41 protein-coding genes and 1 pseudogene are annotated in these 57,671 nt (G+C 57.8%); 18 read left to right on the forward strand and 24 right to left on the reverse strand.

Annotated elements, in window-relative coordinates; translation table 11 throughout:
- Window positions 1-147 (reverse strand): phage integrase N-terminal SAM-like domain-containing protein (locus tag VK574_RS13675; RefSeq protein WP_472800529.1); only part of this gene is annotated, 147 nt, incomplete at its 3' end.
- A 558-nt stretch (window positions 148-705) separates the two neighbouring features.
- Here VK574_RS13675 and VK574_RS13680 point away from each other — a divergent pair.
- A complete protein-coding gene (locus VK574_RS13680) occupies window positions 706-1,488 on the forward strand; it encodes a hypothetical protein (protein WP_472800404.1) in 783 nt (260 codons plus the stop codon).
- Window positions 1,489-1,743: 255 nt separating this feature from the next.
- Here VK574_RS13680 and VK574_RS13685 read toward each other — a convergent pair whose 3' ends face one another.
- Window positions 1,744-2,661, reverse strand: a complete 918-nt coding sequence (locus VK574_RS13685; protein WP_472800405.1) for a hypothetical protein — start codon at window positions 2,659-2,661, stop codon at window positions 1,744-1,746.
- Window positions 2,662-2,965: 304 nt separating this feature from the next.
- On the opposite strand from VK574_RS13685, the gene VK574_RS13690 reads away from it, so the two are divergent.
- The gene (locus tag VK574_RS13690) at window positions 2,966-4,150 is read left to right on the forward strand and encodes a HEPN domain-containing protein (protein WP_472800406.1); all 1,185 of its coding nucleotides are present in this window, start codon (window positions 2,966-2,968) and stop codon (window positions 4,148-4,150) included.
- Window positions 4,151-4,184: 34 nt separating this feature from the next.
- Here the strand turns inward: VK574_RS13690 and VK574_RS13695 are convergent, their stop codons facing one another.
- On the reverse strand, window positions 4,185-4,976 hold the full coding sequence (locus VK574_RS13695; RefSeq protein ID WP_472800407.1) for a hypothetical protein: 792 nt from the start codon (window positions 4,974-4,976) through the stop codon (window positions 4,185-4,187).
- A gap of 1,067 nt (window positions 4,977-6,043) precedes the next feature.
- On the opposite strand from VK574_RS13695, the gene VK574_RS13700 reads away from it, so the two are divergent.
- From VK574_RS13700 to VK574_RS13715, 4 genes are all read left to right on the forward strand, one after another.
- Window positions 6,044-7,312: an ankyrin repeat domain-containing protein gene (locus VK574_RS13700; protein ID WP_472800408.1), complete on the forward strand. Its 1,269-nt coding sequence runs from the start codon at window positions 6,044-6,046 to the stop codon at window positions 7,310-7,312.
- A 663-nt stretch (window positions 7,313-7,975) separates the two neighbouring features.
- Entirely contained in the window at window positions 7,976-10,123 is a 2,148-nt protein-coding gene (locus tag VK574_RS13705; protein WP_472800409.1) for a S8 family serine peptidase, read from the forward strand.
- Window positions 10,120-10,797 (forward strand): hypothetical protein, encoded by a 678-nt coding sequence (locus tag VK574_RS13710; RefSeq protein WP_472800410.1) that lies wholly within the window; start codon window positions 10,120-10,122, stop codon window positions 10,795-10,797. Before VK574_RS13705 ends, VK574_RS13710 begins: the two co-directional genes overlap by 4 nt.
- Window positions 10,798-11,180: 383 nt before the next feature.
- Window positions 11,181-12,146, forward strand: coding sequence for a nitrilase-related carbon-nitrogen hydrolase (locus VK574_RS13715; RefSeq protein WP_472800411.1), 966 nt, complete (start codon window positions 11,181-11,183; stop codon window positions 12,144-12,146).
- Between the two features lie 143 nt (window positions 12,147-12,289).
- Here the strand turns inward: VK574_RS13715 and VK574_RS13720 are convergent, their stop codons facing one another.
- From VK574_RS13720 to VK574_RS13765, 10 genes are all read right to left on the reverse strand, one after another.
- Complete coding sequence (locus VK574_RS13720) at window positions 12,290-13,363, reverse strand: hypothetical protein (protein ID WP_472800412.1); 1,074 nt, start codon at window positions 13,361-13,363, stop codon at window positions 12,290-12,292.
- A gap of 1 nt (window position 13,364) precedes the next feature.
- Window positions 13,365-14,273, reverse strand: coding sequence for a hypothetical protein (locus VK574_RS13725; RefSeq protein WP_472800413.1), 909 nt, complete (start codon window positions 14,271-14,273; stop codon window positions 13,365-13,367).
- Window positions 14,274-14,737: 464 nt separating this feature from the next.
- Window positions 14,738-15,088 carry a hypothetical protein gene (locus VK574_RS13730; protein ID WP_472800414.1) on the reverse strand — a complete coding sequence of 117 codons (351 nt, stop codon included), beginning with the start codon at window positions 15,086-15,088 and terminating at the stop codon, window positions 14,738-14,740.
- A gap of 199 nt (window positions 15,089-15,287) precedes the next feature.
- On the reverse strand, window positions 15,288-16,478 hold the full coding sequence (locus tag VK574_RS13735) for a hypothetical protein (RefSeq protein ID WP_472800415.1): 1,191 nt from the start codon (window positions 16,476-16,478) through the stop codon (window positions 15,288-15,290).
- Window positions 16,479-16,875: 397 nt separating this feature from the next.
- Window positions 16,876-17,532 (reverse strand): bleomycin resistance protein, encoded by a 657-nt coding sequence (locus VK574_RS13740; RefSeq protein ID WP_472800416.1) that lies wholly within the window; start codon window positions 17,530-17,532, stop codon window positions 16,876-16,878.
- A 696-nt stretch (window positions 17,533-18,228) separates the two neighbouring features.
- Window positions 18,229-19,512: an MgtC/SapB family protein gene (locus tag VK574_RS13745; RefSeq protein WP_472800417.1), complete on the reverse strand. Its 1,284-nt coding sequence runs from the start codon at window positions 19,510-19,512 to the stop codon at window positions 18,229-18,231.
- A 181-nt stretch (window positions 19,513-19,693) separates the two neighbouring features.
- Entirely contained in the window at window positions 19,694-21,049 is a 1,356-nt protein-coding gene (locus VK574_RS13750) for a phosphatase PAP2 family protein (protein WP_472800418.1), read from the reverse strand.
- Between the two features lie 159 nt (window positions 21,050-21,208).
- Window positions 21,209-22,120, reverse strand: coding sequence for a metallophosphoesterase (locus VK574_RS13755; protein WP_472800419.1), 912 nt, complete (start codon window positions 22,118-22,120; stop codon window positions 21,209-21,211).
- Window positions 22,121-22,329: 209 nt separating this feature from the next.
- Window positions 22,330-23,010: a Fe2+-dependent dioxygenase gene (locus VK574_RS13760; protein WP_472800420.1), complete on the reverse strand. Its 681-nt coding sequence runs from the start codon at window positions 23,008-23,010 to the stop codon at window positions 22,330-22,332.
- Between the two features lie 38 nt (window positions 23,011-23,048).
- Window positions 23,049-25,592, reverse strand: coding sequence for a TonB-dependent siderophore receptor (locus VK574_RS13765; RefSeq protein WP_472800421.1), 2,544 nt, complete (start codon window positions 25,590-25,592; stop codon window positions 23,049-23,051).
- Window positions 25,593-26,317: 725 nt separating this feature from the next.
- Between VK574_RS13765 and VK574_RS13770 the strand changes: the two genes are divergently transcribed.
- The 3 genes from VK574_RS13770 to VK574_RS13780 all read left to right on the forward strand — a co-directional run bounded on the left by VK574_RS13770 (window position 26,318) and on the right by VK574_RS13780 (window position 30,007).
- Entirely contained in the window at window positions 26,318-26,662 is a 345-nt protein-coding gene (locus VK574_RS13770; protein WP_472800422.1) for a PadR family transcriptional regulator, read from the forward strand.
- Between the two features lie 8 nt (window positions 26,663-26,670).
- Window positions 26,671-29,301 carry an ADOP family duplicated permease gene (locus tag VK574_RS13775; RefSeq protein WP_472800423.1) on the forward strand — a complete coding sequence of 877 codons (2,631 nt, stop codon included), beginning with the start codon at window positions 26,671-26,673 and terminating at the stop codon, window positions 29,299-29,301.
- Between the two features lie 226 nt (window positions 29,302-29,527).
- Window positions 29,528-30,007, forward strand: coding sequence for a YybH family protein (locus VK574_RS13780; protein ID WP_472800424.1), 480 nt, complete (start codon window positions 29,528-29,530; stop codon window positions 30,005-30,007).
- 138 nt (window positions 30,008-30,145) lie between these two features.
- On the opposite strand, the gene VK574_RS13785 is transcribed toward VK574_RS13780, so the two are convergent.
- Together VK574_RS13785 and VK574_RS13790 are read right to left on the reverse strand one after the other, a co-directional pair.
- Window positions 30,146-31,063 (reverse strand): NADP-dependent oxidoreductase, encoded by a 918-nt coding sequence (locus VK574_RS13785; RefSeq protein WP_472800425.1) that lies wholly within the window; start codon window positions 31,061-31,063, stop codon window positions 30,146-30,148.
- A gap of 553 nt (window positions 31,064-31,616) precedes the next feature.
- Window positions 31,617-32,219, reverse strand: a complete 603-nt coding sequence (locus VK574_RS13790) for a class I SAM-dependent methyltransferase (RefSeq protein ID WP_472800426.1) — start codon at window positions 32,217-32,219, stop codon at window positions 31,617-31,619.
- A gap of 156 nt (window positions 32,220-32,375) precedes the next feature.
- Between VK574_RS13790 and VK574_RS13795 the strand changes: the two genes are divergently transcribed.
- From VK574_RS13795 to VK574_RS13810, 4 genes are all read left to right on the forward strand, one after another.
- The gene (locus VK574_RS13795; RefSeq protein WP_472800427.1) at window positions 32,376-32,741 is read left to right on the forward strand and encodes a PadR family transcriptional regulator; all 366 of its coding nucleotides are present in this window, start codon (window positions 32,376-32,378) and stop codon (window positions 32,739-32,741) included.
- 1 nt (window position 32,742) lies between these two features.
- A complete protein-coding gene (locus VK574_RS13800) occupies window positions 32,743-35,394 on the forward strand; it encodes an ADOP family duplicated permease (RefSeq protein ID WP_472800428.1) in 2,652 nt (883 codons plus the stop codon).
- Between the two features lie 225 nt (window positions 35,395-35,619).
- Window positions 35,620-35,958 (forward strand): PadR family transcriptional regulator, encoded by a 339-nt coding sequence (locus tag VK574_RS13805; protein WP_472800429.1) that lies wholly within the window; start codon window positions 35,620-35,622, stop codon window positions 35,956-35,958.
- Window positions 35,951-38,704 carry an ADOP family duplicated permease gene (locus VK574_RS13810; RefSeq protein WP_472800430.1) on the forward strand — a complete coding sequence of 918 codons (2,754 nt, stop codon included), beginning with the start codon at window positions 35,951-35,953 and terminating at the stop codon, window positions 38,702-38,704. The genes VK574_RS13805 and VK574_RS13810 overlap by 8 nt, the downstream gene beginning before the upstream one ends.
- Window positions 38,705-38,820: 116 nt before the next feature.
- Here VK574_RS13810 and VK574_RS13815 read toward each other — a convergent pair whose 3' ends face one another.
- Both VK574_RS13815 and VK574_RS13820 read right to left on the reverse strand, forming a co-directional pair.
- Entirely contained in the window at window positions 38,821-41,466 is a 2,646-nt protein-coding gene (locus VK574_RS13815; RefSeq protein ID WP_472800431.1) for an ADOP family duplicated permease, read from the reverse strand.
- Window positions 41,463-41,822: a PadR family transcriptional regulator gene (locus VK574_RS13820; RefSeq protein WP_472800432.1), complete on the reverse strand. Its 360-nt coding sequence runs from the start codon at window positions 41,820-41,822 to the stop codon at window positions 41,463-41,465. The genes VK574_RS13815 and VK574_RS13820 overlap by 4 nt, the downstream gene beginning before the upstream one ends.
- A 555-nt stretch (window positions 41,823-42,377) precedes the next feature.
- Between VK574_RS13820 and VK574_RS13825 the strand changes: the two genes are divergently transcribed.
- The 3 genes from VK574_RS13825 to VK574_RS13835 all read left to right on the forward strand — a co-directional run bounded on the left by VK574_RS13825 (window position 42,378) and on the right by VK574_RS13835 (window position 44,541).
- Complete coding sequence (locus VK574_RS13825) at window positions 42,378-43,139, forward strand: phospholipase D-like domain-containing protein (protein WP_472800433.1); 762 nt, start codon at window positions 42,378-42,380, stop codon at window positions 43,137-43,139.
- On the forward strand, window positions 43,061-43,456 hold the full coding sequence (locus VK574_RS13830) for a hypothetical protein (protein WP_472800534.1): 396 nt from the start codon (window positions 43,061-43,063) through the stop codon (window positions 43,454-43,456). The genes VK574_RS13825 and VK574_RS13830 overlap by 79 nt, the downstream gene beginning before the upstream one ends.
- A 170-nt stretch (window positions 43,457-43,626) precedes the next feature.
- Window positions 43,627-44,541, forward strand: a complete 915-nt coding sequence (locus tag VK574_RS13835) for a hypothetical protein (protein WP_472800434.1) — start codon at window positions 43,627-43,629, stop codon at window positions 44,539-44,541.
- Between the two features lie 211 nt (window positions 44,542-44,752).
- On the opposite strand, the gene VK574_RS13840 is transcribed toward VK574_RS13835, so the two are convergent.
- From VK574_RS13840 to VK574_RS13860, 5 genes are all read right to left on the reverse strand, one after another.
- A complete protein-coding gene (locus VK574_RS13840; protein ID WP_472800435.1) occupies window positions 44,753-47,416 on the reverse strand; it encodes an ADOP family duplicated permease in 2,664 nt (887 codons plus the stop codon).
- Window positions 47,413-47,754 (reverse strand): PadR family transcriptional regulator, encoded by a 342-nt coding sequence (locus tag VK574_RS13845; RefSeq protein ID WP_472800436.1) that lies wholly within the window; start codon window positions 47,752-47,754, stop codon window positions 47,413-47,415. The genes VK574_RS13840 and VK574_RS13845 overlap by 4 nt, the downstream gene beginning before the upstream one ends.
- 392 nt (window positions 47,755-48,146) lie before the next feature.
- The gene (locus VK574_RS13850) at window positions 48,147-50,786 is read right to left on the reverse strand and encodes an ADOP family duplicated permease (protein WP_472800437.1); all 2,640 of its coding nucleotides are present in this window, start codon (window positions 50,784-50,786) and stop codon (window positions 48,147-48,149) included.
- 20 nt (window positions 50,787-50,806) lie between these two features.
- Window positions 50,807-53,617, reverse strand: a complete 2,811-nt coding sequence (locus VK574_RS13855) for an ADOP family duplicated permease (protein ID WP_472800438.1) — start codon at window positions 53,615-53,617, stop codon at window positions 50,807-50,809.
- Window positions 53,614-53,961, reverse strand: coding sequence for a PadR family transcriptional regulator (locus VK574_RS13860; protein ID WP_472800439.1), 348 nt, complete (start codon window positions 53,959-53,961; stop codon window positions 53,614-53,616). The genes VK574_RS13855 and VK574_RS13860 overlap by 4 nt, the downstream gene beginning before the upstream one ends.
- Before the next feature lie 352 nt (window positions 53,962-54,313).
- On the opposite strand from VK574_RS13860, the gene VK574_RS13865 reads away from it, so the two are divergent.
- Window positions 54,314-55,189 (forward strand): lysostaphin resistance A-like protein, encoded by an 876-nt coding sequence (locus tag VK574_RS13865; RefSeq protein WP_472800440.1) that lies wholly within the window; start codon window positions 54,314-54,316, stop codon window positions 55,187-55,189.
- A 225-nt stretch (window positions 55,190-55,414) separates the two neighbouring features.
- Entirely contained in the window at window positions 55,415-55,969 is a 555-nt protein-coding gene (locus VK574_RS13870) for a GyrI-like domain-containing protein (RefSeq protein ID WP_472800441.1), read from the forward strand.
- A 260-nt stretch (window positions 55,970-56,229) separates the two neighbouring features.
- Here the strand turns inward: VK574_RS13870 and VK574_RS13875 are convergent.
- Window positions 56,230-56,430 (reverse strand): annotated as a pseudogene (locus VK574_RS13875) (DUF6841 family protein); the annotation flags it as partial.
- A 141-nt stretch (window positions 56,431-56,571) separates the two neighbouring features.
- Window positions 56,572-57,456, reverse strand: coding sequence for a Dyp-type peroxidase (locus tag VK574_RS13880; protein WP_472800442.1), 885 nt, complete (start codon window positions 57,454-57,456; stop codon window positions 56,572-56,574).
- Between the last annotated feature and the right edge of the window lie 215 nt (window positions 57,457-57,671).

Below are 57,671 nucleotides of genomic sequence, written 5' to 3' on the forward strand. Positions count from 1 at the left end.
GAAGAGCATCGCCTGGTACTTGCGAATCTCCTCAGGGCCGAGCTGATCGGGCGGACGCCGGAAGTACCGGCTGAAGTGGGCAACACCGTGCAGGTATGTGCGGATGGTTGTATCGGCGAAGTTGCGGCGACGCAACTCCTCAATCATGAGCTGACGTAGTTGGTTCACAGAGAATCCTCCTTCTCTGCGTCCCAAGCTATCCCGGTAGCCTCAAATGTTGGTCAGATGCACGCGTAAGCGTCCGCCGCCGCAGCGGCTTCGTTCAAGTCGGCAAGGCTCCGCTAATCTGCTTCCTCGAAATCCTTGGTTTTAACTTGAACACCATCCGTGCTGCAGTTCTCGAAAGTCATTTGGGATCCATCTTGGGGAGAATTTGGTGGCGAGCGGACTGCCATGCATGGGGCATTTTTCCTGTACGGCGCTGAAACCGCTCGCGTCAAGGGCGCCGTACATTGGCGTTCATCTCGACCCTTGACGCGGACAATTTCGCTTTCATAATCGACAGAGGGAACGAAGCGCAGTTCATTCCTGTGCTTCGTCCCATATTTGGAAAAGAGTGGAAACCTATTCCTACCATCTTCTCGCCGGTTCCGAATCCCGACGCACCCGGCTCTTCGTAGGCGCATGCTCGCTGGCAAGTACCGCACTTGCGGGGACCTACGCAAGAGTTGGCGCTGTTTTCGATTCCGGCGCTATGCTCAATTCATGGCGAAAGTGCTGGATATCGACTTGGACTTCTTCTCGTGGCCGGCAATACGAGGCCCCGTTGAGGGAAGGCCGCCCGATGATGAGTATGTCTGTGCAACTACCGAACAGGTGCGAGATTTCCTCGAGAATCAGTGTGGCCTCTCGCCTCACAACAAGCTTCCTGGGCATTTTTGTGAGAGACATGACGGCGCGTTTGACGCTTGGAAACAATGGCTATCGAACAGCATCATCGAGGCAGGTTTCGAAGTACGTCACATCGACGCGCACTCGGACGTGTCGTATGGCGACGCAAGTTGGGCTTACATTTTGACCGAACACCTGGCGTTGCCACTGGAACATCGGGGCACCCCTGAACGAGGTGTAGACCGTCTGAATGAGGGGAGCTACCTTACGTTCGCAATCGCGAATCGCTGGATCAGTCGTCTCACCTACGTTAGTCCTGTCTGCCCTTGGAATGAGTATGACCAGAGGCGTACCGAGCGATTTGATGGACGGCCGGGAGATCTCAACATATTCCTTTTCAAAAACCAAGATTTCGAATCGGGGTTCATCGAACTGCTCCATCTCACGAAGGAAGACAAGGGCAAGCTGATGCACGGTGCAGCTCCAGTGTCTCCAATTTCAGTCGAGCCATCTGTGCCTATCGAGATGATCCCCGCTAACGAATTCTCGTCCACGGGCTATACCCACATGATCCTCGCCCACTCCGAGGAGTACTGTCCTGAAACCGCAGATACCTTGATACCGGTCATTCACGATTATTTCTATGAAGGTGCTTAGCTCGATTCGCTGCGTACCACAATTGGGCAGTGGGGAGAGCATTGGATAGTGGTGAGTGGCTAACCGCCGTGTAGGTGTGCCGCACTTCGGCGTCCATTTCGACCCATGACGCCGGCAAGTCCCCTTCACAACAGACGAAACGCAGCTTCATTCCTGTGCTTTGCTCCACCGTCGAGAAGAACCGAAACTCTTCTTCGCATGCAGGCAGCCAAGCGATTTGAATTCGGCCACCCGATATGGTTGGCGAGCAAAACATCACCGCCAGAGGCTCACATTGAAAGCTCTTAGCTTCTGTCCAGTTTCTTGAAGGAAGAGCGTCGGATTGTTCTCTGCCACGTGATTGCGATGCAGAGCAATAAGCCATTTGAGCTTGTCGAGCCGTCCCTTCCGCTTGGCTCTTGGCATCGCCTTGACCTCTGCACGTTGCTTTTCGATCAAATCTTTGTGCTTCAGCAAAAACTGGGCATATTGCTCTGGTGAATCGCAATCGGTTCTCGCGAGAGCGAGATAGTCGAGAAACCAGACGCCATCCGAATCCCTCCTGAGAAACCCATGCAGGTAGGACATTTCTTCGGCAAACGAATTTCCCTCTGCGCGCAGTACAGAGTTATCACGGGTGGCGCGAAGTGCTTCGGTGCTGACGACGATACGGGGATATTTCGCCTTAGTCTCGAGCAAATAGGCCGTTGCAAGTCCCCGGCCAAAGATTAACCCGTTTTCATGACAGATATCACCAATGGCAACAGCGCCGCGTACAAGGATTCCTCGGTCGATGAGATTGATCTGGATGAGGCCTAGGTCATGCATCTCCTGAAAGAAGCCGCCTAAACGATACTTGAGGTTCGCGTCCGTCATGATCGGCAAAATGCGAACTGCGAGGTCCGAGAAATTGACGAAGTGAGTCTTCCAGAGATCGTTCTGATAGTCGTCGTGTGACGTGAATGATCTGAAGCGTTCGAGAACTTCAGCGACCTGGTTGGCATCAGCACCTGCAGTTGCCAGGAGATCCTTCATCCCAAGGACATCAAGGTAGGAAACCAGAGCAATCTCATATTTGAATTCTTGGGTTTTTGCTTGCTTGCTCTTCTTCGCTTGGGAGCTATACCGCTTGCGTACCTTCTTCAGCAGCGTAGAGAGAGAGCTCGGAGTCGTTTGTTGCTTGGCTATTGCCAACGGCGCATTTCCAATCCGTATAGGTGACTCAAAAAGTCTACTCCATCTTCGCCAGTAGCCTCCTAAAGCCCCGAACCTGCTGTTCAGCAACCCTGGCAATCTGCGAGCCATTCTGCAGTTTTGCCGGCCGGCGCGTGACGGACGAGAACGGCGTTGCCCGATATCAATCTGCGCCACGCGCCCATCAGATCCGTCACTGTCTCCCGGTGGCGAACGAAGGAATGCGCAACATGCGCATCTTTTGGAGCGACACCGTATCTCCCAGACACTTTGCGTTTCGGACTCACTGGGTCGAAAATGGCATATGCTAGCGGCAAATTTGGACCTTCAACTGGAAGACTTGGACAAGGAATTTCTATCTGCTGGAATCCCGCTGAAGTATCGTCCGCTCGATTGTTTCAAGAGGCTTTATGGTTCAGTTGCTGACGCCTCACAGCGTGCCCGGTTGTTTGACCCCGTCATCGAGTGGTACCTGAATAAATATGGAGACGAAGCGCGCTGGGACGGGATTATTGCGCGTTTTCCGATCTTTATCAGAGGCGTTGTCTACCTGGGGCAGGCTCAATTCGTGGCTGAAGAAGAGGTGATGACGCCCTTCGAGGAGGGGATTGAGGGCTTATCTGCGGATCTCGCCCGCTCTCTCACATCTGAAGAGAAGAGGTCCGTCATGGAGAGGCTCACCCTCGGGAGCCGAAGCTTTTACAGCCTTCATAATTTGCTCAGTGATGACAATTGGCTGGATGTGACGGTACGAGAAATGGCCAGAAGGGCTCTTTTTGATCTTGAAAACGCTGCCGTGACACTGAAGCACACGGGGGATACACAGTCGGCAATTGTTCAGGCTCACGAGGCCGCCGAGAAATATCTGAAAGCGGCCCTCTGGAGGGCAGGGAAGACCAAGAATCTCAAGAAACTGGGCCACGATATCCCGAAAATCTTCAAAGAGCTAACCCAAGTCCAGCCCCGATATTTCTGTTTGCGATTGCCGGTCGAAAATCTGCACAGGCTTTCGCCGAGCATGGAACTGCGCTACACCAGCGTTCCCCGCTCAGTTGAAATGGCGATCGAAGCCTACCATGGAGCACTGTACGTGTGCGGATTGACTGCACAAATGTGGCTATTCGACCGGGCGAGAGGAACGACAGTATCTCGCTTCAAGGCAGGCTCCTTTTACATCGACGGATCTGGCACCACCTTCTACTGCAAGACAGTTCAAACTGGCTCGGCGGTGCTAATCCTTTTTCGTTCGAGCAAGTTTACTGGGTTGCAAATGGCCGATCTCACAATGGATTTGTCTCAGAGTGCATTGTACTTGGAGGTAACAGATCCACGGCAGGATGCACAGCTACGCGCTCAGTTGGCGTTCCAGCTTCGTAATCGAGGAAGAAAGGTCTCGCCCGATGAGATCGGATTGACGATGACCCACGGTCCGGAGGGCAGCTATACAACAGCCGTTCTCAAAGTTCCTGTGGCGAAGCCAGACAATTAGGCAGCTTGATCCTTCTTTGGGAGTCTTGCAACTGCTACATGCGAACAAAGAGAAGGATTGCGCCGCTGCAGGACACGACGAAGTAATCGACTTCGATTGGCTTCAAAAGAAATGGTTGCGTGGTCCCGTGGCGGAAGTGATTGTTGGCTAAATCATAGAGCTTTTGCAGACTCGAAATCGTTTCGGTCGAAAGATACTTCACCTTTCGGATCTCGCCCAAGATATTGCCAAATGTAGCCGTCGGCATTTGGCCAACGATCTTTGCTGTTGCTTCCAGAGCATCAAAGATGTTCTTGCAAGCATCCTTGGCTCGTTGGGGACGATCATCGTAGGCGGCCATGCCTTCACGAAATGACGCGAGAGCAGCAGCGAACCGAGGCGCACCGAGTTCGCTAAAAACCGTTTCGATTTGAACGCCAATTGCAGCAGGCAGAACGCGATGCAGTTTGTCATCCTCTCCGAGATTCCACGCGATCCGATAACTCGCAAGAAGCTGGTTCACGAGTTGCCGATATTCAACCTGAAAAATAGTCGGCACTTCGGAAGCTATGCGGACGACGAGATCATAGAACCTCTCCCATGGCGCATTGTTGATTTCCCGCCCGATGGCATATCGAAATCCGCTGTAGGGATTTCCGGAAGGCTGAACGGCCAGACTTTGAAGGATGATGTTGTGCAGTCTTCGTTCATCGAAGCCACTTGGACTCCGTTCAAAGACGAAATACACGGTATCGACGTATTCCTGGCGTAGCCCCGACGGTGCGTCGTTGTCGATGGATCGACCTGTCGTGTCCTCGAACTGACCGGAAAACGAGCGGCTTGCCATATCTGAATGATAACGTCACCTGCACTACGGATCCTGTCGCTTTTACGCAACGATGCGGGGCCTACGCCGGTCGGTGCCCGGACCTGTGATGCTCTTCGTGATCCGATCGGTGCACACTGTAAGGCACGAACGGATTCCTGCCCTCGATCAACGACGACGCAACGTAGCCGCCCAGGACCATCGCCGACAGCACGAGCCAGACAATAACGACCGGCTTCCAGGGAACCAAAATGACCATAACGCAACCTCCAAGGGGGAAACCCCTCACCTGAATGCGAACCAGGCGCGTGGAATTCGCCATGCAAAGGGACTGGCGCTCGAGATTCCGGAGCTCTCCGCCCGCAGCGGAGCGGCTTGATCTTGTCACTCGACGTCCAGACCGAGGTGAGAGTGCTCTTCCAAGACCTCGAGCGCATAGCGGAACTGGCTTTGATGGCATCATCGTACACCCGGCAATCCGGCTCCGGGAATCTGTGAGCTCAGATCATTTAGGGCCTTCGCCCACACCAATACGCGGGCACTCTACGCGGAATTATCCAGCGTCGCATCGAGGGTGCGGATAAGGCCGCCTCGGGTCGCGCTGTCCAATTCGCTTGCTCTGCCGGGTCTGCGAAATCATTCCACTAGACCCGATGCGTGATTCCGGGCTTGGACGGAACTCTGGTACGAATTACGGAACAATTAGCTCCAATTGAGCCATCATTGAGGAGCAGGCGTTGCTTTCCGGGGTCGATCGAAGCATTGCTCCCGACCCCACAACATGCCCATCTTCGTATGGGCTGGACCCGATTGAAACCGCAACCCTGAGCGGTGATTTCAAATCACAAGCGTGGACTGCAAATTTCGTCACGGTTTAACCAACTGGGCGAAGTGGTCGCGCTGAGCCCTCGTCGCTTGCGATTCTTCTTGCATACATTCATTCCCATAGCGCACTCTGGAAGTGCTTGCCGGAAGCATCCCGTCCGCGGAAATGGGCTCAGCCCATCGGTCGCTCGTTCCAAAACAACTCAACCTGACTTCCTGCCCGAAGCGTGCGGACCACGGGCGCATTTCAAGGAGGGAAGGTTATGCCTACAGTCAAGCGGCGTCTGCCGGAGCGCCCCCATCTCGATGTTCCCCGGCGAGAAGCGCGCGAACTTCTCGAAGCCTGCCAAAGCGGCAAGCCGGATGCGCTCGATCGGATCCGGCGCCGTCATCCCAAACTCAAAGACGTCTCCGACAACGCGCAGATCACCGCTCATCTGAAACTGAGCGACGCGCAGCTGGTGATCGCACGCGAATACGGCTTCTCGACCTGGACCATGCTGAAGGCGCGCATCAGCGCGCATCCGGCAGCCAGCGCTTTACATGACGCAATCTGGGCCGATGACCGCGCCGCCGTCGTTCGCATTCTGCGCGGCAGCCCTCAAATGCTCGATCTCCCCGTCATGAGCGGCGACTGGGGACCTCCCATGAGCTTCGCCGCCAATCTCGGGCGGATCGAAATCGTTGAAGCCTGTGCCGAAATGGGCGCGCGCGACTATCAGCACGCCTTCGATCGCGCCATTCTCCAGGGAAAGATCGACTGTGCTCGCTGGCTTCACCACCATGGGGCGAAACCCGAACCGGGCATCATCATGGGAGGTTGTGAAACCCTCAACGCCCAGGGCATCCGTCTTCTGGCGGAGCTGAACGCCCCTTTCACCGATGCCCACGGGGACCATCTGGCTCCCCTCGCCATGGTGCTTGAAACCTACGGCCGCAATCCAGCCGGAAAGCATGCGATTCTCGAATTCTTCGTCACACGCGGCTACCCGTTGCCGGACACACCCATGATGGCATTCCATCGAGGAGATGTCGCTGCACTCGAGAAGCATCTCGGCCGCGATCCCCAACTGCTGGAGCGCAGATTCCCGTTGCGCGAGATCTATCCGGAGGAGTGTGGCTGCGCCGCGCAAGGACAGGCGGGCATGCACTGGACGCCCATTGACGGCACCACCATGTTGCATCTTGCCGTGGATTTCCGCGAGCGCGAGATCTTCGACTGGCTGCTGGCACACGGCACGGACGTCAACGCCCGCGCCACAATTGACAGCGACGGCTACGGCGGCCACACGCCCCTGTTCAACGCTCTCGTTTGCGGGCCATGGGATGACCTCAGGATGACAGAATCTCTGCTACGGCACGGAGCCGCAAAAGAAATGCAGGCGAGCCTGCGCAAGTTCCTCGATTGGACGGAAAATCCTCGCTGGCACGAAGCCCGGAACGTGACCGCCCGCGAGTGGGGCCGCACATTCCCCGAACCAAAGTGGGTGAACCGCCGAGCGTTGCAGCTTCTCGAGGAACCAGGGGCATAAATGCCTACGCTGCTTCTTATCTTTCCCAACTGCTCCGCGTCTCCAAGAGCAGAGCAGTCGGGAACCGGAAGAGCAACGAAGAGGAATTCATTTTTCTGACCTCACGCCAACGATCGGGGCCGAAATACCAAAGAGAGGGCAGGGAATTGCTGAGCCCTCCGAGTCGACGCTTTCAACATCCTGAACCACGCCAACTTAAATTCGATCGACAACGGATTCTCAGACTCTACTTTCGGCCAGACCAACGGTAATGCCGGCACCATCGGTTCAGCCAATTCGCTTTATGCGATGGGCGCGGCGCGATCGTTGCAGCTAAGTCTGCACTTTCAGTTCTGACGACCAGCCCGATGTTCGATGTGTTCCCGACATTTCGGGGACCAGCTCCGTTGCTCCCGACGCAAGAAACAACGCCGGCCGCGCTAGTGGGTTTGTGCGCTTCTATAGTAAGGACCAATTGTGACTCTGAAAAGACTCCGTGTATGGTGGCTTCCGGTCTTTGCCTGTTTCTTTCAGTCCTCCCCCTCTCTCGCCGAACCGTCTGAGCTCTGCAATAGCCATGCAACTTTGAACGTGTATGAACGCGCCCAGTTCCTTCAAGTTTCCCAGGGCAAGCGGGCTCAGGTCTCCGCGCAGTTTCTGGCCGCGCGGGGATGGAGTGAGAAAATGCTCGAAAATCTGCGCAGTCTGGGCGCGACGGTGAGGTATGCGGACGAGACATCCGGCTACGCCTTGGTTTCTCTCTCGAGAGACAAACTGCTCGAGACGCTCGACCTGCCCGGCATCGCGTACGCCTACACCCGCGACGACGATCGGATGTATTACCAGGACCCTGCCGCCAAAATTCCGCAAGGTGAGCGCAAGGCTGAAACGGTGCCCGCGATCGAGATTCCGTACCCGCGTGTGGCCAAGACGCTGGCGCCCAATGGTCTGTATTTTGCGGCTGACGTGATCGATCTCACCGTGCTTCGGAAGGAGCATCCCGAAGCTGATGGACGCGGCGTGCGCGTCGCAGTTGCCGATGAGGGTTTTGATTTGCTGCATCCGGCGCTGCAACGGGCCATGGATGCGACAGCAAAGACCGTCCCAAAGATTGCCGATCTTGGCACTCTTACCACGCCCGACGAAGACTCCGGCTGGGTGCGCTTCGGCGATCCGATCGCCACGAAGAATGGGACCTTCGATGCTGCTGGGCGTACTTGGATCGCGCCGGAAGACGGGACGTACCGCTTCGGAATCTTCAAGCAGGACCTTGTCCTCGGGCCCGAAGACAATTCGAAAGCCAAGAAGCTCTTGCTTTCGGTGGGCGTTCTCTGGAACGAGGATCAGAATCGGGTCTGGGTAGACACCGACGGTAACGGCAGCTTCACAAACGAGCGTGCGCTTGGAGATTACGGCGCGACACACGATGTCGACTGGTTTGGCACCAAGGACGGCGACGACGACAACCGGATTCCCTTCGGCGTGAAGACCGACGCCGGGAACAATGCTGTCTACATTCGGATCGGCGGGGAACACGGGGCGTTCGTTGGTGGTCCGCTGGCAGGCAATAAGCTGACGGGAGGGCTGTTCGATGGGGCCGCTCCGAGCGCCCAACTGATCGATGAGAACCTGGGGCGAGCAACTCTTATCGCTTCACTTGTAAAAGTGTTTGCACGGCCGGACGTGGATGTCGTCAACCGTTCCGGCGGCCTCGGCCGCGCCGGTTACACGGGCAATCGGGTAGGAATCGAAGACTTTGCGCAACGTGTTGTCGAGCGCATCATCGCGGTTTACAACAAACCGATCGCAACCTACTCCGCAGCCGTGGGAACGATTCATGTGAATGACTATGCAGGTCGGGAGATGCTGCGACGCAACCGCCAGGTCGGACCTCCCTATAAAGACACCATCAACAGTTTTGTGTGGGATCTTCCGAACGGCCTCGTTAACGTAGTGCTTGCACCCTCGGCGAATCTCGAAACAGATTCACGATATATGCCCCAAGACATTAGCTGGGACGACGGCAAGAGGCACAACTTTTCTGACGACAGATTCAATCCCCCAGCCCCCGATGGCTATGTCATCGGCGCGAACAACTCGCCGACGATCCCGGTGGTGAGCGGCATGCTCGCCGACCTGATCAGTGAGGCCAAGCGGGAGCATGTGCGCTACAGCGCCACGCGTTTGAACAATGCTGTGTTCACTGGCACCAAACTGCTGAATGGCTTCCCGGTGTCGCAGCAAGGGTACGGTCTTGTCAATGCCGCACAGTCCTGGGATCAGCTGGCGAAGATGGCCAAAGCCGACGATCCCGCCAACCCTGAGCTAACTTCATTCTCCATCTCACGCGCTGAGGTCGTCACAGGAGCCGGTAAGAACTCGGGGGAAGCCTTCGGCCCAGAGCCGAAGAAGAGAGTTCAAGTGCAGGGCTTCCACGCCGATCTTTCCAACGTTGGTGAAAAGCTGAGTGGCGAGATCTGGATCACACGACACGGCGGCTATGCCGGAGGGCGGAAGTACAAGTTTTCCTTGCGCGGTGATCGGGGGGATTATGAGCTTGTTGACCAAGAAGCAACGCTTGAGCGCGATAAACCCGTGCGTGTGCGTTTCAAGACAAATGGTTCATCGGGCTGGAACATCGTTTTCCTGGAACTGCACGATGCCAAGGCCGACGTGGTGATGCAGGACGTGCCGCTCTCGTGCGCGTGCCGGATGTGCCCGAAAAGATCGCGCCGGGGATGGACAAGTACGAATCAATCATTGCGCCACTTACTACCGAGCTTCGCTATATCCGAGTGGGCGAAGATGTCCAGGCGGCACGATACGTCATGAAAATTTCGTATACCGGTCCGGAAAACATTTCGTCGCGCTCGTTTCCTGGCGGACGATACCGGACAACAAAGGCTCCTGACGGTGAACTCGTTGATGCTGCCCATCATGTCGGCCCAATCGAGACATTGCAGTCACTAGTGGTGAACGATGAACCCGGTACACAGCAGATCTTCTGGGAGAACCGCCGGCGGCCGGAATATGCAACCCAGTATGACGGCCCTGCTCCCGATGTACCGATCCATGCCGAGCTCACGGTCTCAAAATACGCTGTCGAACTGAAGAGAGGCACGAACGACAAGCTGCGCCTCACCAACAAGCTCGCCGAGGTCGAAGGCAAAGCCGAACTCTACGATGCCACCCTCAAGACCTCGCAGCTGACGGGCACCGGTCTGCACGCATCCGGTGAAACGGAGCGCACGTTACCTGCGAATCTTGCGCAATGGCGGATAGAGATCACGTCAGACATGGCTTCCACCGAGGTGGCGGACGTTTATCTATTAAATTGTTCCGGGAAAAACGGCTGCTATGTCGTCGCACAGCAGGAGATCACGGCCACTCGGCAAAGCCATCACCATCGACAAGCCGGGGGCAGGGAACTGGAAGATCGTTGTGCGCAGCCGCGGCCAGGTCGCGCACCCGGCAACGTACACTGCCCGCGAGGCTTTACTGACTAATGGTGACGCCATCGATCCCGGCAACAGCAAGCACCCAAACGGTGCGACCTGGACGCTCCCCCTGCCCACGATGCACAGCGATGCCCAATACGCCGCATTTCGGATCGCCGGAACCCCGGGGTTCGAGCGCGAGAAAAACGGACTGCTGATCGCGATGACACCGTTGGACGCTACCGCGCCCTAGACTAGTGGCGAGTGACAAGTGGCAAGGGGCAAGTGAAGGGATCCGTGCAGCGTCAGCGTCAGTTACAAGGGCCAAGTTGCAAGTTCCAAGCTCCAGCTGCGGGCTCCCCTTGCCACTTGAAACTTGCAACTTGCCACTGCGTCTTATGACTAGCCACTGCACCCAATACTGTATCCTCGTTTCCGAGGAAGAGATCGCCGTGAGCATAACTGTTGCTGTGGTGCAAGCCGCGCCCGTAGTTTTTGAACTCGAACAAACGCTCGAGAAAGCTGCTGCGCTCGTAAAACAAGCGGCGGACAAGGGCGCGCATCTGGTGGTGTTTCCCGAAGCCTTTGTGGGGGCGTATCCGAAAGGCCTCGACTTTGGGGCGCGCGTCGGCTCGAGGACACCCGAAGGCCGCCGCATGTTCCGCCGCTACTGGGCGAGCGCGATCGATGTGCCCGGACCTCATGTCGATGTGCTCGGTGCGATGGCGCGTGAACATTCAATCTACTTAGTGATGGGCGTCATCGAGCGGGAAGGCGGCACGCTCTATTGCACGGTCTTGTTCTTGGATCCCGAGGGACGACTGATGGGCAAGCACCGGAAGGTCATGCCCACAGCGATGGAGCGGTTGGTGTGGGGCATGGGCGACGGCTCGACCCTGCCGGTCTTCGACACCCCGCTCGGCAAGATCGGCGCGGTGATCTGCTGGGAAAACTATATGCCGCTGCTGCGCACCGCCATGTATGCCAAAGGGATCGAACTCTACTGTGCGCCGACCGTCGATGACCGCGACACCTGGGTCCGCTCGATGCAGCATATCGCGTGCGAAGGCCGTTGCTTCGTGCTCTCAGCCGTCCAATATCTCCGCCGCGGCGATTGTCCCACCGACTACCCCGCGGTGCAGGGCAACGATCCAGCGACCGTCCTGATCCGAGGCGGCAGCGTGATCGTGAACCCGCAGGGCGTGATCCTCGCAGGGCCGAACTACGACGGAGAAGCAATTCTGGTGGCCGATGTCGACCTCAGCGAGATTGTCGAGGGAAAGTACGATCTCGATGTCGTGGGCCACTATGCGCGACCGGATGTGTTTCGTCTCGTGGTCGATGAGCGTTCAAAAAAGGCAGTCAGCTCCGCACCAACATGCGATCTGACTGACGGGGAAGAGCCAGAGCGCAGCTGATGAGAACAGTGGCAAGTGGTCAGTGGCAAGGGTCAAGTGAAGGGATCTGCGCAGTTACAAGGGACAAGTGGCAAGTTCCAAGCTCCAGCTGCGAGACGGGCTCCCCTTGCCACTTGAAACTTGCAACTTGCCACTGTCCCTAATTATGTCTTGGGTTGCTGAGTGGGAAGAGCGGCTTCCCCGGTCGCAATCTCGAAATTGGCGAAATCTCTCCACACAGCCAACGCAAATTCCTTCGCAAAGCTCTTGAATGCTCGATGCATCCGCAAGGTTGCGAGAAGGACAGCCAGTCCCAGAAGGGACATGATCAATCCCGGCCTCTCGATCTTAAGCGACGGCACAGAATTTTCCGGAGCGTCAGGCGCAGAAGCGATGCAACACACGTCGCAGGGTGCCTTGCTCTCCGAGACCTTGTGGTTTTCCGTGCGGCTCAGTGCGATTTGGCTTCCTGCTGCCAGGGCAATCAATGCCAACGATAGAACCCAGATCCAACGAGCTATCATTGCACTCTCCGTGCGCTTGCGATCCTTGGGCGCCGCGGCAGCTGAATGGGACGGGCTCTTCGATCCGGCGATATTTCTGCGAGGTGTCCGGGCAGTGCTGAGAGAAGTAATAATCATCGCAATCAGAGATAACACAACCAGCGCCAACGCAAATCGACTTTCCAGAACATAGAAGCGATCGAAGTGACCAGCGAGGGCCAGGGCCCAGCCCCACATGTAGAAGGCACCAATGCCCATCGCCAAAGAAACATTGCGGGTCATCGCATACAGCCCTTCAAACTGTTCCCAATAGGCCGCTCCCTTGTCGCCTTTTTGCTTCAGCAGGGCGCTCCTGGCCTGAAAGAAAACGGCGGCGCGCCGCAGATCGCCACCTTGAGCATCGAGATTGATGTCGAAGTGCTTGGTGGAAAGAGATCGAATCCGCTTCTTCGTCTCCTGATCGAGCGACGTATCCGTTGCGTCGAGAAGAACGTTGGATGGATAGCGCTGGTGGCCTTCGCTGTCGGTCATCGATGAGGGAAGGATGTCGTAGCTCAGCCCCTGAATCAGGTGTCCGAGAAGGTAAGCCAGCAGCAGAAGGAGGATGGCCGAGGCAATCTCCTGTTTGGGCCACTGCCCCCACAAGAGACCCATCGGTATCCACGCTAGCCCGATCAGCACCAGGCCCGGTATCAGGTAGCCGTAGATGTCATAGAAGTTGAATTTCTCAACCATCTCAGGCCATGACCTTCAAGTTCGTTTCGGAAGTGAATCGAAGCAGATCGGACACCACTTGGCTGATCTTGTCGGTTTGGTCGTTGGGTACGATCACCGACCCAACCCTTTGATGGCCGCCGCCGCCGAACCCTTTCATGAAGTCCCCGAGGTTCACGGACTCGAAGTTGAGCCAGGGATTCCGCATGGCTGTGATCTTGGTTGAATTCTCGAACCGTACGATGCCAATGGAATAGAGCGCCTTCGGGTAGAAGTAATAGGGTGCATAACGGTTCAGGAAGGCGCCGTTGTTCTCGACGTCGAAGAGGGCAACACCGCCCACCAGATGAATGTTCTTGGCGATGTATTTGAGACCAAGCGCACTGTCGGATTCAGCCTCGTCAAACCTTCGGCGAACCTCATTTGATTCCGCAATCTCTTCGAGAGAATGCTGCCGCAGCCCGAATACCAGAAACTCCAAATACGCCTGATCGGGCTCAACCGCCAGGCTGCGCGTGAGGACAAGGGCAGGATGACGGCTTGCAATCGCCTCCTCGACAGAGTCGTAGGAGGCTGAATCAATCTTTTCCGCCCAGCGGACCATCTCCTCAAAATTTGATTTACGAGGTAAGTGCTCTCGCACATGGGACCAGAGCAACGAGGCGCAAGAGCCTCTCTTCCCGTCGTAGAGAAGCCAGGAGGATCGGCGGCGTTCAAAATCCGCCTTTGCCTCGGTGGTAAGGAAAGACGTCGAATGATGGTCAGCCCAAAATTCAGCCTGCGGGTGATAGAGGAAATCGACAACGGCGCTGGGGGCGGGCAGGACTCGATCGAGCCATTGATCCTTGATGTCGTAGCTTACCGGCTCCAAAGCATCGACGGCCCAGCCATGAACCTTTTCAAGAAAGGAACTTGCCAAAACGGCCGACACAACCCCATCAAAGCAAGGGAAGTGCAGAAAAAGAGTCGCGTGTTTGCGTCCGTCGGCGCTCGGCAAGCAACGTACCCCCTCTATTAGATAAGGATAATCGGCTTGCGGACGCGGTCAATCGAAACCTCCCGCACCCTGTTGATAACTGGGTGGATGCTCCGCCGCGAATCGATACTCCGCCGCGAAGCGAGAGTCGCTGGCGGAGCGAGACCAAGTTCTGTTCCTGCCAGCCTCTCCAGGCCTCACGGCGGCAGGTGCGGCGCCGTCGAAACCGCGGGTCTCGAAATAAGGCATAGAATGCTGCATTGCGCGATGGCGTGGATCGTCTTCCTCTGCACTCACTTCTCACTGCGTTTCTGAGGAGCAGTGGCTGAAATCTGCCGTGGCTCGTAAAGAAGTGCCGGTGGCAAGCAGAAATGCGGCCATCATACGGGAGGGATGGTATTTCGCATGGCGAGAGTTGCTCAGTGGCCCAATGCCAGCTTTGCGAACCAGTCCAGGGGTGGCATCAGAAATGCGGAGGCCAGCAGGCAGACGATGAAAATGACTCTTTCGGCTCTCTCGCCCGTCAAGTGTGCCGATGCTTTCGAGAGCAGGAAGATGGGCACCACGATGATCGCAGTACAAAGAGCGATGGATAAAACGGCCAGAAAACTGAAATCAACCGTCCCGCCTTTGAGGTCAGTTGCGAAGTGGCGGAGAGCATCGGCAAAGAGCTCGGTGAACGTTCCTAGAAAGGCAGCGACGATCCAAGTCAGAGCCTTGGGAGGCCGTGAACTGCCGTCTGTCGGGACTGGTTGCTTCGGATCGGGCATGTCGTCGTCTCCTGTCCGTTTCCCTGAACGATTCCCCTTGTGGCACCGCATCCAAATGCCTGAATCTTCTCGCCCAGAGCAATGCGGTACTAACCAGCGCTGAGGGACAAGTGGCTAGAGCCGGATTGAGCAAGGGACGACAAGAAATTCACTAATCACTTGCCCACTCACCACTGAACTCGATGGTCGTTCTAGAAGCCTAAGTCTTCACCTGTCCGGTCAAGATCTGCATGTAGGAGCGCTCCGTAGAGCGATTGTCCCAGGCCCCCTTGATGTGTTCGGTGAGCCTTGGCACATCTCGTTCGACGGTGGACCGCCATAGATGATGGCTGTAGGAGGAAACCCTCATCATATTGTCGACGTCAAAAATCGGCCCTGTTCCTTCTGCTTTGATCAGGGCAACCGGTAAATCCTTCGCAATTCGAATCCCGAGTTCAAACAGAACGTTCGGATTATGGTCGGTGAGGTCGGCGATGACCAAATCCGCCTTGAGCAACTGGTTAATGATGGTGGACTGAATCACGTCGCTGCCTTGTTTACGCGCAGTCTCGACGGCGAAGCCTGCGCCATTTGCCGCGGGGGTGATGAGGGAATTTAGAAGCTCGCTGAAGAATCCGACCGGGCGCGGGTGGTCGCCCTTTTCGCCAAAGGGCATGATGACGAAAGCCGTGCGGTCAAATTTCCCTTTGGGCTGGCCGACAACTTGAATCTCACTTGGATGTTCGACCAGAGCATCCTTTGCCGGCATTTTCTGAGTCGGGCCGAGTCCCTTCTCAATTCCTAGAAACCTGCAATTTTCCTTGAAGATCCTGACGAAGTCCTCGTGCCACTCCGGATCCAGTCCAAATTCCTTTTGCAGTGTATTGGTTAGGAATTCCTTCTTGGGTAGTTCCGCACTGCCGTAATGCTCAAAGACGCGCTTGAAGATATCGATCGAAAAGAACGCTTGCAGCAATTTGGCCCTTTTCGTCTCGTCGTCGGGCGCGAAGAAAATATCTCTCCCGATGGGCGCCAGTTCGATCTTCTCGGTGTCGCGAGTGCCCGTGGTCAAGCCATAATCGCGAGCCGATGCCGCCGCATAGAAGAATTTGTTGTTGCTCTTGGCCACACCGAGCGAGGCCTGCGCGACGTCTTCGGTGTCCCACGGATTTCCATTGTTCTGTTCCCGGATCGCTTTCGGAATGAGAAGAGCCTCTTCGAGCGGCCGTGCAGGGTAAGGCCGCGATGTTCGCCCTTTGCGGACCGACTTCTCCTCCGACACCTTCTTTGAGGAAGCCTTCTTTCTTGATCTCTTTTTCGGCTTCGCCTTGGCCGATTTCTTTGGTGCTGCAGGTTTAGGCACAGCGTCAGTCTTGTTCTGAGCCGAGGCATCCTCTTTGGGTTCAGGCATCCGTTCCCTCTCCTTACCCGCAAGCACTTCAACCACGGGTTGAAACCCACGCAGGAAATGGAGGCACTTAGTGCGGATAACTTCAGCTCAAAATTATAGATCGGGAGACATGTCGCCGGCACTCGAGGCCTAACGGCCTGATCAGAAATGGCTGGCAATTGATCCGAAGCGGGTACGAGCACGCGCGCCTGATTCCAGGCGGGAATCGAATCTTTTATAAAGGAGAACGCTCACGGCCTCGCCTGCGGAAGCTTAATGAGAAGTGGATCCGTTCGCCGGCCAACTGGCGACGGGAACAGGCGAACCTATCTCTTTGAATCAGACCGCCGAGCCGAAACCACGCGGGCGAAACCCGGGACACGCGCCGCCCGGGCCGCTAACCGGAACACTGGCAGGATCAGCCGACCTCCTGGGACGACTGCCCTCGCCCTGCGAAAAGAATGAGATTGCCGTCAGGATCACGAACGATGAATGTGCGAGCACCCCACGGTTCTGTCTTGAGGGACTGATGAAACGCCACGCAGGCAGCTTGAAATTCAAGGAAGAGCGGCTTTACATCGTCGACCGTGATGGATGCAGAGAGCAGATGCTCTTTGTCCTGAAGGTCCGGACGGATTGCCGGTTCGTCCAGATGCCGGAGATTCAACCTGGCTCCATCCCGGAACACTTGCCCATAGAAGGGTGGCTCACCATAGGTGAAGGCAATCGCGAAGCCTAGCTTTTTCGTGTAGAACTCACACGAGGCCCCCATGTCGGAGACAAAGAGTTGGGGTTCTGCGGCAAGAAGTGTTGCTTTGGACTGGGTTTCGGCATGCACATCTTTCATCGTATGGACTCCTTGGAGGAGCGCCTCCCAATTCTCGAATCCGGCCTTTTTCGCAATCAATTCTTGTGCGTCAGTTAGTTTGAAGCAGTGCGCAAGCACAGCCTGATCGGTCAAGTGCTGGAAACGCGGAAGCATCGCTCGAATTTGCGCCGCAACCGGGAAATAACGATCACGATGCCAACGCAGATAGAGCTTCGCTTGCTTCTTCAGGTTTTCGAGATTGGGCATAGGGCGCGTTCTCGATTGAGATAGGTAGGCGGGCATAGCCCGTTCGGCCCGAAGGTCCGTTGCGCCCTACAGCACTAAACAATTTGTAAATGTGTCTCGGATCAATGTCAACAAATGAGCCCTATCGATTGGAGGAGCTCCTGCATCGGCAACTCCGAAGCAGCCCCAGCGGGGCGACGAGTTTCGTAACGCCCGCGAAGATGTCCCCGCCATCTCGTCGTCTCTGAGCACCTGCCGCTAATCGAATCCGCGCGCCCGCGAAGAGTCCGTATCGGAAGCATCATGCGGAGTTTCTGGCCTCACCGCCGCCCAACGTACGGCTGGAACGGAAGCTCCGAACTCCTTCACCCCACGCGCCCAACCGACCAAAACCGGGCGGTTTGCGGGACATCGACCGCCCGGCGAAACTCGGGATACATATAAGGATGCTCATCCGGCGACCGTTCTGATCCGAGGCGGCAGCGCGGTCGTGAAACCGCGCGTGGTCATCACCATCCTGTAACGTTTCGCAACTGCGACGCACACTGGATGTGAGAAGCATCGCTGGAAGTCAACGGTTCGGCGCCGACCAGCACTTCGCCGGCCGAGTTGAGGCTCGATGCCCAGGTTGCAGCGATCCAATGATGTCGAAAAGCTGTCTTGACACACCCGACACATGCGTCACCTGCGGAGGCAGGAGAGCGATCCGCTTAAGGTTCAGAGGAGACTCACTACTCGCCCCTGCAGAAAGAGAATCGCAAGCGCGCTGACGATCTGCAAGACCGATGAGAGGACAAGTTCGCGCATTTGCGGTCTCAATTTCGTTTGACGATGTACTAGAGGGAGGCTAATCAGCGCGCTCGCGATCGAAGTGAGAACGACTGCGACACCTGCCTGAGTTTGGCTCACATGACCGTGCAGTGCCATATTCGCTGCCGCGGCGGTCGTGCTTGCACTGCTAAAGAGACCGCCCAGTACACTGACAATCTGGAAGCCTGCATTCCCGATCCATCGTTGTCCCAAGGTTGCGAGGACCTGTAATAAGAGAAAGAGGAGCGCAAAGCTCGCTACTTTTTTCATCGACACCGGTGAGCCGAGGTCAATGGTGACTCCTTTATCTACGTCAGCAGCGCGCTGCCGATCGCGATAGACTCGATAGGCCGCCACCAGGGTCATCGCGACTAATGGAAGCGCAGCCGTTCGGACTGCTCCAGGAGCGAAGATCGCGAGGATGACGAGATTGCGAAAGAACATGGAGACGGACGTCAACAGGATGACAGGAACGGTGAGGGCGAAAAGGCCCGATCGGGAGAGCGTCAAAGCCAATTCAGCGGCGGTTGCAGTTGAGTTGACGAGACCGCCTAACACGGCTGTGAGATAGATTCCCTTCGAGCCATAGATGCGGAGCAGAACGTAGTTCAGGAAGCCCAGGCCGGCAATCACAACCACCGTGATCCAATCTTCGCGCGGCTGTATCAATTGCCACGGATCGACAAATCGATCCGGTAGGAGCGGCCAGACGACAAAACCCAAGAGGCCTAGCAATAGAGCGCTGCGAACTTCTTGCTGAGTCAGCCCGCCGGCAAATGCGCGCAGTTGGGGTTTGAGCGCGAGGAGCATCGCTACGATGATTGCGCATGCGACTGGCGTGAACAGATGGCCCTGGCTCACGAGTACTCCCAACAGGAAGACGATCGCCAGAGCCGTTGATGTTGTAGCTTCTAATTTTCGTGCCGTCTGGAGTCCACGAAGATTCGCGAAGACGATCACAATCAGGATGGCGGTTCCACTGAAGATCAAGAGTGGGCTGCCGAGCAGGGAGGAAAGCAAGCCTAACAGCGCCGCCATGGCGAAAGTTCGAACGCCAATGTCCTTATTGGACCATTCGCGTTCGAGGCCGACGAGCAATCCCAAAGCGAGTGCCACTGCTATCTTTACGGCGACCTCCAGGGCCGGGAATGGCTGATTTGCGCCGTGAAAAGTTTTGAGCCAGTCCTGCATTTTTCCGGAACCTCTCGGAGATTGGAATTCCCATGCAGCGGACGCGTCTCGCCGCAAACGCGCCAATCCCCATGACTACTTTGGATGCGTGTTCAAAGGATTCTGCCCTTTTGCTGGTCGCTGTGGCTTCGGGAGTCGTCTTGGCTGGCCGGAAAGCGTGAATGTAACGTTCAACGATGAATCAGTTGCCTTCGACAACCTGTCTTGCGCGCAGCGCAGCGGCATAGAGATTCAGGCGCGAATAAACGCCAAACGCTGAACCGTTGTCCAGAAATCCGCCGCCCGGTCCTTCGGTTTCGGTGAGGATCTTGTTTGCCCGCTCCAGGCCGAGCGAAGGAAATGCCTGAGTAAGAAGGTAGCCGGCCTCTGGGGCGAGCTTCGCCACGTCTTCAACAAGTCCGGCATTCTTCGCATAAACCACGGGCAAGTTATAGGTCTGCGTCGACTCGTAGAACGCCTCATCAGCCACGATGTTGTTGAATCGCCCAGTATCTTCCGTTGCGCAGACTTTGATTGTGTTGCCACACCCGTTCTGCAACACTCTAACCAGTTCAGCGCGCGCGGTCTTCACTGCCTTCTGGAAGTCGTTGATGGGCGCCGCTCCGCGAGCGGACAAACCCATGTAGGCAGGATCGTTCGCGAGCATATGTGCCACATCGTAGAGCGCCAGCGTTCGGCCTCCTAAAACGTCCATCACGTAATGGGAGCCCATAATAACGCGATCGTTACCATATTCGGCGCCGCGCGTGATCATCTGTGCGTAGCGTTCGGGAACCAGCACCGCGAGCAAGACTGCGCCTGTATAGCCATAGGTTGTGTGGCCACTTGGATAGGACGGGCTGTTGGTCAAGTCCATGACGGGCCCGTGGTTGTACACGAAGTTTCCTGCGGGTCGGTTCAGGTAGTCCGGACCTTCAAATCGCGCAACGTTCGGCTCCGTTTGATAAGGGCGGGAATTGCCATACGCGTCCGCGCCAGCGCTTCCTGCCGGGAGCCTGTATGCCTTGCCGAAAACGTCGTCAACCCCTCGGATTTCCTTCAGAAGTGCGACCTCGTCCGGAGAAACTGCGGTTTTCCCATCCGTCGTTTCATTTGCGAAAAGGTATTTCGCCTCACTTGAATGCGAGCCGGAAATCGCGGTCGCATATCTGATCAGATCGCCAATGGATTGCGGAAGTGTGGATGTCCGCCTCTGGTCGATGTAGTGAAAATGCGCCACATAGGCGGAGCCGAGCGTCGTTCCCAATCCATCTGCCAGCTGTGCCAGGTTGTTTATTGTAGAGAATGCATCGCGCATGGCCTGTTGCTGCTGTTCTGGAAAGGGTAACAACGTCGGCTGCGCAATCACTCCGGTCTGGATTCCTCCGGTGACGGTATAGTTCGCTCCTAAGGCGGCTTTGCCTGCTTCTGTATTTAACAAAGCAGAAACGGGAGCCAGTCCTCTGAGAGCCGCTATGTCTGAACCTGACTGCGCGGAAAGTTGAGAGCAAAGGATAGCGAAGAGAAAGAGCAAGCCCAAGCAGATGCTGCGCTTCATAGGAAAATCCGCCGTTGGAGAATTATGCAACCCAATTACGCAAGCCTATCAAGGCGGATGCGCTGTCGTGCAAGCTCGATCCTTCGTTGTACCGGCTGCGGAACGCGTCCTAATCGCGGACGCTCGAGACATCGACATTGCGCCCTAAAACTTCTGCAGCTACGCTCTCCGCAGCGTGAAGATCGTGATCTCCGGCCGACAATCGAAACGGAACGGCACACCCACGCTCCCGATCCCGCGATTGACATACAACTGCATGGGGCCGACGTTGAACAGGCCCTCTACGTATTTACGTCCCCAGCTGGGAAGAAACAGTGGGCCTACGAACGGTATCCGGACCTGCCCGCCATGCGTATGGCCGCTCAGCACCAGCGATATCGCCTGCCCGGTCGGATGAGCATGGAGCCGGTCGATGTAATCCGGCGCGTGACACATCAGGATCACGGGCTCATTCGGGATGTGCCGAATCGATTCCGGAATAGCAGCCCCTTGATCCGGCATCCCGTTCACCGGATCGTCGATACCGGCGAGCCAAACCCTCCCGCCGTTCCTTTCCAGGGGAACATGTGTGTTTCGCAGGAACACAAGATTGGCCTCGCTCATTGCATCAGCAACATCAAGCCCACCCGCCCGCGCATCGTGATTACCGAATATCGCGAACCGCTGTTTGCATTCGAGACCGCTCAACAGCCGTCCACATTGCCCCGCTGCCCTGATCATCAGTTTCTTCGGAAGCACGTCTGCGGTGACATAATCCCCGGTTAGAAAAACATAGTCCGGGCGCTCACGGTTGATGCGATGGATCGCCTCGCGCAGCAGAAATGGCTCAGTGAACTCATCCATGTGGATATCGCTCAGCTGCACGATCTTTACACCCTCGAACGCAGGCGAAAGCCCCTTGATCGAGATATCCTGATGAACGATTTCCAGCCAGTGGCGCTCAATTTCACCGGCGTAAAGTGCCAAGGCCCCCGTGCCCGCCAAAGCAGTCCTCAAAAAGAAACGTCTGGAAAGCTTTCTGGAATCCGAGGCAGGCGAGCGCTCCATGTGGCTGATCAATGGCTCCTTCAAAAATGTTTCTCAGTCGACGCTCCCTCACAAGCCGGTGCAACTGCTCGGTGCTGAGATGGTCACGTGTGGCGAGAAACACGTTGAGAATACAGTCGCGTTTTTCAGTGCAGGGCTCAGGGATTCCTCTTGCTCCGATTATAAATTCTGGAACTTACACTCCCTCGGTTGCCAGAGAGACCGGGATAGGCAGAGTTCTTTCGCCGAATGGCTCACATCTCCGCCCAACGGCGCAGCAGATTGTGATAAACACCGGTCAGTTGCACCCCGATCGGGTTGCCTGGAGACTCCTTTGCCAATTGCTGAATCGCGGTGTCCAGGTCGTAGAGCAGAGTACGGTCTCCGTCGGTGCGAATCATGCTCTGGATCCAAAAGAAAGAGGACACCCGCGCGCCGCGCGTAACCGGCGTGACGCGATGGAGGCTAGTCGACGGATAGAGAACCATGTGTCCCGCTGTCAATTTCACACTGTGCAGGCCGTAGACATCTTCCACCAGCAATTCGCCGCCTTCGTATTGATCGGGGGGAGTGAGAAACAGCGTCGCTGAGACGTCTGTGCGGATGCGCTGGCCTGATGAGGCCAAAGCGCGAATCGCAGTGTCGACATGCGTTCCAAAATGCCCGCCTCCTGTATAGCGGTTGAACATGGGCGGGAACACTTTCAGAGGAAGCGCGGCCGACATGAACAGGGGCGATCGTGCGAGCGCTGCCAGCACCATTTCACCAAGCTTCACGGTGGCCGGATGTCCCTCCGGCAGCTGCAGGTTCTCCTTGACTGCCTGAGCCTGATAGCCGGCCGTTACCTTACCGTCCACCCACTCGGCAGCGTCGAGAATCGTGCAAGCCTGGGTGACTTCCTCTGCGGTCAAAACATCAGCGATCGTGATCAACACGAATTGGGAACTCCGTGAGCGTGCTCGAAAAGTGAAGGCTATTTGAAGCGAAAATTGATGCCGAATAGCGCACTGGCGCCCGCACTTGGGATCAAGTGACTCGGGTGGGGCAGATCGATGTAGAAGCGGTCCAATACGTTGTTGACGTTGGCCTGAAACTCCAGTTTCTCGCCGATGGGGCGCTTCAGCATAGCGTTGAAAACCCAGTAGCCCGGTACCTGCTTCATGGCAACGCTGGTGACAACAAAGCCAGGCCCGTTGGGATTGGGTGCGAATCCGGTAGGCACATAAGGCACGGTCGAACTTGCCGTCCTGCTTCCGACGTAGTTGCCGCCGAGCCCGCCGTTCAGCCGCCAAGGTAAACGATGTGTCAGAAAAAGATTGAAGGTTTGTTGAGGGACATTGGCCAGCGGATAGCCGACAGCGTTGGGAAAGAACTGCGAGTCGAGCACGTCGCTATCCAAATAGGCGTAGCCCACTACGAGGTCCATTCCTTGGGGTAAGCGGCCGACCGCGCTGAGTTGCACGCCCTTGACAAGTTGGTTGCCCGCCGCGACGATCTGATTGGAGTTCGTCGGGCTGGTTTCATGGGCGTTGTCCTTTTCGGTGCGGAACCATGAACCCTCGGTCAGCAGGCGGTCGTTCAGGAAGCTCCATTTTGCGCCTGCTTCGTAGGACTGATTTTGTTCCGGTGCCACGTTGCCATTCACGAGTCCAACGCTGAGACTCAGTGACTCCGCATCGGGGTTCCAACTCGTTCCGTAGTCGAAGTAAAGGCTGCCGTGCGAGGAGGGCTTATACACAAGCGCAGCTCGATAGCTCGGCTGTTCGTCAAGCCTGCCGATGGGCGCGACCGCCGCGGTTACCGTCCCTCCTGCTGGCGGTGCGGGCTGATAGAGGTTGTAGTCGGTGTCGAAGCGGTCCCAGCGCACTCCGCCCGTCAGTTCAAAGAGTCGACCGAGCTTCATGGTGTCAATGAAGTACAGACCCACGCTCTTCGACTTCGTATGCACGATAGATGTGATGTATCCCATTCCCGAAAATGGCTGTTCCTCGTTCGGGTTCAGCAGGGTTGTCTCAGGAACTGTATTGACCTTATTGATTGTGTAGCTGTACCGAATGGGATTGGAGATTTCCTGCCCTCCCTCAGCGCCTGCCACCAGATCGTGGTGAATACCAGCCGTTTTGAAGCTGGAACTCATCTCGAACTGATCCCACAGAATGCCTTCCACGCTCTTCACCTGAATTTGATTTCGGTTTACCTGCGTGATCTGATCTGGGGGTGTTGAGGGAGTGTAAGGGCAGGGAAGCGATGAGTTGTACGCGAGCGTCGGCAGTGACGAAACGACGCTTCCGACCGGGATACTGAGCGACGCATTCGAGCAGATCTGCGGTTCGGTAATCTGGGCGTCCCGCGGATAGTTGGCTGCGCGCGCGATCATGTGAAGGTTGAGGTTGGGCTTAAAGTCGTGTTCAACTTTCAGCGTCAGAATATCGTCGTTGGTCTTCAGGTAGTTCTCATCGGCAAACCCGAAGTAGCTGTGCCGATTGGCAGGAGCAACGCCGTTAAAAAGCCAGGGCAATCCATAATCTGGCGTGTCGTTTTCTGAGAGATGCTCATAGCTCAATGTGGCCGGGGTCTTGGTTCCCAGCCCGATGGAGATCGAGGGTGCAATGCCAAAACGCCGTACCTCAGCCGCGTCGCGTCCGGCAACGCCGGCTTCTTCGGCCATGACGTTTGCGCGGAATGCCGTGCCGCCGATTGTGCTTTCGAGAGGGCTGTTCAGATCGGCTGTTAGCCTGCGCGTCACGTCCGTGCCAAATTGCGTTTGCACATCAACAAACTTCTCAACACCCGGGACCTTGCTCTCTTGATTGACGACGCCTCCCGTCGATCCGCGGCCAAACTGGATTCCCGCCGGACCTTCAAGTGCCTCCACTTGTTCGAAATTAAACGAGTCGCGATAGTAGCTGCCAAAGTCACGAATACCGTCAAGGAAGATGTCGTTTCGCGCGGTAAAGCCGCGGATCGTCAGGTTGTCGCCCTGCGCACCGGCTTCTCCTGCCGCCAGGCTGATGCCGGGAACGTTGCGTAGCGTGTCGCGAAGCGTGGAGAGTCCCTGGTCCTGCATCACAAACTGCGGGACAACGGTCACGCTCTGGGGAGTGTCGATCAACGGCTCCGGGAATTTCTGCAAAGAAATGAAGTCTGCGACCGAGGCACTGACGGAAACGGTGGCGCTCGTCTGTACGCCGATCACCACGGTGCTTTGGTCTTCCATTCGGTAGTTCAGTCCAGTGCCGTTGAGGAGCAAGCGCAACGCATCCTCTTCTCGATAGAGACCGATCACACCTTGCGAGTTGAAGCCTGCCAGAGTTCCTTCGGGCAACACAAACTTAACTTTCAACCTTGTCGTTTTCTCGAAAGAGGTAATGGCTTGTTCAAGCGGGCCGGCAGGAATATCAAATCGCTTCAGAGGGAGAGTGGCGGGAGGCGCGCCCTCTGCGGATGGAAGAGTTTTCTCGGCAGCAAGAGCAGGTCGCGCCGCTCCCATGGCGGCGTACGCCGCAAGCGTTCCCATCGCAATCCAACCACGGCTCCCCGCCAGCGATCTATTCCTTCCGGGCAGCTTCCTTTTACGAATCTTCTCCCTCATTGACCTCTCCCAATTGAATTTGTTTACTGCGCAGATCAGCGGTTGGCGCCCCCGCTAGCGTCAGGCCGCGCGCAAGCGGAACTACGCGGACACATTCAGAAACAGTTCGGCAATCAGGATTGGTGTAGGGACTGATGAAGAGCCGGAATCCGACTCTATAATGCAGACAGCCTGCAGCCCAATGGGCCGCAGTTTCCAGGGTCTTCGCGGTCTCCGCCAAGAGACAACCCGCAAGACCCTGGCCCACCTTCGATCCAACTGCCCTAACAACTACGACAATTTGGTCGCTCTTTAGACTATATACGACAAATTCGGTCGGATATCAAGGAGGGAGTGTGGATTGCCCCTTGAGCTGCGGAAGTGTCCTGTGGCGGCCGAATGTGTGCTCGGAGAGGTCGAACTCTTCGAGCGCGTGCACGTACGTCTTGGTGCGCTCGAGAAACCATAGTGTGCCGCCAACTGGCCCGCCCGGCGCGACGTCTGGACCTCGAACCACTTATCGGGAGAAGTGATTTCCCGAGCTGATCCATGGCAGTTGCAATCGATGATGAAGGGATACGGCCGGCTGGCGAGCAAATAGCAAAGTCCAGGACGCGTACTATGCTCAACGTACTTGTTTAAAACTAGTATTTGGGGTATACCATGAACTCATGGTGAAGAAATCCGAGCACCGCGATCTCTTTCCTGGCGCACTGGAACTGATGATTCTCAAAAGCTTGAACTGGAAGCCAATGCACGGCTATGCACTTGCTCAACGGCTCAAGGATATATCTGAGGACTATCTCCAGATTGAGGAAGGCTCCTTATACCCCGCTCTGCAGCGGATGTTGAAGACTGGTTGGCTGGAGACAGAAATGGGGCTCTCGGTCAGGAATCGTCCGGTGCGGATCTTCAAAGTCACCGATGCAGGCAGGAAACATCTCGAACATGAACTCGCGAGCGTCGAGAAGATGTTCGCCGGAGTCACCCGTGTACTTGCACTGGCCGGACAGTAGGAGACTCTATGGGATGGCTTCGACAGTTATTGACTCGGCATCGTCGCTATGACGAGCTTTCCGAGTCGATCCGTGAGCACCTGGAAGAAAAGATCGCTGATCTGACGGACCAGGGCATGGCACGGGAGCAAGCAGAACAAGCCGCCCGCCGCGAGTTCGGCAATGTGACGCTGATCGAAGAGCGCAGCCGCGAGGTGTGGCAGTGGCCGACGGTCGAATCGATCATTGCCGATCTCCGCTACACTTTCCGTCAGCTCCGCAGGGCTCCAGGTTTCGCGGTAACCGCGATCGTCGTTCTTGCACTTGGGATCGGCGCGAGCGTCGCCATCTTCGCCTTTGTCGACGCTGCACTGCTCGAACCGCTGCCCTATGCCGACCCAAACAGGTTGATGGCGGTGAATGAGAGCAGCGCGGAAGCGCCGCTCTGGCCGTTGGCGTATCCAGATTTCGTGGACTGGCAGCGCATGAACAAGTCGCTGAGTTCGCTCGATGTGTTCGCGGGAGCGGGGTATCTTCTGCGCACGCGCGATGGAGCGGAGCCTGTGACAGCCGGGCGCGTGAGTGGCGGATTCTTCAGGACACTGGGAGTGCGGCCGATTCTGGGGCGCGACTTTGCCGCGGGCGAAGATCGTCTGGGCGGACCGAACTTGACGCTCATCAGTTATGGCGCGTGGCTGCATCGTTTTGGGGGGCGCAAGGATATTGTCGGGCAGACGGTGTCTCTGGACAACACCGGGTATACGATTCTCGGAGTCCTGCCGCCCAGTTTCTCCTTTGCGTTGGGGGGCAACGCGGAGTTCTGGGTGCCGATTAACACGTTGAGCCCTCACGAACAGACGCGCAACTTCTTCAACTTTTTTGGGATAGGCAGGCTTCGAGATGGACTCAGCCGGCAGACTGCACAAGCCGAGATGACCGCGATTGAGAAGCAGCTCCAGAAGCAGTATTCAAATCAAGGAAGGGACCTAACGGCTCAGGTGGTCCCGCTAACGGAAGTTTTCGTCGGCAACGTGCGGCCGATATTGCTGACACTGTTGGGCGGAGCAGGATTGCTGCTGATGATTGCGTGCGTGAACGTCGCGAGCCTGGTGCTAGTGAGGTCAGAGAGCCGCAGGCGCGAAGTGGCGGTGCGCGGCGCACTTGGCGCGACGCGAGGACGACTGGCCCGGCAATTTGCGGTGGAGGGGCTTTTGATGGCCGCGGCGGGCGGGCTCTCGGGAGTGCTGGTTGCCGCCGCATTGATGCGGCTGCTGAGTAAGCTGGTGCCAAAGGATATGGCGGCGAACATGCCGTTTCTCAATGGCGTGAATCTGAACGTGCACACGGCGGTTTTTGCCTGCGCTGTTGCGCTCGGATCCGCCCTGCTCCTTGCCGGGACTTCTACGGCGCGGCTCTCGTTCCAGAAGGTGCGCGACGGATTGGCGGCGGGAGACCGAGGAGCGGCAAGCAGGTTGTGGCAGAGGCTGGGAGCCAATCTTGTCGTGATTGAGCTGGCTGTTGTCGTCGTACTTATGGCTGGAGCCGGGCTGCTGGGAAAAAGCTTTTATCGCCTGCTGCATGTGCCTTTGGGCTTCGATCCGAATCAAGTGACGACGACGCGCGTGAACGCTCCTGAGCAGGTATACAAAGGCGGCAAGGCACGGATGGCAGAATTTTCGCGCGAGATTGTCGAGCGAGTGAAGCGCCTGCCTGGCGTAGAGAGCGTTGGAATGACAAGCCTGATTCCGGCGCAATGCGATTGCGCGACTGATCGGCCCCATTTTCCGCCGCGGCCGTATCACGGAGAACACAACGAGGTGGACGAGCGGCACGTGAGCCCGGGTTATCTGCCTGCGCTCGAGGCCGCGTTGGTGCGCGGGCGTTTCTTCACGGAAGACGACGACGGAACTAAGCCAGGTGTGGCTGTCATCAACGAATCGCTGGCGCGGCAGTTCTTCCCCGGGGAGGACCCGGTGGGACAGAAGATCGCGAACGATGAGGGCGGGCGCGACACGGAGTGGGAGATTGTGGGCGTGGTCAGCGACATACACGAGGGAGCGCTGGACGCACCGGTCGCGCCGACGGAATATTTTCCCCTGAACCAGACAGGAGATAACTCGTTCACGCTCGTCGTGCGCACGCGGCAAGATGCAACGGCGCTGCTACCGGAACTCGTTCGGATGCTGCACCGGATCGACTCGAACCTGGGCGTGTCCGACGAAGGAACGTTGCTCGCGAAAATCGAGGGGACGCAGGCGGCGCTCCTCCATCGCTTCGCTGCGTGGCTGATCGGCGGATTTGCCGGAGTCGCCTTGGTGCTCGGTGTGGTCGGGTTTTATGGCGTCACCGCGTACTCCGTAAGCCAGCGGACGCGAGAGATTGGCGTGCGCATGGCGCTCGGCGCGCAGCGCAACGCGGTCTATGGGCTGGTAATGCGACAAGCGGGATGGCTGACCGTGACCGGGCTAGCGCTGGGCCTGGCCGGCGCAGTGGGCGGAGCAACGTTGATCCGGAAGATGCTGTTCGGCGTGGCGGCGTGGGATGCGGCAACCCTCGTGGCTGTGGCTGCCGTACTGGGTGTGGCGGCAATGGCGGCGAGCTTTGGGCCCGCGCGACGCGCTGCTTCGGTCGATCCTGTGCAAGCTCTACGAAGCGAATGACGCGGTCGGTTGTGCAAGCAAGACGCCGGGCAGGAAAGCGTCGCGGAACGATGCGATCGAGGCTGCCTTTGCCGTCGCAATAGGAGTTTCCAGGAACTGGCTCAAAGGAGCGTTCACCCGTTCGCCGCACTCCCGACTAGTCACTTGCCACGCGCAACTGCACTTGGAACTGCACTCGTCACTAGACACTAGCCACTGCTGTCTGGGAATAGAATGAGGGCGACTCATGCGCACGCGAATCTTGATCGCTGCTGTCGCTCTGCTTCCCATGTGCGCTTGGGGACAAGCTGATGCCGCCGCCCGCGCCGAGAGCGCGGCGATTCACCATCTGCTCGGACAGTATGCCCAAGCTGTCGATACGGTGGATCTCAAGCTGCTGGCCGAGATCTGGTCTCACTCCCCCGATGTCTCATTCATTTACCCATTGGGCGAAGAGCACGGCTTCGACGCCATTGAGCAACATGTGTTCGAGAAGGTGATCGGCGGAATGTTCTCGGCGCGCGACCTCAAGATCCATGACGTGACGATCTATGTGAACGGCGCTGCGGCATGGTCGGAGTTCCACTGGGACTTCTATGCCACACTGCGCAAGGACGGTTCAGCCGTAACGACACACGGCGTCGAGACCCAGGTGTACCGCAAAGAGGACGGACAGTGGCGTCTCGTCCACGTGCACTACTCGGAGGACCGCCAGCCAACCCGCTGAGAGCCCGCCTCCCCGGTCCCTACCGCCCGCCACCGAACCGCCGTAACCGACTCGACCATCCTCCTCAATCTACGCACAGAGCAGCACCGCAACGGGGTGAAAGCCAAGACACTCGCCGTCCGGGGAAATGGGGGATCCTCACGGATGAACGCGGATGATCGCCTTTCCCTTGATCCGCTCGGTCGGGTTGAAGGCGGCGGCGGCGTCGTCGAGTGCAGCAACCGTGCCGATGTTCGTCCGCAGACGACCATTCCGAACCCGCTGGGCGAGCTCACTCAATTGGGCGCGATCGGGCACGACGACGAAGTCGATTGTCAGCCCGTTGGCGGACCGAGACTCGGTCGGGCCGGTGATGGTCACCAGCGTTCCTCCGGCGCGAATCACACCTGCAGACCGCTTCGCGATGTCGCCGCCGAGGACATCGAAAACCAGATCGACTTCGCCGACGTCTTCCAGGGCGTCGTTATCGAGGTCGACGAACTCCTGTGCGCCGAAGTCGAGAGCCGTCTGACGGGCGCTAGCGCGCCCGGTGCCGATGACGTACGCGCCGGCCTCGCGTGCTAGCTGGCTCGCCATCGAGCCGACTACGCCGGCCGCACCGTGCGCGAGGACGCTCTGCCCCGCCTGAAGGCGCCCGTGCTCGAACAGCCCCTGCCACGCGGTCAGGCCCGGCATCACGAGGGCCGCGCCTACCGTGAAGTCAACGTCACCAGGCAGCGGAACGAGGTTTCGCGCCTCGACGGCCACATGCTCCGCCAGCGTGCCGTCGCGATACCAGTCCGTGAGGCCGAACACCCGCTGTCCAATCGACAGCCCCGTCGTACCATAGCCGAGAGCGGAGACCACTCCGGCCAGTTCGTGTCCGGGGATTGAAGGCGTCCGGTCTCGGCCGACGCGATCGGTCCAGGTCGAGGGCCACGTCAGCTCATCCCCGGTGAATCCCGACGCATAAATCTGAACAACGACGTCGTTTATCGCTGCCTGCGGCTCGGGCAGCTCCACCAGCTTCACCCCGGCCGTTCCTGCAGCCTGATCCGTCACTACAATCGCCTTCATCGGTCACCTCCCTGTATCAAGTTCTTGTCTGTAAACGCCACTGCCTCCACATAAGGAAGATTGCTTTAGGAAAAAAGGTTTCATCGGGGAAATACATTACTCGCGTTCGAAGCTGGGGAACGGAAGCGAGAATCGGTGCTCCTTCGTCTTTGATGAAAAATACGACGAACTTCGCTGGTTTCGTCTTACTTGCGTTACGGCTTATGGAGTGAACGTCTTCAGGTGTTGCGTGCAGGGCGAGGTCGTTTCCAGGCCCGACCACTCTCAAAACGTGCGTCGGTGATCTATCGCTCATCAAAGGAAGCGGCCAGAGATCGTTTGGGAGAAACGAAGATATCCTCAGGGACTCCCTAAATGCACGTGCCTTAGGGTCTCCAAGAAATAGCAGGAATCTCTCCATCCCTGGCGAACCTGTTCTTCGGTTGAGTTCGTCTGCTTGGACAGCTCACGTAGTACCTTCTCGAACCACTCTGGGTCCGTTGCCCTTTTAGTCGCAAGCGACCGCCACAGGGCGCTGGAATCTGTGAGACCCCGGGGTCGCACTCGCCCCTAGTCACTCGCCACTGCCTTCGAGCCTCCGGCGCGAAAGGCAAAACCAAGCCTTGACGTCGTGGGCACGGAACTCGGCGGCATGCAGGTCGACAATTTCGAGAGCGGGTTCGATGGCGAGGGCCACCTCCCGTGCCGACCGGCGCGGCGGACCGACCTCCCGCGGCGGGCCTTCAGTGGAGCCGATGAGGCTCAACCACAGGCCTCCGGGCGCGAGCGCCGTCGCGACCCGGGCAGCGAAACGCGCGCGCTCCTCCGGTTCCTCGAAGACATGAAAGCAGCCGCGGTCAAAAACGAACTGGAACGGACCTTCGGGAGCGGAGACGGCGAGAAAATCCAAGCTTTGGAAACGGCAGCCGAGATCGCGCCCATCCAGCTTCGCCGTGGCTCGTTCCACCGCGAGCGGCGCGACGTCGATGCCCAGCACCTCAAAGCCGCGCTCCGCGAGCCAAATGGCATTTGTCCCCGTGCCCGCGCCGATCTCCAGGGTCCGGGTGGGCGCAACGCGGCCCGAAGTGACGAACTCGACCAGCAGCGGCTCCGGCTCGCCCGTGTCCCAGGGAAGCTCTCCCCCGGCGTAACTCTCATTCCAGCACCGATGGGCCATACACCCCGAGTGTAGCGCGCCCAAGCCGATGAACCGAGTCGTTCACGACTCGATGAGCGCGTTGCCCCGAAGTCGTCAATCGAGAATCCAAACTCTGCTGCGCTCCTTGACAATCGATAGTCGAGTGTCTACCATCGTCGCCAGATTGAGGGTAGAATGCCTTCTACGGCAACACAGAAACAGCAGCGGATCGGAGTTCTTCAAGGAACCCTGGACATGCTCATCTTGCGGACCCTCCTTTATGGCCCTGCTCACGGTCATCAGATCGGCAAGCATATTCAGAGAACTACAAATGAATTTCTGCAAATGCAGCACGGTTCGCTCTATCCCGCGTTGCATCGCCTAGAAGAAAGAGGATGGGTGAGTGCCAAATGGGAGACGGCTCCGGACCGAAATCGGGAATTCAAGTACTACCGGTTGACGGATAAGGGCAGGAAGCAACTGGTGGTCGAAGAATCGCAGTGGAAGCAGATGGCCGAGGCCGTGGCGCGAGTGATGTGGCCCGCCGCCGAGGAGAGCTGAGATGAAGTGGTGGCAAATAAAAAAGAGAGATGCAGACCTGGAGCGCGAGTTGCGTTCAGACCTTGAGTTAGAGGAAGAGGAGCAACGGGATAACGGTCTTTCGGCGGAGGATGCGCGTTACGCCGCCCGGCGCGCGTTCGGCAATCAAACCTTGATCAAAGAACATACCCACGAAGCCTGGGGCTGGACGCCTGTCGAACGGCTTTTGCAGGATGCTCGATATGCATTCCGACAACTGCTCCGGACACCGGGATTCACACTTGTCGCCCTGCTCATTATGGCCTGCGGCATCGGCGCAAGTACGGCCGTCTTCAGCATCCTCGATTCGGTGCTGCTGCGCCCCTATGCCTTCCGCGATCCTGGGCAGATCGTGGTCTGGCGCGAGGTTCTTCAGGAGGTAGCCAAGGAGTATCCGTCCGTCCCTGACAATTATCGTCACTTCGTTTATCTTCGGTCGCACGCCAGCACCATCCAAGACGCGGCTCTTATTCAAAACGCATCCTTTGCCATAGCGGCTGACGGCGATCATCCGCGCATCGAGAAAGGTCTCAACGTCTCGCCCAACTTCTTTACCATGCTGGGTGTGACGCCGATGCTCGGTCGCTTTTTCCTACCGGAAGACGCTCAGCCGGGCAGGAATAATGTGATCGTCCTAAGCTGGGTTGCGTGGCAGGACTTGTTTCATGGCGACTCCGGGATCGTGGGTCGCACGTTAAAGATGAAGGGCCAACCAGTAACGGTCATCGGAGTTCTTCCGCGTGATTTCGAATTTCCTGTAGTGAATGAAATGCGGAGCGGTGCGAGCCCCGATCAGACATTCCCATACGAGATATTCCAGCCATTCGTCCCACAGGGAGACGCGCTCACCTCAGACGACGCCGAGTTCGCCTTCCTTGTCATCGCACGTCTAAAGCAAGGCGGAACCGTTCCCCAAGCGTCCACAGAACTTTCAAGCTTGTTGAGAGCCTACTCCGCCACCAATCACTTGACGGTCCACTTGAGCGCTGTCGTCGAACCGCTGTCGCAGGAAGTGACCGGCAACATCCGGAAGGCACTCTGGCTACTTTTTGCGGCGGTTCTCGGCCTTTTGTTGATCGCCAGTGTGAATCTTGCCAGCCTGCAGTTGGCGCGCGCAATTGCGCATGAACGGGACAACGCCCTTCGCGCCGCACTCGGAGCGGGGCGGACGCGAATCTTCCAGGCGGCCTTCATGGAGAGTGTCATCCTTTGTCTCACCGGCGCTGCACTCGGCATTGTGTTTGCAGTCGGCGGAATTCGGATTTTTGCAGCTATCGCACCTGAAAACCTTCCCCGTCTGCACGAGATCCGAATGACCTGGCCGGTTCTGCTGTTCTCCTGCGGGATTTCAGGAGTTGCCGCCTTCTTGTCCGGCACGCTCCCTGCTCTGCAATCGCTTCGCTCCGACCCTCAATATGCATTGCAGTCTTCGTCGACGCGCTTCTCCCATGGTGGCCACACTTCCTTCGTCCGGCGGTTGCTCATCACTTTGGAAATCGCATGCACAGTCGTCCTTCTTATCGTGACTGGGCTTGTGGTACGCAGCTTTTCCCGGGTTCTCAATCAGCCGCATGATTTTGACCCAAGCCGGGTGATCCTCGCCGAAGCCGATCTGCTCAGCCCACGGTACGATCAGCCGAACGGTTCCGGCGACTCCGCCCGTTCCGAAGTAATCGACCGCATGCTCGACAAGATTCGCTCGACTCCAGGAGTTGGATCTGCCGCGATCACCAGCGCTATGCCCTTGAGCGGCAATAACTATGTGCACAGCATGTACCGTCCAGATCATCCGCTGCCGGAAAGCGAAGTTCCCACGGCGAATCTCCGCAACGTTAGTCCCGGTTATTTCGCAACGATGCAGACGAGGCTCATCGCGGGCCATGACTTAACGACCAGCGAGAGAGCCAACCCGCAGAGCGCGATCGTTTCGCAAAAAGCAGCGCAAGCTGCTTGGCCCGATGGCCAGGCGCTCGGTCGCAAATTCAAGTTCGAAGGACGCATTTATGCCGTGATCGGAGTCGCCGCTGATGCACGCATCGCAAATCTCAAGGAGAACATTCCAGTCGTCTACTTACCCTTCTGGCACGATCCGCCCGGCGCAGTATTCCTGCTTATTCGCACTTCTCGCGGCCTCGACGAATTCGCTCCGCTTATTCGCCGCCAAGTCTGGGATATCGATCCTGAAGCCGCCGTCCCTGTCATCGAAATGCTAGATGCGCAGGTGGGGCGGTCAGTTGCGCCGGAACGTTTGGTATCGGTCGTTCTGTCTCTGTTTGGGGTCGCGGCACTGGTCCTCGCGATTCTCGGAGTCTATGGTGTTCTGGCATATTCGGTATCGCTCCGAACACCTGAGTTTGGCATCCGCGTCGCGCTGGGATCAAGCAAGCTGAAACTCATCCGCCTCGTTCTATTGGAAACCCTGATGCCTGTTGGCGGAGGTATCTTGCTGGGTCTGTTGGCATCCCTTGCAGCCACTCGCGCTATCCGCAGCCTGCTTTACGAGACCAGCCCCGCTGATCCCTTATCGATGGTCGGAAGCGTGGGCATTCTGCTGGTGGCCACGTTCATGGCTGCATTTCTGCCCGCGCACCGCGCCTCACGGATTGACCCCATGAAGGTCCTTCGCGCCGAATAGAGGATTACGAAATACTTCTAAAAGCTCTTTTCTGCTCCCCGCACTATGACTCACTTTCGGGGATTTCTGATTTGTTTCCGGATCGCTGGCGTTTTTCCGGAACCCACAATTTGAAATCCCAAGGTGCTGGATTTAGCGCCTCGGGCTGTTTGGGTCAATGGACACAACCGTTGTTGACATTCGTGAGCACTGCGATCATCATATATTGCTATGCAACATATGCGAGTGAAACTGTTCGACCGGGAACTGAAAAAGGGCAGCGCAGAACTGCTGATTCTGTCGCTGATCGAGCACCGTCCGCGCCATGGCTACGAGATCAGCAAGCTGATCGAGCAGCGATCAGAAGGCGTGCTCAAGTTCAATGTCGCCTCGTTTTACCCGCTGCTCTACCGGCTGGAGAAGCGCGGCTTCATCTCCGGTCGCTGGGTAGAAAAGGCTGGCCAGCGCCGGCGTCGGTATTACAAGCTCACGGCGCAGGGCAAGACGGTTCTCAAAGAGCAGCGCAGTTCGTGGGCCGAATTCGTCAGCGCTATTGGTCGAATTACTGGAGCTGAACATGCCTGATTGGTCCAAGGAAATTCGCGCTGCAGTCGCCAACCTCGATTTGGACGCTGGGCGGGAAGCATCGCTGGTCGAAGAGCTGTCGCAACACCTCAACGACCGCTACGACGAGCTGCGCGGCAACGGCATCGAGGATGGAGAGGCTTGCCGAGTGCTCAGGGCAGAGCTCAATGACGGCACACTGGTCGCGGAGCTGAAGCCAGTGCTATCGCCATCGCCGGAGGCCGCAATTCCAGGGATCGACAAGCGCGAGCGAATGCTTGCCGGAGTTGGAAACGACGTGCGCCAGGCACTGCGGCTATTGCGTTTCAATCCAGGTTTCGCGGCGGTGGCGATTCTTTCCCTTGCGCTTGGAATCGGAGCCAACACAGCCATCTTCGAGCTGATCGACGCCGTATTGATGCGCACCTTGCCAGTGCCGTCGCCGCAGCAACTCGCCGACATCCAGGAGACGCACGGAGGGCGCATCGGCAGCACGGTTGCACGACAGAAAGAGTTCTCCTTCGCCATCTGGGATCAGTTGCGGCAGCAGCAGAAGCCCTTCTCCGGCATCGCGGCGTGGAGCACCGAGCGGTTTGACCTTGGACAGGGGGGTGAGGCCCACTACGCAGAAGGGATGTGGGTCAGCGGCAGCTTCTTTCAGGTTCTTCAGGTGCAGCCGATGCTGGGCCGGCTGATCGCCGAGAGCGACGACTATCGCGGGTGCGGCGTCCGCGGAGCTGTGATCAGCAACGCGTTTTGGCAGCGGGAATTTGGCGGCCGTTCCAACGTCATTGGGAGCAGGCTCTCGCTCGACGGACATCCCTTCGAGATCCTCGGTGTGACATCGCCGAGTTATTACGGCCTTGAGGTAGGTCGCAATTTCGATGTCGCCTTGCCCCTGTGCAGCGAGCCGGTGCTTCACGGGGAAGGAGCGTGGACTGCTGATTCGACTACGTGGTGGCTGGCAGCAATCGGGCGGCTGAACGCTGGATGGAGCTTCAAGCAAGCTTCCGTGCAGCTCTCCGGAGTCGCGCCCGGAATTTTCGCTGCCACTCTCCCCGCAGAGTACGATGCGGCGGCCAGGAAGGATTATCTGCGGTTTTCCCTGCAGGCCGAGCCCGCAGCGACAGGCGCTTCACCTCTGCGAAAGCAATATGCGGCCCCGTTATGGGTGCTGCTTTCCATCTCAGGACTGGTCTTATTGATTGCGTGCGCCAACCTAGCGAACCTGATGCTGGCCAGAGCAAGTGCGCGACAGCGCGAGATGGCATTGCGGCTGACGCTCGGGGCCTCGCGCCTGCGGCTCATCCGGCAGTTGTTGGCGGAAAGCCTGCTGCTTGCGCTGAGCGGAGCAGCCTTTGGCATAGCGCTGGCCCAAGCGCTGGGCAGGCTTCTGATCGTCTACATTGGCAGCACGCAGGATCCTGTATTTCTTCCGACTTGGCCCGATCTTCGAGTGCTGTCTTTCACGTTTGGAGTGGCGCTGTTGACCTGTGTGTTGTTTGGTGTGGCGCCCGCGATCCAGGCTGCTAATGCCGATCCCGGGACGGTGATGAAGGCAAGCGGACGCGGGTTGACAGCAGGACGCGAACGCTTCCTGCTCCGCAGAGGACTCATAATCTCGCAGGTTGCGCTCTCTCTGGTACTGCTGGTAGCGGCCATCTCGTTTGTCCGCACTTTCAGGAATCTGCTCAATCTGGATGTTGGATTTCGACAGAACAATGTTCTCGTCGCGGATTTCGATTTTTCGCCGCTCAAGGTTGCTACCGCCAATCGGCTGGAATACAAGCGCGAGCTCCTGGATAAAGTGCGGAATACGCCGGGTGTCATTGCGGCTGCGGAAACAACAATTGTTCCGTTGAACGGCGATGGATGGAATGAGTTCATCGATATTCCGGGCGCTTCGATCTCACGCAAGCTGGTGTACTTCAATGCAGCGAGCACAGCATATTTTCAGACGCTCGAAATGCCCATGATCGCCGGGCGAGATTTCAGGGTAGACGATACTCCGGCTTCGCCGCTTGAAGCGATCGTCAACGAGCAATTCGCGCGCAGCTTTTTCCCGGGCTCTAACCCCATCGGCAAAACCTTCGACCATAGACAAGCGGGCGGAAAACCCAATTTGGTCTACCGGGTCGTCGGCCTTGTCGGAGACACCAGGTATCGCGATCTGCACGAGGATCCCGTCCCGATCATCTTCGTGAACGAGTACCAAATTGCTGACCCCGGCACCGATTCCACTTTCCTCGTGCGCTCCGCCGAGGCCCCTTCCACGATGATCGCATCGCTGAAAGACACAGCGGCCCAAACGAGCCCGGCCATTGTGTTGAACTTCAGCGTGCTCAGGACAATGGTCCTGGGGAAGCTGACGCGGGAGCGACTGATGGCCACGCTCTCCGGTTTCTACGGAGTTCTCGCAGCGGTCCTCGCGATGGTCGGTATCTACGGAATCGTTTCTTTCATGGTGGTCAGGCGACGAAACGAAATTGGCGTACGCATCGCGCTGGGAGCAGGAAAGGCAAACGTCCTCGGTATGATTTTGCACGAGGCTTTGGCGATGGTTGCCATAGGCCTAGTTACGGGAACCGGGCTGGCTGCGGCAGCGGGAAGCGCTGCGCGGGCAATGCTCTTTGGGCTCAAGCCGGTCGATCCGTTGACGCTGATGCTTGCGGCGGGCGGGTTGACGATGATCGCCGTGGCGGCCAGCGCCATTCCCGCGGCCCGCGCAGCTGGCCTTGATCCAATGCAGGTCCTCAGGGAGGAATGAGCATCATCAGTTGTCCATCGATCGCCAATGCGCGTATCCCGACCATTGCGGGGCTGGAAGCGTGGTTTGGCCTGAAGTCGTCAAGCGAGATTTACCTTCAGCAGCAACCGGTATCTTTATTCACATCGCAACGCTACCATCGGATCCACCCGCATGGCCCGTCGGCCCGGAATAAGCGACGCGACGAGGGTCACTGCTAATAGAAAAACAGGCATGCCAATGAACGCGATGGGGTCGTGCGTGCCGAGCCCAAACATCATGCTGGAGAGTACCCCTGACACGGCGGCACACAGAGCCACGCCAATGGTCGCACCAATCAGAACCGGGCGCATGGCCTGCCAAAGCACATGGCGCATGACCTTAGCACCGTCAGCGCCCAGAGCCATACGAATGCCGATGTCTCTGACGGATCGGCTTACACTGTAGGACACCATCCCGTACACGCCAATCGAGCAGAGCAACAGCGCCAATGCGCCCAACGCCCCAGACAGCGCGGCCACAATGCGCGACGGCGCGCGCCAGACTTCAAGGTAGTCTTCGAGCTGGGTCACATCGATCGATACCCCTGGGTCGATCGAGCGCCCCGCATCACGAATACTTTTTGCTACATTCGTAAAACCTGTTGCATAGCGAACCAGGACGTAGCTTCGCGAGTCGTCTTCAGTCCCGGCTGGGAAATAGAGATAGTTTGTATCGAGTCGACCGAGATGAGCAACCTCAGCGTCTTTGGCCACGCCGATGACTGAGTATTCACGCCCCGAAATTTCGCGCAAACCTTTCCCTAATGGATCTTGACCCGGCCAGAGCCTGCGGGCGGTCGACTCTGTGACGATAATCCCTGGCGCCTCATGCGTTTCAGTCGGGTTGAAGTCTCGACCTCGCACAATCGGAAGTCCAAGCAGCGAGAAATAATCCGGCGTGACGTGGTTATATTCGACACCAACCGTGTCGGCGCGGCCGGGAACTGCAAATTCTGAACCGCTAAAGTCGTGACTCAACGGCGCGCACTCCGCCTGCGCAACTTCGACGACCCCAGGGAGGCCCTGGATTCGCTCACGAAAACGTTGCATAAAATGCGTGGCGCGCGCTGGATCGTAGCCTTGCTTTTCTAAATTCAGAAAAATCGTCGCCACCCCCTTGATCTCAAATCCGGGATCAAGCGTCTGCGCGCTGTAGAGCCCGCGCAGCAGCAATCCCGCCGCAAGCAGCAACACGATGCACACGGCAACCTGAGCGCCGACCAGTGCGTTAAGCAAAAAACGCCCGTTTCTCTTGCCAACGCCGAAGGATGTGCCGTCTCCTTTCATTGCCGTGTTCAGATCAGGCCGCGAGCTTCGCAATGCCGGGACCAGTCCGAACACAATCCCCGTAAAAAGGGAAAGCGTGAACGCGTACGCGAGCACGTGGAGGTTGGGCGCAACATTCAGGGCAAAGGGAGGAAAATCATGCGGCAAGTGTGAGGTTACAAGCTGCGTGATCCGAATAAAGGACCAGAACGCAATCAGAGATCCAAGCGCGCCGCCGGCTAAAGAGAGCAAAAGACTCTCCGTCAGTAACTGCCGCACCAGTCGCCCTCGGCCGGCACCCAAGGAGAGCCGAAGCGCGATTTCTCTCCGTCGCACCGAAGCGCGCGCAAGCAGGAGATTAGCAACGTTCGCACAGGCAATCAGCAAGACGAGAGCGAAAGCGGCGAGCACAACGGAGGCGACGGGAATCAGGAAGCTGCGCTGTTCGGGACTCGTGAAGAACGTCGCGACGTGGATGGCAAGCGATGTGGTGCGTCGCGGTCCCGAGTGCTGCTGGTCAATGCGTCCTGCAATCACGCCAAGATCCGCTCGTACTTCCTCGATCGTTACGCCGGGCCGCGTTCGCCCAAGCAAAGCCAGCCAACTCATATTGTCGTTCGAAAGCCGGTCGATCCCCGGCTCGAGAGCCTCTTGCATCGTGAGCGGCGCCCAGAACGCGCTCGGAATCGGCTCCGTGCCGGTGAATCCAGGACGAGCAATTCCAATCACCGTATAGGCGGTCTGATTGAGGACGATCCTCTTGCCCACCAGGGATGGATCCGATGCGAATTTCCCCCGCCACAAATCGTCGCTCACCACCACCACCGCATTCGCCCCGCGGCTTCGACAATCGGAATCGACAAAGGCACGCCCGCGAGCGGGATGCTCGATCAGAACGTCGAAGTAATTGCAGGAAGCGACTGTCCCCAGGACTTGCCGCACGTCTGTATCCCGCAGGTTTGCTTCGACGTAAGGCTCATAGGCCACCAGTCCCGAGAAGACATGATTGTGATCGCGATAGTCCTGATATTCGGAGTCGGAGAACCAGTTCGCACCGTTGTGAATCAGCCGGTCACCTCGTCCCTGGAAATGGAAGATCTGGTTGACGCTGACCAACTCCTGCGCGCGTGGAACTGGAAGTAGCCGCAGGGCCAGGCCGTTCAAGACCGAGAAAATGCCGACGTTGATTCCGATGCCCAGTGCAATCGCCATGACCGCAGCGACTGTAAGTCCCGGACTGCGCAATAACGTGCGAATGCCGAAGCGGACATCTTGAACAAGCTGCTCAAGCCACACCACGCTCCACACCTCCCAGGTCTGCTCTTTGACCCGCATGACGTTGCCGAACTTCCGCAGCGCCGCGTTGCGCGCGTCCTCTGGAGCCATGCCCCGGTCGATATTGTCCTGGGTTTCCCTTTCGAGATGGTCGCGAATATCCTGCTCGAGATCCGCCAGCATGCGTTTGCGCCGTGTCATGCTTCCCCCTGTTCTCCGGGCCGGAGAATCTGCGCGATGGCTCGCGCCAGTTTGTCCCATTTGCCGGTTTCAACTGCCAACTGTCGTCTGCCTTTGGAGGTCAATGCGTAGAACTTGGCCCGGCGATTATTTTCCGAAGTCCCCTCTTCGGCCGAGATCCATCGCCGCTTGATCAGCCGATGCAATGCCGGATAGAGCGAGCCTTGTTCGACCTGGAGCACCTCGTCCGATCGAAATTCGATCGCCTTCGCGATGGCATGGCCGTGCAGCGGTCCACGTTGCAGGGTGCGGAGAATCAGGAGATCCAACGTGCCTTGCAGAAGTTCGATCCTCTCGTTTTGTTCTCGGGTAGACATTCTAGGCGATCATAGGCAGGCTTCAGGTAGAATGTCAAGGTGAGCAAGTGGTTCTGTTCGATTGCACAAATCGTGGTCGGGTCGGTTCACGCGTAATCGCCTAGTATCAAACCTAGCAGGCTGACGAGCAGATTGCCGTTATGAACGCACTGTTGGCGTCGGTTCGGATTGTCCCTCAAGGGAATTGGCGAACTGTTGACAATTCGAGAGGAGCAATTGTGACGATGCAATGCGTCCACTCTTGTCTTGCCCTGTTATGCTCAATTGCACGAACAGCCTCAGCCCTGTTTCGCGGCGACTGGACACCCATTCTGTCGAGTGTCCGACGCCTTCGGATATTCGACAACGCTCTTCGATAGAGAGAGCAAGGCTAGGGCGAGGATTGAGCCCCAACCATGTCAAGCCTGTATTCCAATGGTCCGAACAAAGACTTTGTGATCCGGCCGTATCAGAAGCTTATCGCAGAGAGCAATTCACCATTCGTCACGTTGACAAAGGAGCTTGCGACAGCTGCGACTCAAGGGAAGTCGATTTGTCTCCTGGTTGGGCTAAACGTTGCGACCAGCCCCCGCAGCACTTCGCGCAGTTTTCGGGATTGCGAATCTCGCCGTTCGTTACTACACGCATAGGTTCCACGCTAAGATATTCCTCTTCGACACTTGTGCCCTTTTAGGTTCGTCGAATCTCACAGACGGGGGAATGCAAAGCAATCGCGAAGCTACCATCTTGGTTGATCGCTCTGAACAGGTGGAAGAGATCAGAGCGCTGTGCCAGGAGCTTTGGACGGGCGCACCCGTACTAACGCCTGAAGTACTAAAACGATTCGAAGATTCGGTCACGTCGTTTGGGCAGTACTTTAACCCCGACATCAAGGTCGAAGCCGCAGTCGGCAGGGCCGAGCCGCCGAATATTTCGGTTGGTTCCAAGAAAAAATCTTCGGAATACATCTTCCTTGAAGCGTTGAGGAGACGCGTCTATGAGCAGTTCAGACCTGCGTTCGACGAGGTTTCGACCGTATTAGCCGAGAATAGCCTTCATAGACTGGAGTGGAGCAACAGTGATAACGGGAGGGAGACGAACAGGTTCCTAAATTGGGTTCGGTTGACTCATGCATCAGGTGATGATTGGCAGAAGAGTCCTCTCCGGGCGCAGACAGATCGGCGTGTTGAACTGCTCAATTTAGGGCAGGAGTGGTATCCACCGAAAAACCACGGATACCCGAGGATTATTTCCCAAACTTGGCACAGCTTCGTGCCGTCTTCGCTAGCAAGGAATCATTACAGTCGGCATCGCGTGAAGATTTGTCGATTGCTTTAATGGGCATTCACGCTTTTGAGGAACAGGTCCGGTTCATAAAGGGCGGATATGCCGCGATTATTGATTTTTTCTGGGACCAAAACGAGGAGGATCTTGAGCGGGTGAAACGAAGTCTGGCCCACCTCTTGTTTGGAAAAGAAGAGTTTATACGTCGACTCTACGATGTTCTCAATTTCCCAGAATGGAAGATTCGACACTTTGGCGAAAGCTGCGCCTTAGAGCTAAGCGGCACCGCTCGACCCGAGATGTGCCCCCCAATGAATGGGAGATCTGCTAAGGGGCTCCGCTACATAGGTTTTAACGTTCCAGCTTCATGACGATTAAGACGACATGGCCTGAAAGGACGAAAGGTCCAGCCTCAGCATCCCATCAAGGACTGCACATGTGCTCTCGGACGTGGATAGAGGGTGCGGGGAGAGGGGGCTCGTCTCCCCGCGACGAACTTGGAATCCCTTGCGGCGGTGGGTTGCAGAGATATGCTCCTCGTATGAGTTTCATCCCTATTGGATCACTGAGCCCAACGCAGGCTCATCCCAGCGACTATCCTCTGTACGGCGGAATCTCGGGGACGCGTTTGCCCTGTCCGACCTATGAACTTTCCGATGGTGTCTTTCTCCGGAGCACCTACGCGCATGTTTTTGCTCCCTACATGCTCTCCCTCAGCCGACGAACTTCGGAGACTCCGTTTGGGGAACCATGGAAGCCGGCGAGTGGAGGCCTTGGTTTCGATATCGAGTTCGAGATCGAAATCCCCAAGGGAGAACGGCCAACGAACTTTACGCGGATCAACACGATCTGGTGGATTGCGTCGCTTATCCGATTGCATCAGGCAATCGGCCTGCGTGTCCCGGTGGTTTCGAGCATGTCCTTTTCAACAATCGCCGGCGCAAAAGATGAGCCGATCCTTTGGCCAATCGAAATGAGCCCCCGGCAGTGGATCTTCGATCGAACATCGAATGCGACGATTCACGCATCGACTCTCGATTGGTTGAAGGTCCACTGGCAGTCAGCGGCCACACTGATGGATAGCCCGTCCTTCAACGTGGCGTTCCAGGCCTTTGACCAAGCCATGTGGTCGCACCCGATCGGGAGTGCCTTGATGATGATCTGGGCATCGGTCGAGGCGCTCATCCGACCCGGAGACCAAGACATCACGCGAACTCTCTGCGGTTGTATCGCAGCGTACTTGGAACCACCGGGCACGCAACGCGACCGCCTGTTCACGACCATACGAGACCTCTACAAGATGCGCGGTTTCACAGCTCACGCAGCCGAGCCACCGGATGAACAGACCATTCGACAGACCTTCGAGGTAGTTCGGCGTTGTTTCATCCGCGCTTTCGAGCAATGCGTCCCTCCCGATTCGCAGTCTCTAATGCACAACTGGAAACAGAAACTCTGATGTAGGTGACCAGGCATACGCAGCACGTGCTCGACCCGGGGCAGGCGAGCTAGCTGGGACAACGTCGCCTACACGGCCGATCTCGCGCAGAACTTGATCGGTGAAACACCAACCCAGCCCCTCTGCCGGATCATGACAATGCGCACTCCATTCTTTTCGAAAGCTTGTATCGTGGCGAAAAAGGACAACCAACCAGCCACGATCGGCCCGCTTACTCGTAACGAATTGCTTGCATGGGATCGATGGAGGTCGCGCGCATGGCTGGGATCGTGCAGGCGAGCGCGGCTGAGAACAGGAAAAGCGCGACGACGCCCACGAGGATGAATGGATTCGAGCCGCTGCTGTCAGCGATATGAATGAGCAGACTGTGCAGGGCGACGAAGAGGACGAGTCCGGCGGCGAGGCCACAGACCACGGTGAGCCCAATGCTGCGCGAGACGATCGAGAGCACGTGGGCGCGCTGCGCACCCAAGGCCATGCGGATGCCGAACTCGTTGGTGCGCTGTGCCACCGAGTAAGATACGACGCTGTAGAGACCGACCAGGGCGAGAGCCAAGGCAAGCGAAGAAAAGAGTCCGAAGAGGATGGAAAACAGGCGCTGCTGTTGGACCTCGGGCTCTTGCGCGATCCACTGCTCTAAATCGCGCACGTTGCGTTCGGTCTGCTGATCGGAGTTGATCGACTGGATGGCGAGCTGGATGGGGTGGAGCGCGGCCAATGGCGGCCCGTCGGTGCGAATGAGGAACTGGGTGAACTCCCACATGAAGCGCGCGTAGGGCACATAGACGGCGGGCAAGACGGGTTTGTCGAGTCCGTTGTCGAGAGAGTCGGCGACGACCCCGATCACCTGCAGCCAGCCGGTGGTGTCAGGAACTCCAACCAGCTCGCCTGGATTGACGGCCGGAATCTCCAGGTCGGGCAGGCGAATCCGGCTGCCAACAGCGTTGCCGTGGGGGAAGTACGCACGCGCCAGTGTCTGGTTGATGATGCAGACCGCTGCGCCGCGGGCATTCTCTGTTGCATCCCAGAGGCGGCCCTCCAGGAGCGGGATGCGAAGCGCCGCGAAGTACGCCGCATCGGTGAATTCGGCGCGCATAAATTGCTTTTGCGTAAAAGGAGCGCCAAGAATCTCAAAGGGGCGACTCTCGCCGCTATCGGGCGGCGTGGCGTCGGCGGAGATGGCGATCTGGGTCACGCCCGGTACGGTTGCGATCTTGCGCCGCAAGGTCTCGATATACTCGACGCGCTGTTCCCGCGTGAACAGGGAATGACGGTGAAAGGGCAGCGGCACCGACATCAGGTGGGCCGGGTCGTAGCCGAAGTCGCGATGCGTCATCTTCAAAAAGCCGCTGATCGCGACGCCGGCGGCACCCATCAGCACCACCGTGAGCGCGATCTGTGCTGCGATGAGGAGATTCAGCGAGCGGGCCTGACCTTTGCCTCCCGCGACCTTACGGCCGAGGGTTTGCATCATCTGCGCGATGTCCGGGCGCGCCATACCGAGCGAAGGCAGTAGGCCGAAGAGAAGTCCGCTGATCACGGCCAGGACGACGGAGAAAGCGAGGACGGGAAGGTTGATGCGGATGACCGACTCGTGCATGAAGACGTCGGGGAACAGGCCAAAAATGAGCTTTGCCATCCAGAAGGCGAGCAGGATGCCGAGGAGGGAGCCCGTGACGGCGAGGACCAGAGACTCCACCAACAGTTGGCGGACGATGCGGGGCCGGCTGGCGCCGAGAGCCGAGCGGACGGCGAATTCGCTTTGACGGCTCATGCCGCGGGCGAGCAACAGGATCGAGCAGTTTGTACAGCCGACGACCAGCAGCAGGAGCACGGCAACAACGAGCTCGACCAGCGTGTGCCCCACGGAGAGGAGGATGCGGTCTGCGATGTGCTCCAGGCGCATGCGAAAGCGGGTGGGAAACTGCTGGGGTGCGTCTTTGGCGAAGTGGTGAAGGAGCGCGCCGATCTCCGCATCTGCCGCGGCCAGGCTCACGCCGGGCTTGAGTTTCATGACCGGCAGCACGGAGAGTCGTTCGCGCGTGGGCAAGAGAGACATGGGAACGTACAGGTCTCGCTCCCAGGCATAGTCTCGCGGCATGACCCCGACTACGGTATACGGCTTGTGGTCGATCTCGAGCGTGCGGTTCAGGACAGCGCGGTCGCCGTTGTAATGGCGCATCCAGAAGTCGAAGCTCAAGACGATGGGCTGGCCTCCCGTTGATTCGGCGTCTGACCGTTGTATGTTGCGGCCGAGCATAGCCGGAACGCGTAGGAACGCGTCCACGTTTTCAGTGATGTAGGTCAGGGTGACGTCTTCGGGTAGGTCGCGGCCGGTGACCTCGGAATTGACGTTGGTCGAGCCAACCACATCTTCGATCGTGCTGGCCTCGAGCAGTTGCTGATACTGTGGCCAATTCAAGCTGAACCACCACTCGGGCGATCCGGGCTGGTCGTCGTTCAGGTAGCTAGGATAAGTGAGGCGTTGCCAGTCGGCATAGGGCACCGGGTGCAGCAGGACAGCATAGAGGAGCGAGAACATGGAGGTGGTCGCGCCAATGCCGAGCGCGAGCGACACAATGGCGACGGCGGAAAAGCCTGGATTCTTGAGCAGGCCCCGGAGGCCGTAGCGGATGTCTCCGGAGAGCTCATCGAAGAAGCGGAGGCCGACGGCGTCGCGGTACGTTTCGTTTTGGGCGGCGGGCCGGCCGAGGTCGATCCGCGCTTTGCAACGGGCCTCTTCTTCCGAGAGGCCCTGGCGGATTAGATCTTCCTGGTAAGCATCGAGGGTAGTACGAAACTCCTCTTCCACGTCACTCGGGGTGCGCGGTGCGATCGAGCGCCACAATTTCCGAATTCGGGCGTGGAGACTCATATCTCATCCGCCTTCTTGTTGAGAATGCCTGCGACGACAGCGGCCATGTCGATCCACTTGGCGGTCTCCGCCTTGAGCTGACGGGTGCCGGCGGCGGTGAGGGAGTAAAAGCGGGCCCGCCGATTGTTTTCCGACTCGCCCCACTCGCCTCGGATCCAGCCCTGGCGTTCAAGGCGATAGATCGCGGTGTAGAAGGAACCCTGCAGGATTTCGAGGCGCTCGCCGGAGATTTGCTGGATGCGCAGCAGGATGCCATACCCATGCAGCGGACCGAGCGAGACCGCCTTGAGGATGAGGACCTCGAGGGTGCCCTGCGGGAGTTCAACCGGTTTCGTCACACGCTCTCCTATCTGAGAAAGGAGAGTACACGCTCTCTCCTATTCCGTCAAGGAGACTACCACTCGGGGCGATTGCGTCTTCGCCGGGTTCAACTGAGTCGCTCTGGAGCTGGTTAGGGCTCCATGAGAGCAAATGAAACGGATCGGTCGTTGACCTCGCGCGCCGGCGCCGGCGTCACAGGGACCGCCGACACAGCGTTCGTTCATCACTCCGATGCGGACCATCTTGCATTGAGCGATGGAGCCACTGGGAGCCCTCAATCTGTCCCTTCGGGCTGCATGGCAAGATGCAGTTTCATCTCTTCGCGCATCCGTTGATTGCCGCGGCGCCCGGATCGCTCAATTCCGGAGCCGGGCAAACAATCTCTTCAGAATTCTCATGCTCGATCTCCTCACTCGGACCGCAATGCTTGCATGGGATCGAGAGCAGCGGCGCGGCGAGCAGGGATGTAAGCCGCGAGCGCGACTGAAACCGCAAGCACGAGAATCGGCAGCGCTCCAACTCCCCAGACTATGCCTGAAATCCCGTAGAGCATGCTCCCGAGTAACCGTGTTGCGGCGACCGAACCTACCGATCCCAATACGAGGCCAAACAGCAATAGGCGGAACGCTGCGGTGACGAACGAACTCAGAACCTGTTGACGCTGCGCTCCGAGTGCCATGCGGATACCAATCTCCTGAGTTCTGTGCGTCACGTTGTAGCTCATCAGGCCATAGATTCCGAGCGCGGATAATAGCAAAGCGGCGCAGGAGAAGAATGCAAACAGTTTGGCTTCGAGAATATAAGTCTCCATGCGGGTATTCACGAGGTGCCGCATCGATTGAACTTCGGAAACCGGCTGTCCGGGATCGACCGACCAGATAGCCCTTTCCACCGCGTCCGTATAGTTGTTGGGATCGCCGGCGACTCTGATTGCTAGGTCGCGGGGCTTGAAATATCCGGGGATGCCCATATTCTGCTCGTAGGAAAAGTACATTTCCGCACGACTCGGAGTTTCGACATTTGCCTGGCGAACATTGCCGACAATGCCGATTACCGTCATCCACGGCGTTCCTGGGTCGTCGAATCGAAACTGTCTTCCGATAGCCTCACCGTTCGGCCAGTACTGTTGCGCCATCTTTTGATTGATTACGACCAGCGGCGTTTTGTTTCCACCATCGGCTTCGGTAAAAGTACGTCCAAGGACAAGCGGTATTTCGAGAGCCTGGAAGTAGTTCGGCGTAACGACGCGCATGCCGACATCGTTCACCTTTCCGATCGGCAAAGCCGGCGCGCCCTGAACGAGAACTGTGGTTGATCCTCCGGGGTTTGTGAAGGGAAGGAAGGTGGTATAGCCAGCCGATTTGACTCCGGGGAGGCGCTCGGCCTGGTCGAGAACGCGTTGATAGAAGCTGACGCGAGCCGAAAACTCGCGGTAGGGGGTTTGGGCGGAGACGGGCAGTTCCGTTCTCATGGTGAGAACCGAATCAGGGTTAAATCCCAAATCGGTATGGACAATTTTCCAAAAGGTTCCGCTGAGCAGGCCAGTGCTGGTGAGAATGATTGTGGTCAACGCAATTTCTCCGGTCACGAGCACCGACCGGAGTTTTTGCCTGGCGTCCGTCGAACTCCGGCTACGCTGACTTAACGCTTCCTGAGGCCGCGCGGCAGCCGCACTCTGACCAAAGAGGCCAAATGCAAGGGCGGCGGTTACGCAGAGAAGAACGGAGAACAGCATCACTGTCCAATTCATCTCAGGATGCGCCCAAGCGGCGATCGTCTCTGGCACGAAATGCCGGATGACCGGCATAGATCCCCATGCGAATGCCACTCCAAGGATACTTCCGCCGATGGAGAGCACTAAACTTTCCGCCAGTCCCTGTCGCAACAAGCTCAGACGGCTCGCGCCGAGCGCAACGCGAACGGCTACTTCGCGCTGACGGTTCGCGGCTCGCGCAATCATGAGTCCGGCGACGTTGATGAAAGTAATGAGAAGAAGAATGACGACGCCGGAGGCGAGGACAAAAATCGCCAGACGGGACCCGCCAAGCAATTGGGCTCGCAGGGTGACGATCGAAGTGCTCAGCCCACGATTGGTCGCAGGATACTCATGCTCGAGTTGGAGCGAAATGTCGCTCATTTCCTGTGTTGCGGATGCAAGGGAGACTCCGGGCCGGAGCAATCCGTAAACCTGAAGAAAGTGACTATCGCGCTCAAGCTGCTCCGCGGTAGTAAATGCGAGAGGAACCCAAAGAGCGGAGCGATCGGGAAAAGTGAAGCCGAACGGCATCACGCCCAGGATGCGATAGGGCACGCCATTCAGGTGGATCGTTCTGCCCACGATGTGTGGGTCCGAGCCATAGCGTTGCTGCCAGATCCCGGCGCTGATGAGAACGACGGCATTTCCCGGCTTGTCTTCGTCCGCCGTGAAGCTGCGGCCAAGGAGCGGCTGGACGCCGAGGAGCGACAGCAGGTTTGCGGTGATCGGCGCTCCGTCAACCTCTTCAGGTCGGCCATTCCCGGTAATGGTGTAGATGTCTCCCTTGGCTGCTGCCATGTCGGAGAAAACATGGCTGCGGCGTTTCCAGTCAAAGTAGTTTGCCGGAGCGGGAGTATCTTTTATCAGACCCAGTGCCGGCCTCTCTTCAAATACCTGGACCAAACGATTTTCATTTCTGAATTGAAGAGGGCGAAGAAGCACAGCATCGACCAGGCTGTAAACAGCGATATTGGCTCCTATGCCAAGGGCGAGCGTAACCAGCACAGTGGCCGTAAAACCCGGCGATCTACGCAATTGACGCAGTGCGTAACGAAGATCCAGCCACAACTTCTCAAGAATTGGCGACACCTCTTCAGCGTGCAATTCCTCCCGAACTGCCGCGACGGTTCCGAATTTCAGGCGAGCCAGGCGGTGCGCTTCCTCCGGCGATAGTCCTGCGCGGATGCTCTCTTCGGTCTGCATCGCGATGTGCTGTTCGATTTCTTCGCGGAACCGATCAGCGCCGTGACGGCCGGTCGCGAAGTTCCGGAGCCGGGAAATCAATCTCTTCATAGCCCTCATGGCAAATCTCCTTACTCGGATCGCAATGCCTGCATAGGGTCGGTGCTTGCCGCTCTTTCGGCGGGGATCAGCGCAGCGACCAGTGCCGCCAATCCGAGAAGGAGGGTCGCACCTGCCAACAGCAATGGATTCCACGGCGCGACTCCGAAGAGTTGGCTCGACATGAGATATCCGGCTCCAATGGCTGCCGGAATCCCGATCCCCAATCCGATGCCCACCTGCCCGAATGCTCCGCGCAACACCATGGCAGTGACCGAACTGCGATCAGCTCCCAGCGCCATCCGCACGCCAATCTCGCTCCTGCGTTGCTCCACGCCATATGCGGTCACGCCGTAGAGACCAATCGCAGCCAGCACCAGGCCGACAGCGCCAAACAGCCAAGCCAGGCTGGCGATCATATTCTGCTGATCGAAGGTTTCCTGAATCACCCGTGAATATGGTTGAACGTCATACATCACCAGGTTCGGATTGACTTCGGCCAGCGCGTTCTTTACCTCGCTGAACATGTTCGCCGGATGCTCCGGCGCCCAGATCACGATGTTCCAGAGGTTCTGCGACACAAGCTCGTCACTCTGGAGATCCCGCTGATCGAAGGGTACGGTCTGCGCCTCGGGGATGTAGTACATGGCCCGGGCCGGATCTCGGAAGCCCCAAGTCACGTAATGGATGCTTTGGACGACACCGACAATCTCATAGGTTCCCGTATTCCTCATGGACCCGGGACCGAAGTGCTGGCCGATGGGATTCTGGTTCCCAAAAAACTTCTTGGCAAAGGCTTCGTTGACGACAGCCACGTGCCGCGTATTCTCGTTGTCGCCTTCGTCGATGGTGCGGCCCTCCACCATTGAGGTGCCGATGGTCTCGAAGAACCCGGGCGTTATGCGGGTCCAGTCGGCGGATACATCGTCCTTGGGGTTGGGCTCTGGTTTGCCCTGAATCCGAATGTCGTGGCCGTTTTGGTTGCCGCTCATCGGCGCATACGTCGCAGCACTGACGCTGTGCACTCCGGGAATGGCATTGAACCGGTCTTGAATCTGACGATAAAGCGGGACCAGTTGCTCCTGCTTATAGTTCGCCAGCATAGGCGAACCTAGGGAAACCAGGTAGCGGCCATTCGGATCGAACCCGAAGTTCTGGTGCTCCAGATTGCGCAGGCTATCGCCCAGCATCGCCGCCGCACTGAGCAGCACCAGCGATACTGCAGCCTGCGCAATCACCAGCGCCTTCTGCGCCCAGTGACTGCCGCCTGCAACCTCACGGTTAGCGCCACGCAGCGCCTCCACCGGCTCGGCCTGCGAGCTCATCCATGCAGGCATCATTCCGAAGATCGCGCCCGTGAGCACCGAGACCCCAAGCGCGAAAAGCAGAACCAGTGTTGAGGGCGTAGCCTGCACGGGAATCCAGCTGGTTCGCTCCATCATGTGGAAGGCGAGATACAGGATCAACCGCGCCCCCGCCCAGGCCACAGCCACACCGGCCGCGCCACCGATCAGAGAGAGCGTCGCGCTTTCGAGAAGCGCATTCCGCACCAGGCGCCCGCGCGATGCTCCCAGGGCCACGCGGACTGCCGTCTGCTGTCGGTTCTTCAGCCCCCGAGCCAGCAGCAGGTTGGCGATGTTGGCGCAGGCCACCAGCAGCACACAACAGGCCGTGACCATGAGCAGCAGCAGACCCTCGCTGTAATCTCTGCGCAAAAACGAGAAACCGGAGCCGCCAGGCGACAAGCGGAGCGTCTGCCTCTGCCACACAGCTTTTTCTTGCGGACTCATATCCGCCAGGTGGCTGGCCAGCCAGCCCTGCAATTCACCCTGAAGCTGCGCCTGGAGCGCTTTCGGATTCGCTCCGGGGCGCACACGTCCGATCAAATCCAGCCAATCGACCCGCGTGTTCTTAATCCGCGCCGTTGTTCCCAACATCAAGGGCTCGGCTGTCAGCGGCATCCAGATATCCGGCAAGCCCCAACTCGTCACCTTCGCCCCAATGAAACCTGCCGGGGCCACTCCGATGATCGTGAACGCCTGGCGGTTGATCCGGTATGTGGATCCAACGACCGAAGGATCGGAGCCATACTTCTCTTGCCACGCATGGAAGCTCATCACCGCGACCGGGGGCGCGCCCTCCAGGTCGTCGGCGTCGACGAACAGCCTTCCGCGCCAGGCGGAAACGCCCAGAGTCTGAAAAAAGTTTCCGGAGACATACTGGCCATTCGCTGTATCCGGCAGTCCCGATGAGCTGGAGCGCTGCACTACCAGCGGCATGTTACCCGCTTGGAGCGCTGCCAGATCCTGGAATCCCGGCGTGTTTGCGCGGAATAGCCTGAAGGCTTCCCACGAGAAGAGACTCCAGTTGCCCGCCTCTCCGTCGCTGTCCTGGCTATATCCTCCCCAGTCGCAGCAGTGGGGCTGACCTCCGATGCGCCACAACTGATCCGGCCTGGCGACAGGCAGCGACTGCAACATCACCTGCTCGACGAGCGTGAAGATCGCCGTGGTTGCGCCGATGCCGAGGGCCAGAGTCAGCACCGCCGGTATGGTAAAACCTGGAGATTTGCGCAATTGGCGCATTGCGTAGCGTGAATCGCGGAGCAGGTTTTCCAGAAGCGCCAAACTCTCCTCTCCGTGAAACTCCTCCCGAACTGCTTCTGCTCCACCGAGCTTCAGCCGCGCTTGGCGGCGAGCTTCACCCGGAGACATTCCGGCCCGAATATTCTCGTCCGTCTGCATGGAAAGATGCTCTTCCAGTTCCTCGCGGAGCCGCTCATCGCCGCGACGGCCGGTCATGAAATTTCGGAGACGGGCAAACCAGCGATGCACGGATCTCATACCAGATCCTCCGCCTTCACTTCAAAGAAGCGGCCAATGATGGCCGCAGTTTGTTCCCAATCGCGCTTTTCGATTTCGAGCAGCTTATGTCCTGCTCGCGTCAAACGATAGAAGCGAGCCCTGCGATTGTTGTCCGAAGTAGCCCAGTCGGAAGAAATTGCCCCTTCCTGTTCCAGCCTCAGAAGAACGGGATAAAGGGTACCCTGGTTCAGTGCAAGCAGGTCGCCGCTTATCTGCTCAATGCGCCGGGCGACCGCATAGCCGTGTAACGGCCCCAGTACATCGAGGGTTTTCAGTACCATGAGGGCGAGAGTCCCCTGCGGAACATCCTTCTTGGGTTTCATGCGATTCAGGACACTCCCATCTCTATTGGGTTACCCACACGAAGCATGCCACAACTTCATTGGGAAAGCAACAGGAGCCTGGAACCACTCGCAAACTATCGGCGATCCGGGCGGTCTGCGGGACGCGCCCCACTCGCAATCGGGTGCAGATTCGCTGGGCGAAACGCGGGGCACGAGTCGCCTCGCACCCTCAAGACGCAGCGAGATTGTTTCTGCGGCCATGTGGTCGATTCAAGCGCCGATGTTAGTCTGGAGCCGCCAAACAACGCGTCGGATCGGGTGACATCGGCATCCGGATGGCCAACGCCCTGGGCTCGCACGTGACACGGTGCGGGTGGATTCTTAAAGAGCCATGAAGCCCATTATCGCCTTCGTCGCACTCGCCTACGCACTCGGGGGCGCTCTGAGTCTTGTCATCGGGCTTACCGGCGGACAGCAGAGCGCGCTAATTGGCCTGGCATATTTGTCCATGTTCTTGCCCGCTGTTTCGGTGCTCATCGTGAACGTGGCGATGAATGAACCTTTGCGCATAGGCTGGGGTCGCTTTCCCCTAAAGTATCTTTCGGTCGCCCTCTTTCTCATTCCTGGCGTGCTGCATGCAGTAATGCTGCCCTTGATGGCGACCATCGGTGGCGGAGTGCAGTGGCAGAGCTGGTTGACACCGCAGCCAGACGGCTTGTACTCCTCACCGGCATCTCGCGGGTGGGGAATCATGACGATCTACGGACTGGTCGGGCACATCGCACTCAACGCTGTGGTGGGATTGATCATTGTTTCCGTCCTGGCGTTTTTTGAGGAGATCGGTTGGCGGGCATGGCTACTTCCGCGGCTCATCGATCGACTCGGTGCTCGGCGTGCGGTGGTAGTTAGTGCGATCATTTGGGCGTTTTGGCATGTGCCGTTCCAACTTTCGGGGATCCAACACATCAATGGGGTGTCCCCGATCAGGCTTGCTCTGGTCCTTCCGTCCGGAATCCTAGCTGCAGGCCTCATCCTCGGCTGGATATGGCTGCGTACGGAAAGCATCTGGCTCGTATCCATTGCTCATGGCGCAATGAACAACTGGGGACAATACGCGTTCAAATACACGAAGGAGTCCGTCAAACCGGACTCAGACATTGTCGTACTCGCTGCGGCAAATTCAATCCTGCTGATCGTCGGAGGTTTGCTGCTGTGGCAGGGATTGCGTCGCCGTACGATTGTTGACGGGACGCGCGGATCAACATAGAACAGGAAACAAGTGAAAGAATTAAGTCCCCGGTCCCGGATGTTGTGTGCCTGTGAATAGCTCTCGATGAAAGCGACGATTCTATTGTCCCGAAGTCGGTCCGGGAATTGTGACCTCGACTGTTCTTACGATTTGAGAAACTTCCGTTGGCCGGACTTCAACACAATCGGAAGCATCAACATCGAGCGAGCGTGCTCACTCGCCCGTGGGAAAGGATGAAGGGAAATGAATGCATGCTGGGTGGCAATCGGTATTTTTGCAGTCGGGCTTTCGGCGGCGGGTGCCGGAGATGTCAACCTGACTCCAAAAGTAGTTGAGGAATCGGGATTCACTGTGATTGGAATCGCAGCTCGCACTACGAACGCCAAGGAGATGGCCGGGAAAGGGATCATCGGACAACAATGGACTCGTTTTATGTCTGAGGGGCTGCTGAACAAGATTCCCAACAGGCTTGATTCGAGCATTGTAGCGGTCTACACCGATTATGAGAGCGATGCGAATGGTGCGTACACCTTTATGATTGGAGCGCGGGTGTCCCCTGACACCGTGATTCCTGCTGGGATGGTGGCCAGGAAAGTTCCCGCCGGGCGATATGCTGTGTTTGCTTCCGAGAGAGGATTCGTTGGAAAAGTGGTGCCCGAGACTTGGAGCCGTATCTGGGCACAACCCAAATCTGAACCCGGAGGGAACAGGGCGTACCTGGCCGATTTTGAAGTCTATGACCAGCTTGCGGCCGATCGGCAGAATGCTCAGGTGGAGGTGTACGTGGGGATTCGATAGGCGTTTCCTGGAGGTTGTCGATGTCGAAGTTCCGTTCGCGTTCAGTTTATGCTCGTAGAGCGTGCGTCGAGCTGAATCATCGAACGCGAGCCGTGATTGGCCACCATCTCAGCTCTTCGGTCGAACTCAAACGCACAGGCTTCCTGGAGATCGATTCCACCGTTGCCTTCGACGCGGAGAAGAGCACCGCAGTCGTGCATCGCAGACAAGATTGCCGGACACCTGGTGAGTGTGTCTAGACTAAAAATCCCAGCCGTCGGTCACGGCCTAGGCGTATCGTGCGACACCATCACAACGATTTTCCAGGCGTGGTCTGTCTTGCGCGGCAGATAGCTGATGCCTGCGCGCTCCAATTCCGTTCCATCCGACCCGTAACGGATGGCAATCCCGTTTACAAGCGCGGACTGTGCGCACAGTATCCGGACCTCCAGCGAGCCCAGTTCACTCCGACCCAATCCGCGCGTCCGAAGCCCGGAAACGCACTAAGGCCTGTCATCGTCAATCCAGATCGACCCACATCCAGAGATTTCGGCGGACACTAGCCGACCTCATCGGTAGTAATCCGAAACAGTATTTGCGATGACTGGTAAGCGTTTCTCGAGCTACCGCAGTTCTCGCAGGCTCTCTACTGAAGGCACAAAGTAGTACGCGCCTGTCAGCGGCTGCGTGTAGCGCGTCAGCGCATCACGCGTGCCGTCCACCAAGCCCGCCATGCTTTCGAGCATCTTCGTAAGCCGCTGCTGTTCCGAACTGAAGCCAACAAACACAGTGCCATGGTTGTCGACATTTCCGTAAGGCATATTGCGGCGAAAGATGTTCCCGAACTTGTCCTGGTCCGTTCGCGCCACGTGTGAGTCCGCAGGCTTGTTCTCCAACTCAATGCTTTCGGTCTTTGTCCGCCCCATCACAAGTTCCTGCTTCGCCACCGGCAACGTCTCCCACTCCGCAGTCCTGTGTTTCCACTTCTGTAGGAGCAGCACAGAACCCGCAGCACCGGGAACTCCGTCAGGCAGGAGAGCGTCTGCGGGTGCGTCCAGCAACGTTGGATTCTCCGACCCATCCACAAAGCCCGTCAGGTCGCGGTCATGCCGGTATGCCCAGCTTGACGTCTCTTCCTTCAGCGTGGCCTTTCCGGCGAGGTCCCGAATCATCGTCCTCGCCATATCGAACACCACGTCATATGCGCTGCCCGACATCCACACCAACGCATCATACTGCGTCGCTGGCATCACAAACCCTTCAACGCCCTCAATGTCCTTGTTGAATCCTTCGATACCGGTTGGCGCTTGCTCTGGGACTATCTTCTGCCATAGTTCGGGCCGAAATCCGATCACAAAGTTGACCCCGCCCGTGGTCGTCCGTGGCTCACGGATCGCAGCAGCAGCGGCCGCTAAGTCTCTGCACTGCTTCTCGTCCACCAAGTCGAACTCGAGGTAGACATGAGAGGAGGTTCCGAGAGCGAAGATGCCAGCCTGCGCCGTATGCATGCTGGCAGTATACAGAGCACGCTTTGACGGACTGAACAGGACGGGCAGCGGAATAGACAGAGCTTCATCAAGTAATCCAGCCGGAGGTGATTCGCTCCTTCAGGATGGTTGACTGGTCCTGATAAACGCGCTTGTCCTCGGGAGGAATTTCTGACTTCACGCCAATTCGCCGGAGCAGCCTTTGAGGGTGATCGGGCCTGGAAACATACTTAGGG

Origin of the sequence: Occallatibacter sp. (assembly GCF_035317045.1) — a bacterium.
Taxonomy (GTDB): domain Bacteria; phylum Acidobacteriota; class Terriglobia; order Terriglobales; family Acidobacteriaceae; genus Telmatobacter.

Bases quoted from the DNA above. Each gene is read 5' to 3' on its own strand.
- VK574_RS13790 (WP_472800426.1), bottom strand. From the start codon at position 32,219: ATGGCCCATCGGTGCTGGAATGAGAGTTACGCCGGGGGAGAGCTTCCC.
- VK574_RS13700 (WP_472800408.1), top strand. From the start codon at position 6,044: ATGCCTACAGTCAAGCGGCGTCTGCCGGAGCGCCCCCATCTCGATGTT.
- VK574_RS13770 (WP_472800422.1), top strand. From the start codon at position 26,318: ATGGTGAAGAAATCCGAGCACCGCGATCTCTTTCCTGGCGCACTGGAA.
- VK574_RS13865 (WP_472800440.1), top strand. From the start codon at position 54,314: ATGAAGCCCATTATCGCCTTCGTCGCACTCGCCTACGCACTCGGGGGC.
- VK574_RS13745 (WP_472800417.1), bottom strand. From the start codon at position 19,512: ATGCAGGACTGGCTCAAAACTTTTCACGGCGCAAATCAGCCATTCCCG.
- VK574_RS13850 (WP_472800437.1), bottom strand. From the start codon at position 50,786: ATGAAGAGATTGATTTCCCGGCTCCGGAACTTCGCGACCGGCCGTCAC.
- VK574_RS13795 (WP_472800427.1), top strand. From the start codon at position 32,376: ATGCCTTCTACGGCAACACAGAAACAGCAGCGGATCGGAGTTCTTCAA.
- VK574_RS13815 (WP_472800431.1), bottom strand. From the start codon at position 41,466: ATGACACGGCGCAAACGCATGCTGGCGGATCTCGAGCAGGATATTCGC.
- VK574_RS13750 (WP_472800418.1), bottom strand. From the start codon at position 21,049: ATGAAGCGCAGCATCTGCTTGGGCTTGCTCTTTCTCTTCGCTATCCTT.
- VK574_RS13705 (WP_472800409.1), top strand. From the start codon at position 7,976: ATGCTCGAAAATCTGCGCAGTCTGGGCGCGACGGTGAGGTATGCGGAC.
- VK574_RS13820 (WP_472800432.1), bottom strand. From the start codon at position 41,822: ATGTCTACCCGAGAACAAAACGAGAGGATCGAACTTCTGCAAGGCACG.
- VK574_RS13780 (WP_472800424.1), top strand. From the start codon at position 29,528: ATGCGCACGCGAATCTTGATCGCTGCTGTCGCTCTGCTTCCCATGTGC.
- VK574_RS13775 (WP_472800423.1), top strand. From the start codon at position 26,671: ATGGGATGGCTTCGACAGTTATTGACTCGGCATCGTCGCTATGACGAG.
- VK574_RS13855 (WP_472800438.1), bottom strand. From the start codon at position 53,617: ATGAGATCCGTGCATCGCTGGTTTGCCCGTCTCCGAAATTTCATGACC.
- VK574_RS13800 (WP_472800428.1), top strand. From the start codon at position 32,743: ATGAAGTGGTGGCAAATAAAAAAGAGAGATGCAGACCTGGAGCGCGAG.
- VK574_RS13840 (WP_472800435.1), bottom strand. From the start codon at position 47,416: ATGAGTCTCCACGCCCGAATTCGGAAATTGTGGCGCTCGATCGCACCG.
- VK574_RS13690 (WP_472800406.1), top strand. From the start codon at position 2,966: ATGCTAGCGGCAAATTTGGACCTTCAACTGGAAGACTTGGACAAGGAA.
- VK574_RS13810 (WP_472800430.1), top strand. From the start codon at position 35,951: ATGCCTGATTGGTCCAAGGAAATTCGCGCTGCAGTCGCCAACCTCGAT.
- VK574_RS13870 (WP_472800441.1), top strand. From the start codon at position 55,415: ATGAATGCATGCTGGGTGGCAATCGGTATTTTTGCAGTCGGGCTTTCG.
- VK574_RS13860 (WP_472800439.1), bottom strand. From the start codon at position 53,961: ATGAAACCCAAGAAGGATGTTCCGCAGGGGACTCTCGCCCTCATGGTA.
- VK574_RS13785 (WP_472800425.1), bottom strand. From the start codon at position 31,063: ATGAAGGCGATTGTAGTGACGGATCAGGCTGCAGGAACGGCCGGGGTG.
- VK574_RS13720 (WP_472800412.1), bottom strand. From the start codon at position 13,363: ATGGTTGAGAAATTCAACTTCTATGACATCTACGGCTACCTGATACCG.
- VK574_RS13740 (WP_472800416.1), bottom strand. From the start codon at position 17,532: ATGCCCAATCTCGAAAACCTGAAGAAGCAAGCGAAGCTCTATCTGCGT.
- VK574_RS13730 (WP_472800414.1), bottom strand. From the start codon at position 15,088: ATGCCCGATCCGAAGCAACCAGTCCCGACAGACGGCAGTTCACGGCCT.
- VK574_RS13695 (WP_472800407.1), bottom strand. From the start codon at position 4,976: ATGGCAAGCCGCTCGTTTTCCGGTCAGTTCGAGGACACGACAGGTCGA.
- VK574_RS13680 (WP_472800404.1), top strand. From the start codon at position 706: ATGGCGAAAGTGCTGGATATCGACTTGGACTTCTTCTCGTGGCCGGCA.
- VK574_RS13735 (WP_472800415.1), bottom strand. From the start codon at position 16,478: ATGCCTGAACCCAAAGAGGATGCCTCGGCTCAGAACAAGACTGACGCT.
- VK574_RS13765 (WP_472800421.1), bottom strand. From the start codon at position 25,592: ATGGGAACGCTTGCGGCGTACGCCGCCATGGGAGCGGCGCGACCTGCT.
- VK574_RS13880 (WP_472800442.1), bottom strand. From the start codon at position 57,456: ATGCATACGGCGCAGGCTGGCATCTTCGCTCTCGGAACCTCCTCTCAT.
- VK574_RS13710 (WP_472800410.1), top strand. From the start codon at position 10,120: ATGAAAATTTCGTATACCGGTCCGGAAAACATTTCGTCGCGCTCGTTT.
- VK574_RS13835 (WP_472800434.1), top strand. From the start codon at position 43,627: ATGAGTTTCATCCCTATTGGATCACTGAGCCCAACGCAGGCTCATCCC.